This window comes from Morganella sp. GD04133, from assembly GCF_029835375.1.
Classification (GTDB): domain Bacteria; phylum Pseudomonadota; class Gammaproteobacteria; order Enterobacterales; family Enterobacteriaceae; genus Morganella; species Morganella morganii_B.
This window is the reverse complement of the sequence record NZ_JAODZS010000001.1, coordinates 1-57,671: the sequence shown is the minus strand read 5'-3', so window position 1 is coordinate 57,671 and position 57,671 is coordinate 1. Positions and strand designations below refer to the sequence as shown.

Genomic DNA, 57,671 nt, shown 5'->3' with positions numbered 1-57,671 from the left:
TTTGGTATACATATTAGAGCGATGTACTTCTACAGTCCGGGGTGACAGTGATAATTTTTGTGCTGCTTCTTTACTGGTATTTCCTTCCAGGATCATATCCATAACTTCTTTCTCACGGGCAGATAATTTACTGAACTTATCTTTAAGTCGCTGATAGGTGTGGTATTTGTTAAGGCTTTTTTCATATTGATTAAAAGCATCATGAATCGCATTAACTAACAGTTCGGAATTAATCGGTTTCTTGAAGAATTCCAGAATGCCTGCTTTAAATGCACGGCGGCAGGTTTCAAAAGACGGATAAGCAGTGATAACAATAACCGGAATAATACTTTTCAGTCGCTTGAGTTCATCGATAAGGTAGAAGGCGTCAGCAGACGACTCACCGACTTCAAGAATAATACATTCACGTGCGTGCTCTTTCGGCGTATTAACATAATATTTCAGAAAAGACTGCTCAGATGAATATGATTTTACTTCGCAGTTCATGTCATCAAGCATAAAGTTAATATTATTGCTTGGCAAATCAGCACAATTGATTAAATGAATAACGGCATCCATAATTTACTCCTTCATTAAAATAGGATACAGAAATAAGCCGATATTAATGGATAAAAATAAAGGCATAACTACTTAGGTGTATCTACGCAAATTTTGGGTATTGTAGATAATATAACGTCGAAAAAATGTTTAAATGGATAAGGAAATTCCATTTCTGAATCCGTGTTTATTTTTACATAAAAGCGGTGATAACCCGGATTTTTTGTTGTTTTTTGCATTAAAAACAAAGTGTTAAAATATTTTAAAATTCGTTCAATTGAGGGTTGAACAGGTATTCTTTGAAATAAATACTTACATTTACCCTTGGGGTTACAGATATTATATGCTATAAATGTTAGCTTACATTTTTCTTTCTTTTTCGCGCAACAAATCAATCACCTATTTTTTGCTGACAACAATATGGCATCACTGAAAGATGTTGCCCGGCTGGCTTCAGTCTCACTGATGACGGTTTCAAGGGCGATAAATAATCCTGAGTTGTTGAAGCCTGAGACATTAAGACAGGTTCAGCATGCTATTGATGTTCTGAATTATGTGCCTGATTTATCAGCCCGTAAAATCAGAGGTAAAAATACAAATCTGTCGTGTATGGGTGTATTAGCCATTGATACAGCCTCCGCCCCGTTTTCTGTCGAAATACTGCTGGCTATCGAACAGTGTGCAAAAAAATACGGCTGGGACAGTTTTGTTATCAATATTTCATCCGGAGATGATCTGATCCGGGCTGTCCGCCAAATTCTTTCCCGGCGTCCTGACGGTATTATTATTACCGGTGCACAACTGTGCGGGATAAATATTCCTGAATTGCTGCGTGACAAAAATCTGGTATTAACAAACTGCTTTGATCCTGATAACCCGGCATTACCTGCGTATATTCCGGATGATTATCACGGTCAGTACGATGCGACAGAATATCTTATCCGGCGGGGATACCGCCGTCCGCTGTGTATCTGGCCACCTGCTGAATTGCTTTCATCCGGTTTACGCCGTGATGCGGTTCAGCATGCCTGGCTGAATGCCGGTTTATCTGTCAGCGGGCTGATTCAGCACAATATAAAACAGTCTGACATTTATTACCGGGACGTTATTACACTGATAGAACGTTATACCGACGGTAACTCACCATTATTTGACTGCATTATCTGCGGTAATGACCAGATTGCCTTTATTGCCTATCAGGTGTTACTGAGGCGCGGTATTTCTGTTCCGGAACAGGCCGGTATTCTCGGATTTGAGAATATGACCGGTACCGGTGAGCTTTTTTATCCTCCGCTGACCACCATCTGTTCCCCGTATTGCCTGCTGGGGGAGGCGGCGGCTCTGCATCTTATTGAAGAGCGCGGTTCAACAGCCCGGACTTATGTCCCCTGCCGGATACTGACCAGAGATTCACTCTGATTTCCCCGGTATGGATACCTTTCTCTTTCTTCTGCCTGATTTTCAGCCGTATCTGTTTGGTTAATTTTTTTAATTAACCGGCAGCGCGTTGCCGGGCAAAAACCAGAATGCCGTTATTTTTAATATTGCGGATGTATCTGTCGTTTTGAACGCAACATTAAGTGTTAATTTCGTTTGTACCAGACATGAAACTTTCATTTTTGTGTTTTTATGTTGTTTTGTATTTCAATGTCTTTGTAATCGTAATTGTTATTACTTATCTTATGATGTTAACGTTAAAATGTTTAATTAAAAAAAGATAACGATATTTTTCAGAGACAAAGCTACCGCACGAAAGATTTTTCAATCTCCGGAGGTTAATATCTGAAGTGTTACTCTGTTTATCATGAAAATGAACATCAAATGATTATTTATCTTTTATCATCAATGCATTATGAGTAACAAGAATTTTCAGAGTATAAAAATTCAGGGGATCTATCTAGCTATAACTACTCAGAGTTAACGTTAACATCAAATATTAGGAATTATACCCAAAAATGATTTGTTGATGATACTTATTATGTTAACGTTATCAATTAAAAAATCAAGTTTAATTGATATTTTATAGTGATATCTGCGTAGCAAATGCCGGGGTCAGGGTACGCATAATATGATGATCCGGAATAAACCGGCGGCGGGAAATAAATTGAGCAGGCGCATGGGATTTTTAATGCAGAGGGGTATGATAGTCATAACATAATGATAAACAGGATTGGCTGAACCATGTTTTTACGATCCGGCGCAATGCTGGCGATTTTTTCTTATTTTCTCTGGGGGATCACACCGCTTTTTTACCGCCTGCTGCCGGGGGTACAACCGCTGGAGTTATTATCCCAGCGTATTCTCTGGTCAATTCCGCTGTTATTGTTTGCCCGTTTCTTTTTAAAAAACCGTACCCGGATAAACGCGGTATGGGCGGATAAGCGCTCGCTGCTGCTTTGTCTGCTCAGTACCAGTGTGATGGCAATATCCTGGTGCACCTTTACCTATTCGATGACCCATGATTTGGTGCTGGAAGCCAGCATGGGGTATTTCATTACTCCCTTGTTTTCTATTTTACTGGGTGTCATCTTCCTGCATGAACGCCTGAAACCGGCAGAGAAAACCGCGCTGATTTTTGTCTGTGCCGGGGTGGGTTATCAGCTTTATCAGTACGGAAGCCTGCCGAAACTGGCGCTGATGATGGGCTCTGCCTTTGCACTGTACGGCTTTATCCGCAAATTTATCCGTTATGATCTGACGACCTCACTGCTGATTGAGAGTCTCTGGCTGCTGCCGGTGGCCATTGTGTTGTATTTCTGGCTTGAAAACAGCGGAGCGGGTACATTCAGCACCGCAGATACCTTTACCCGCATCTGTTTTATACTGACCGCGCCTGTCACACTGCTGCCGCTGTTGTTCTTCACGGCTGCGGTGCGTTCCACCACACTGACCACTATCGGGCTGGCACAGTATCTCGAACCGACCATTCAGTTCCTGCTGGCGGTGTTCCTCTTTAATGAGCATTTTGATGCCGTCAAAGGCGTCAGTTTCTCCTTGATCTGGCTGGGATTGTTGTTCTGCATTCTGTCTCTTATCCGCCACCACCGGAAAAATACAGCAAAAGCCGGTCTGGGCATCAAGCCCCGCTGAGTGCTGTGACAGCCGGTGATTTGCTTATTTCGTGACTAAGGCAAACGATTGCGTGTATAATGGCGCGCAAATTTTCCGGTATTTCTGAACAGGTGACAGTGATGACAACATTAGGTACGGCATTACGCCCGGGTGCCACGAAGGTGATGCTGCTGGGCGCAGGCGAATTAGGCAAAGAAGTGGCGATTGAGTGTCAGCGGCTCGGCATTGAAGTGATTGCCGTCGATCGTTATGACAACGCCCCGGCCATGCATATCGCGCACCGCCGTTATGTGATCAATATGCTGGACGGCGCGGAGCTGGAAGCTGTGATCCGGAAAGAACAGCCTGACCATATTGTGCCGGAAATTGAAGCGATTGCGACAGACACATTGTACCGTCTGGAGCAGGAGGGTTTTCATGTCGTGCCCTGTGCCAATGCGGTAAAACTGACCATGAACCGCGAAGGGATCCGCCGCCTGGCCGCAGAATCTCTGGGGCTGATGACATCAGAATACCGCTTTGCGGATGACGAGGCGTCTTTTATCCGTGCTGCTGCTGAGATTGGATTTCCCTGCATTATCAAACCGGTAATGAGTTCATCCGGTAAAGGGCAGAGCATTATCCGTGATGAAAGTACATTGCACGATGCCTGGCTGGCCTCTCAGGAAGCAGGACGTGCCGGAAAAGGGCGGGTGATTGTCGAGCGGATGATTGATTTTGATTATGAGATAACGCTGCTGACTGTCCGTGCGGCAGACGGTGTGCATTTCTGTGCGCCGGTCGGGCACCGTCAGGAACGCGGTGATTACCGTGAATCCTGGCAGCCGCAGGCCATGCCGGATGCGGTTCTGGCGCGGGCGCAGCAGGTGGCGGAGGCAATCGTTAACGGACTGGGTGGCTATGGTCTGTTCGGTGTTGAGCTGTTTGTCCGTGGTGAGGATATTATTTTTAATGAAGTCTCGCCGCGTCCTCACGATACCGGACTGGTCACACTGATTTCACAGAATATCTCTGAATTTGCCCTGCATGTGCGGGCGTTTCTCGGATTACCGGCCGGCGAGATAGTTCAGTACCGTCCGGCTGCCTCAGCCGTGATCCTGCCGTCTCTGCGCAGTGATGACGTTTATTACAGCGGGCTGGAGCACGCCCTGACCGGGACTGTGCAGCTGCGCCTGTTTGCCAAACCGGAGATTGACGGCTCCCGGCGCATGGGTGTCGCCCTGGCACTGGCTCCGTCCGTTGAGGAAGCGGTGGATGCGGCAAAACAGGCTGCGGCATCAGTAGTCGTCACCGGCTGACCGGGGTAATATCTGTGATGACCTTCCTGTATATAAAGAGGAAGGTATCACAGACCGTGGTCAGGCAGAGGAATAACCGATGAAATGCAGAATACCTGGGATCGTATTTGTGATGTTGCTGCCGCTGACCGCGTTTGCCGGTACGGATGTGCAGGCAGAAAAAGCCCGTGAATGGGTGCGGGCGAGGGCTGATGAACCGTCAGTGGCGGATAACTGCTTCAGGCCGGACAATCCCTTTGAACTCTGTCTGTACCGGGACAAAGACACGTTCGGCAGCCATTTCGTTGACCGTAATCTGCAGGAGCCGTATCAGCCGTACTATTTCGACAGCGCGCCGGATGAACCGGAAAACGGGCGTTACCGTATCCGCTCCGGCAATAAAATCGGTTATGCGGACAGCGTCACCGGGCGGGTGGTGATCCCCGCCATTTATGACTGCACGTACGGTTTTGTCAACGGTACTGCCGAGGTCGGTGTCGGCTGTGAAGAGGAAACCGACGGCGAGCACGCCTGGTGGACAGGCGGTCACTGGTTCCGTATTTCACCTTACGGTCTTATCACCGGATTCGGCCGGACACCGCCGCCGGACAGCCGTTTATGATGCCGCACCGTAACGGCGGCGCGCCAGAATACGCTGCCGCCAACTGTTCAGGACATAGGCCGCCAGCAGAATAAAGGCGACCACACCCCAGACAATCATTTCACCATAGCGGGCACCGAAGTCCGCTATTTGTGCCTTGCCCGGATTCTCTTTCTGATAATAAACACCCACCGGGCCGTTTTCACACTGCGACTGACACAGCAGCTGATCTGTTGAGGTAAAGGTGACGATTTTATTATCCGCTGTCACGAATTTCACCACCGGCCAGCCAACCAGTTGCTGTCCCGAACGGGTATCGCGCATTTCTGTCCGCAGATAACCGGTTATCTGCCCGTCAGCATAGACATCATTCTGTTGTGTCTGCCAGGTCTGATAAATCATAAATCCGGCGAGGAAAACCACAGCGAAGGTCAGCAGGCGGAGAACCCGCTGAAACAGCATGTTGCGTTGTGTCTGCTTATCAGCGTAAGCACGGAAATTGCCGGGAGGTGTGCCGGATTTTTTAGTCATATCGGTTACTGTCTTCTGTCGGTTTCAGGTCATAAATCACGGAGAAAAGCGGATAAAAGCACGCTTTCATAAAAAATTAACAAAAAGCATAAAAAAAATTAAAAAACATAACGTTAACCCGATCACAAATTTTACCGTCCCGGGAGGCGGATAAAACCGCCCGGCGGCAAAAAGTGACCGCTTAATCTGCTATACAACCGCTCGCGGGATAATCCCCGTTTCCCGCCTTGATTTTTCTATCATAAAACACACTTGCAGGAAGTTTCTATTTTATTCGGCTGGAACACTTTTTCCGTACGGATACGGATCCTTTTGATTATCACAGTCACATTTAAGGTGCGTTATGAACTCTAATCGCTTATTTAAGCACATTCCCTGGTTTATCCTGGGGATTATAGGTGCTTTCTGTCTCGGCGTTGTCGCATTACGCCGCGGCGAGCATGTCAGTGCATTATGGATCATTGTTGCATCGGTATCAGTCTATCTGGTGGCGTACCGCTACTACAGCCTGTATATCGCAACAAAGGTTATGAAACTGGATCCGACCCGGGCAACACCGGCGGTGATTAATAATGATGGTCTGAACTATGTTCCGACTAACCGTAACGTTCTGTTCGGTCACCACTTTGCCGCGATCGCCGGTGCGGGTCCGTTAGTCGGGCCGGTACTTGCCGCGCAGATGGGGTATCTGCCGGGCACACTCTGGCTGCTGGCCGGTGTGGTGCTGGCGGGTGCGGTACAGGACTTTATGGTGCTGTTTATCTCCTCGCGCCGTAACGGTGCCTCTCTGGGTGAGATTGTTAAAGAAGAGATGGGCACCGTGCCGGGCACTATCGCGCTCTTCGGCTGCTTCCTGATTATGATCATCATCCTCGCCGTGCTGGCACTGATTGTGGTGAAAGCGCTGGCAGAAAGTCCGTGGGGTGTGTTCACCGTCGTATCCACTGTGCCGATTGCCCTGTTTATGGGGATCTACATGCGCTATCTCCGGCCGGGACGTGTCGGTGAAGTGTCTGTCATCGGTATTGTGCTGCTGGTGGCGGCTATCTGGTTCGGTGGTGTGATCGCACACGACCCGTACTGGGGCCCGGCGCTGACCTTTAAAGATACCACCATCACTTATGCCCTGATCGGCTATGCGTTTGTTTCCGCTCTGCTGCCGGTGTGGCTGATTCTGGCTCCGCGTGACTATCTGGCAACCTTCCTGAAAATCGGTGTTATCGTCGGTCTGGCTGTGGGTATCGTTATTCTCAACCCGGATCTGAAAATGCCGGCGATGACTCAGTTCGTTGACGGAACCGGTCCGGTCTGGAAAGGTGCTCTGTTCCCGTTCCTGTTTATTACTATTGCCTGTGGTGCGGTTTCCGGCTTCCATGCCCTGATTGCTTCCGGTACCACACCGAAACTGCTGGCCTGTGAAACCGATGCCCGTTATATCGGTTACGGTGCCATGCTGATGGAATCCTTTGTGGCGATTATGGCGCTGGTTGCAGCCTCCATTATCGAGCCGGGTCTCTATTTTGCCATGAACACCCCGCCTGCGGCGCTGGGTATCACCATGCCGGATCTGCATAACCTCGGTACCGCAGATGCACCGATGATTATGGCGCAGCTGAAAGATGTGACTGCACAGGCAGCCGCAACAGTCAGCTCTTGGGGCTTTGTGATTTCGCCGGAAGAGATTTTACAGACCGCCAAAGATATTGGTGAGCCGTCTGTCCTCAACCGTGCGGGTGGTGCTCCGACACTGGCGGTGGGTATCGCCCATGTGTTCCACAAAATCATTCCTGCGGCGGATATGGGCTTCTGGTATCACTTCGGGATCCTGTTTGAAGCACTGTTTATCCTGACTGCTCTGGATGCGGGTACCCGTTCCGGCCGCTTTATGCTCCAGGATCTGCTGGGTAACTTCGTTCCGTTCCTGAAGAAAACTGACTCCTTCATTGCCGGTGTGATCGGTACTGCCGGTTGCGTGGGTCTGTGGGGTTATCTGCTGTATCAGGGCGTGGTCGATCCGCTGGGCGGCGTTAAGAGCCTGTGGCCGCTGTTCGGTATCTCCAACCAGATGCTGGCGGCTGTTGCCCTGGTTCTGTCCACCGTTGTTCTGATTAAGATGAAGCGCAGCAAATATATCTGGGTAACCACTATCCCTGCGGTATGGCTGCTGATTTGTACCACATGGGCGCTGGGTCTGAAACTGTTCAGTGACAACCCGCAACTGGAAGGCTTCTTCTGGCTGGCGAATGAGTACAAACGCCGTATTGCCGAAGGTGTGGCGTTAACGCCTGAGCAGGTCGCCAATATGCAGCACATCGTGGTGAACAACTACACCAACGCCGGTCTGAGTATTATCTTCCTGGTCGTGGTGTACAGCATCATCTTCTACGGCATCCGTACCGCGATGAAAGCGAGCAAAAACCCGGAACGTACTGACAACGAAACACCGTATGTTCCTGTTCCGGAAGAGGGCATTAAAGTCTCCTCCTCACACTGATAACAGCATGCAGTAACGCTGAAGTCTCATCCCCCGTATGATGTCAGTCACATTGTACGGGGGATATTTTTTATTATCCGTGTTATTTGTTACTCTGACAGCCTTTGTTCCGCTGTCTGTAAGAAGGACCCGATTATGCAACCTATCTCCGTGACTATCCTGACCGGTTTCCTGGGGGCCGGTAAAACCACGCTGCTGCGCCATATTCTCCACGAGGAGCACGGGCAGAAAATTGCTGTGATTGAAAATGAATTCGGTGAGGTGCCTATCGATGATGAAATTATCGGTGACCGTGCCACACAGATAAAAACCCTGAGCAACGGGTGTATCTGCTGCAGCCGCTCAAGTGAGCTGGAAGATGCGCTGCTCGACCTGTGCGAAAACCTGGACAGCGGCAAAATTGATTTTGACCGCCTGGTGATTGAGTGCACCGGGATGGCCGACCCCGGGCCGATCACACAAACCTTTTTCTCCAATGAGAAACTGTGTGAGCGTTATGTGCTGGACGGCATTATCACGCTGGTGGATGCGGTGCATGCACAGCAGCAGCTGGATCAGTTCACTATCGCTCAGGCGCAGATTGGCTACGCGGATCGCATTCTGCTGACCAAAACGGACGTTGAGCCGGATAATGAGGCGCTGCTCGCCCGTTTACAGCGGATTAATGCCAAAGCGCCGGTGTATAAGGTGATTAACGGCGATATTGACATGAACCTGCTGTTTAATGTCGGCGGTTTTATGCTGGATGACAATGTGGAAATCAGCAAGCCGCTGTTCCGCTTTGCGCCGAAACAGCAAAATGACATTCAGTCTCTGGTGATCACCATGGATAAACCGGTGGAAATCAGTGCCATTTCCCGCGCCATGGAAACCCTGTTGCTCAGCTATGCCGATAATATGCTGCGTTATAAAGGGTTACTCTGGATTAAAGATGAACCGCGCCGCCTGTTATTCCAGGGCGTTCAGCGCCTGTACAGCGCGGACTTTGACCGCGAATGGCGCGAGGATGATGTAAAACAGAGTGTGCTGATTTTTATCGGCATGCAGCTGCCGGAGCAGGAAATCCGCAATGCGTTTGCCACGCTGACGGCATAAATCAGTATTTCCCCGGTGCTCCGGGGAAATACTGCCGGTTGTCTGTCAGTAAATAGGAATATTAATTACGCGGTGCTGGTTCTTGTTTTTTTATATGGCATAAAGGATACTTTTCATTACCTGGTCAGCTGATGAGATATGAGTGGAAAATGGAAAGCACAGTAATCTGCTATTATAAAAAAGATAAATTATCAGCATGTGAATTTAATGAACCTGAATTATTAGGAAGGGAAGTTCATGAGAATATTAATGAGTTTATTTTACCGGTAAACCGTAAAAATACACCATTCTTTATTACCCGGAAATTCTCAAACCAAGAAAGTACCCGCTGGAAGGTAGAGTATGTTATTGGGTCTGTTTCTCAGAAAGGCGTGTATGAAATTTACCTTTCTGAAAAGGATATTGAGACCGATATTTATTTAAATGAAACAGCTAAGAAAGTAAAGAAACACTTCTGGGGAATTGTTAAGAAGGGCGCAATTGTTATTGTTGAATTCGGTCATATATATCAATTAACAAATCTGTCAGGAGAGATTAAAAATACGTACTCTTATCCGTGCTATCATCAGAATGGTGAAATGCATAAAAGAAGGCCGGCTATCGTGGTCAGTGCGGACAGACATGGTGTGAAGATAGTTCCTGTTACGTCACAAAAACCAGACTTCTGCCCCGTTAATAAGTCAGTGTTTAAGTTGGATGAAAGCTCGGTTGAATTTATTTCTGATTTTTTAAAAGATAAAGAAAGTTATGTCTTATGTGAAATGATACAGACTGTTTCTCCGGCCAGGATTTTACCCCCGCATGCGAAAAATCGCAGCGCATATAAATTTTTCAGGGATGAAAAGTATACCCGGAAAATAATAAGATCCGATATATGGAAGCTTGAAGAGGCATTGCTATCGTCCATTGGTCTGCCTGATTTACGAGAGGAATATGCAAACAATAAAAAAAGAGCGGATAGTTTAGAGTCAGATAATAAAATATCAGAAGATAAATTGAAAAAAAGCTATTTAGAAAATAATGAACTTAATAAAAAACTGCATATATTAAAACAGCTCTATATGGTTACCAGCGATAATGTATCAGAAGCCATGATTGACCAAGAAATTAATGAATATTTAAGTATTGACTAGTTGCCTCTGCTATGTTGTAATTTTGGTGTACGGTACGGATAAAGAGACTGCCCTCTCCGTATGACGCTGAAAAATGCATGCAGACGAACATAATAGTACTTACAAAAAAACCACCGTCAGGGTGGTTTTTTTGTAAGTACTATTCAAAGAGGATAATGGATAGCGAGGACAGAAACCGGTGTTTGTGTTGTCCGTCACAGGGGTTATGGACGCCATAAAAAAACCGGCCGGTGCGGCCGGTAAAGGAAAGGGGGCTTCCTTAAAAAGCCAAACCCGGAAAAATCAGGCTGATTTTGCCTTGTTTGCCATGATTTCAATAATCTGCACATCGGTGTGCTGCATAGACAGGCTGGCCAGCGCACAGAGGTTAGCAATGGATTTATCCACGTCCGTGCAGACAATGCCGTCGTTACCGCCGACACACTGCTGATTCATTGCCATCAGCACCGCTTTATAGGCCGCGCTGACACCGCTGGACACTTTCATCGCACAGCTGTTGGAAGCGCCATCACAGATAATACCGCTGATATCGCCGATCATGCTGCTGATAGCCATCGCCACCGGCTCATATTTCCCTTCAAATAACCATGCGATACCGGCTGCTGCCCCCATTGAGGCGGTCGTCGCCGCACACAGAGCGGAAAGCGGCGGGAACTGACTGTGAATATAAATCGCCATCAGGTGAGACAATGTCAGGGCGCGGATAAGCTGCTCTTCATTCGCCTGTAAATATTCCGCGACCACCACCACCGGCTGGGTAGCGGCGATCCCCTGGTTACCGGAACCGGAGTTGCTCATGGCAGGCAGCTGCGCGCCGCCCATACGGGCATCCGAGGCTGATGAGGTGCGGATCATAATGTCGGACAGCAGGTCTTTTGACAGCAATCCCCGCTCACGCTGTTTTTCCAGCGAACGGCCGATTTGTAACCCGTACGGATTGGACATACCTTCGCGGGCCAAAGCATCATTCAGATCGGCAGCCTGACGCATAAAATTGATCATCGACACCGGGGCCTGAGTGGCGAAATCATAAATATCCCGGGCGCAGGCATCCGCGAACGGGTTATCACTGCCGCTCTGATGCGTGAGCGCATCATCCTGATAAATAACCGTGCCGTTATGGCTGATTTCGGTCACATGGGTATGATCGCCGCAGATAGTGACGGTGGCCTGATCGTCACCGCTGTATACGGTGGCTTCAGAGTAAAGTACGTGGCTGCACGGCTCTTTGATTTCCACAGACACCGCACCGGAGGCAAGAAAGGCTTTCCCGGTGGCAATATTGTCCGCAGTCACCCCGCACAGGACATTCAGGCCGGCATCTGGCTGTCCGCCGATAGCACCAAGTGCCGCAGCGACCGGCAGGCCGGTCATGCCTGTTCCCGGAACGGTCACGCCGAGGCCGTTTTTCATCAGGTTCGGGGAAACATAGCAGCGAATTTGGGTTGGTGCGCCGCTGAGGCAGGCGGCGGCTTTTGCGGCAGCCAGTGCCAGAGAAATCGGCTCGGTACAGCCTGTCGCCGGTTTGACTGACTGACGCAGTGCCGCGACAAAATTGTTCCATTGAGCAGGGGTGTGATGTGTTGCCATTTTTCAGCCTTAAATACGCGAATCCGTTATGCGGATCAGTGTACCGAAAGGGCAGCAGAAAAATCCTTTCACAATTCAGGGGTATTTTCAGAATCCGGAGAAAAACTTTCTCCCGGAAATGAAAAATAGGGCGGATAAGGGGGAAAGAAGCAAGAAATCGTCCGGCGGTGAAAAGAGATAAAAATACTTATCTAACCATTTGATTTAAATATATTATTGAATATGATTTGTATGCATTATGTTATGCATAAATAAAAAAGTGTGATGAGGTCCCGTGACAGCAGTCACGAAAAACTGAGTTCATCGCTATTTATCAGAACATAACTCTGTATTTTTTCTCTTATTTGACCGGTTGTGATGTTATCAGCTGGTTTGTCAGGTAATTCCCGCTGCGCAGCCGCAGCAGGAATTCTGCCGCAGGATCAGCCTTCAATATCCAGTCGTTTTGACTGCCATTTTTTCGAGCGCCAGCGCCATGTATTCACAAGCCCGCGCAGCCACTCATCACACAGAAAACCAATCCAGATCCCCAGTATTCCCATCTCCAGTTTGATTCCCAGCACATAGCCGACCGGCAGCGCCACACACCACATAAAGAACAGGGCAGTACAAAGCGGGAAACGGGCGTCACCGGCGGCACGCAGGGCGTTTACCATCACAATATTCAGCGTGCGTCCCGGCTCGAGGAAAACCGACAGCAGGAACAGCGGCAGCAGCAGTTTTATCACCGCCTGATCGTCACTCAGCCCGTAAGCGAGGTGGTCGCGGAACAGCCAGAACAGGAAGACAATCGGGATGGTGCTGAAAAAGCCGGTTTTCAGGCTTTTCATGCCGCGCTGATAGGCATCCTCAAAGCGTTTTGCCCCGACCAGATGCCCGACCAGGATTTCATTCCCGATACTGATGGTTATCCCGAACAGCATAATAAACAGTGATAACTGGAAGTAGATGGTCTGTGCCGCCAGCGCGGTTTCGCCCATCAGCCCGATGAAGGCAATTGCAACCATATAATGCAGCATCCAGACCAGGTTCTCCCCGGCAGACGGCAGACCGACATGCAGGATCTGCTTCAGCATATTTTTGGACCAGTGAAACAGCATGCGCGGCACGAATTTAATCCGCAGACCGTAAAAGAGCAGGCCGCACAGCAGCGCCACGGCGATCAGACGCCCTGCCACCGTGGACCAGGCGACACCGACCAGCCCGTATTGCGGCAGCCCGAACAGGCCGTACAGCACAATGCAGTTACCGACGACAGTTACCACGTTGGCGACCAGCGTGACATACATTGCCGGTTTGGCTCTGCCGTAGACGCGCAGACAGGCCGCCAGAATGATGGTCACCGCTTCCGGAATTAAACAGATCCCCAGAATATGCAGATAATTAAAGGCATCTTCCATCAGATGTTCCGGGGTATTCATCAGTTCCAGAATTTTATAACCGAAAATAATGGTAAACCCGGCGGACAGTAATCCCAGCAGCAGGTTAAACGCGATGGAAATATGAATGGCCTGACTGGCCTTATCCCGTCTGCCCGCGCCGATATACTGGGCGATGACCACACTGCATCCGACACTGATAAAGTTAAAAATAGTGATAAACAGGTCAAACGCCTGGTTGCCGACCGCCATGGCCGCCAGATATTTTGACGACACATGGCTGACCATCCAGGTATTAATCAGGAAGGTGGAAAAGTGTAATAACAGGTCGATAAAAATCGGCCAGCTTAAAGAAAAGAGCCCGCGCTCTGTCACATCAGACTGATGCATGACGACCTTCTGTAAAGAGTGTGATTTTTGTTCCGGGATGGATACAGGGAGCCGGATTCTACCAGGATAATATTACTGAGAATAGTGAAAGGTGAAAAATAAAACATTTTTTTCATAACTAATTAAGAAATCAATATTTCCTTTCGTAAATAAGTATGATTTCCTTGTCTGACGAATCAATGATGACAGAGAGAATTCCGTGAAAAAAATACGAGCCGCCGTCGTTGGTTACGGCAATATCGGACAGTATGCGATTGAGGCACTGGAAGCTGCCGCTGATTTTGAGATTGCAGGGATTGTGCGCCGCAACCCGTCTGCTGCGGATACGGATTCTGTGTATCCGGTGGTGGCGGATATCCGTGAACTGGGCAAGGTAGATGTGGCACTGCTGTGCTCGCCGACCCGCGCTATCCGTGCGGTGGCCTCGGAGATCCTCGCACTGGGGATTAATACCGTGGACAGTTTTGATGTTCACAGTGAAATAGTCGCGCTGAAAGCGCACCTTGACCCGATTGCCCGCGCCGGTGAGTGTACTGCCATCATCTCCGCAGGCTGGGATCCGGGTTCCGACTCCATTATCCGCACGCTGATGCAGGCAATGGCACCGAAAGGGCTGACGTACACCAACTTCGGGCCGGGGATGAGTATGGGCCACAGTGTTGCCGCCAAAGCAATTCCCGGTGTGAAAGATGCACTCTCCATGACCATTCCGCTGGGTACCGGTGTTCACCGCCGCATGGTCTATGTTGAGATTGAACCGGGCCATGATATCGAGTCCGTGACCACCGCACTGAAAGCCGACAGCTATTTTGCTTCCGATGAGACGCATGTCCGTCAGGTGGACAGTGTGGATGCCCTGAAAGATGTGGGACACGGTGTCTCCATGACCCACAAAGGCGTGTCCGGTAAAACCCATAACCAGCTGTTTGAATACAGCATGCGCATCAACAACCCGGCGCTGACCTCCCAGTTTATGGTGTCTGCGGCACGGGCGGCCTGCCGTCAGCAGCCGGGCGCATACAGTGTGATTGAAATCCCGCCGGTAAATTTCCTGGCCGGGGATATCAACAGCTGGATCAGTAAACTGGTGTAGTGATATTTCAGTCACAAAACAGCGTTGAAAAAAGTGGTGAAAACCACTTTTTTATTATCTGTAAAACGGATAATTAAATTAACTGTTATATCTGTAATGTTATTGTCGAAACTATTTTTTATGAATATAAAAACACGCCTATTTTCGGTGCGGTATCCGGTACGTCTGATGTCTTTATGAATAAATAAAAAGGAAGACTATTCGGTGTGAAATTGATAACGACGGCAATTGATTAATAGCGCTTACATAATGTAATAACTTATTGGAATAATTATATTTAATTAATGCATATAATTATAATAAGTGAGATGTTGATCATGGACAAAAGGATTATTCAATGTAATTTTGTGCGTTACTTATCCACTCAGAGGGCTTTGTGTATGAATTTCTTATCCATCCCAAGTCATCTCGCCGGTGTCTGCCTTGTGCAGGCATGGTTTAATATTGATCATCGTATTTCAAACTTCTTCCCTGAGTAATTCTCCGCCTGCGTATTACCACAAAAATTAATTAAAAACACGCTGATATAACGTGGCTGTATTTCTGTATTTTCTTTTCAGGAAAATGCAGCGGATAAATATATCCGGCAGCCCGAAACCGGAGAGTAAAATAATGAAACGTATTCCAGAACCGTTCCGTATTAAAATGGTCGAAAATATCCGGATGACAACCCGCAATGAGCGGGAAGTTGCCCTGAAAGAAGCCGGATATAACCCGTTTTTATTACCGGGTGATGTGGTCTTTATTGACCTGCTGACCGATTCCGGTACCGGTGCGATGAGTGACCGCCAATGGGCCGGGCTGATGATGGGGGATGAGGCGTATGCCGGTTCCCGTAACTACTATCATCTCTGTGATCAGGTGAAAAAACTGATTGGCTATCCGTTCACTATCCCGACACACCAGGGGCGCGGTGCCGAGCAGATTCTGTTCCCGTCACTGATCGCCCGCCGCCGCAAATCCGGGGCGGATAAGCCGGTCTTTATCTCCAACTTCCACTTTGATACCACGGCTGCCCATGTGGAGTTAAACGGGGCGAAAGCGATCAACGTGGTCACACCAAAAGCCTTTGATACCACAACCTATTATGACTGGAAAGGCGATTTCGATTTAGATCTGCTCAATGCGGCAATCGCAGAGCACGGCGCAAAAAATGTGGCCGCGATTGTCACCACCGTGACCTGTAACAGCTCCGGCGGTCAGCCGATATCACTGGCAAACATGAAAGCCGTGTATGAGATCGCCAAAAAGTACGATATCCCGGTGGTGATTGACTCTGCACGCTTCTGTGAAAACGCCTGGTTTATCAAACAGCGCGAAAAAGGCTATGCGGATAAATCGGTGAAAGAGATCGTCAAAGAGATGTATAAATACGGCGATATGCTGACAATGTCGGCGAAAAAGGACTCACTGGTGAATATCGGCGGTCTGTGCTGCTTCCGTGATGACGAAGATCTGTTTAACGAAGTGCGCACCCGCTGTGTGCCGATGGAAGGCTTCGTCACTTACGGCGGCCTCGCCGGACGTGATATGGAAGCGCTGGCTATCGGGCTGGAAGAGGGGATGGATGAGGATTACCTCCGCTACCGTATCACCCAGGTGGAATATCTGGGTGAACGTCTGCGCGAAGCGGGGATCCCGATCCAGTATCCGGTCGGCGGCCACGCGGTCTTTGTCGATGCGAAGAAAATGCTGCCGCATATCCCGGGCGATCAGTTCCCGGCGCATGCCCTGAATAATGAGCTGTTCCTGGAATCCGGCATCCGCGGGGTGGAAATCGGCTCGCTGCTGCTGGGGCGTGACCCGGAAACCGGTATTCAGAAGCCGTCACCGATGGAGCTGCTGCGCCTGACAATTCCGCGCCGTGTCTATACCAATGACCATATGGATTATATCGCGGATGCCTTTATCCGGCTGAAAGAAAAAGCCGCGGATATCAAAGGGCTGACATTCACCTATGAACCGCCGGTTCTGCGTCACTTTGTCGCCCGCCTGAAGCCTGTCATGTAACCCTGTCGTCTTACAGGAGGATGCGCGACATCCTCCTGATTTCAAACATAATGATAATATTAAGCCACCAGAGGTACTCTTATGGCTACTGTTCCTGCGTCCTCTGTTTCGCCGTCCGTATTCGGCGGAGCAATGATTATCGGCGGAACTATCATTGGTGCGGGGATGTTTTCCCTGCCGGTGGTAATGTCCGGTGCATGGTTTTTCTGGTCGATTGCAGCACTGGTATTCACCTGGTTTTGTATGCTGCACTCAGGATTAATGATTTTGGAAGCCAACCTGAATTACCGGATTGGTGCCAGTTTTGATACGATCACCCGCGATCTGCTGGGAAACGGCTGGAATCTTATTAACGGTCTGACTATTGCGTTCGTCCTGTATATTCTGACCTATGCCTATATTTCCGCCAGCGGTTCGGTGCTGAGCCACACCTTCGCGCAGGCGGGGATTGCGCTTCCGGCGCGGATGGGCGGGTTTCTGTTTGCCCTTGCCGTCGCGTTTATTGTCTGGCTGAGTACCAAAGCGGTCAGCCGGATGACGACGATTGTGCTCGGAGCCAAAATCCTGACATTCTTTATGACATTCGGCGGTCTGCTGTGGAATGTGAAACCGGCGGTCTTACTGAACGTGGCACAGCCGGACGCTTCCTATCTGCCTTATGTATTGTTTACGCGGCCGTTTTGTCTGGCCTCGTTCGGGTTCCACGGTAATGTGCCGAGCCTGATGAAATATTACGGCAAAGAGCCCGGTAAAATCCGCCGCTGTCTGACCATCGGCACACTGATGGCGCTGGTGCTCTATATCATCTGGATGCTCGGCACGATGGGTAATATCCCTCGTCCGGACTTTATTCCGATTGCGGAGAAGGGGGGTAATATTGATGTGCTGGTTCAGGCGCTGAGCGGCGTGTTGCACAGCCGGGGACTGGAACTGCTGCTGATTGTGTTCTCGAACTTTGCGGTGGCCAGCTCGTTCCTCGGGGTGACACTGGGACTGTTTGATTATCTGGCAGATCTGTTCAAATTTGATGACAGCAAAACCGGCCGTCTGAAAACCGCCGGTGTTACCTTTATCCCGCCGATGCTGGGCGGATTGATCTATCCGGACGGCTTTATTTACGCCATCGGTTTTGCCGGTCTGGCGGCGACGGTCTGGGCCGCGATTGTCCCGGCACTGCTGGCCCGCGCATCCCGGAAACGCTTCGGCAGCCCGCAATTCAGGGTCTGGGGCGGCGAGCCCATGATCTGGCTGATCCTGGGCTTCGGGGTACTGAACGCGGTGGTACATATTTTGTCGGGTTTCAGCCTGTTGCCGGTTTACCGGTAAGCGATGACTTAAGCGGCAGGATTGTTGAGATTAATAATCCTGTCCGCTGACTCATGAGGGCGGATTTTTGATATTAAAAAAATGCCTGCAATATATATTGCAGGCACCCGGTGTTGACTTAAAAAATAAATAATTTAATTATCTTGTTATATTTTTAAACGCTTCGGTGGTGGCTTTTAATGCCACTTCTGTCGGTAAACGCTCCATGGAACTGGCCCCGTAAAAACCGTGGCAGTCCGGGCAGCGATCTAAAATGTATTGTGCATCTTCCGGGGTCGCGATAGGGCCGCCGTGACACAATACAATAATGTCCGGACGGATGGCTTTAGCCGCTTTCGCCCAGTCATTGATCATCTCAACACAGTCATCCAGCGTGGTGGCGGTTTCCGCCCCGATATTACCGCCGGTGGTCAGGCCCATATGCGGCACGAGGATATCCGCACCGGCTTCGGTCATGGCAATAGCATCTTCACGGCTGAAAACATACGGTGTTGTCAGCAGATCTTTTTCACGTGCCTTGCGGATCATCTCGACTTCCAGCGCATAACCCATGCCGGTTTCTTCCAGATTGGCACGGAATTTACCGTCGATCAGACCGACCGTCGGGAAGTTCTGCACGCCGGAAAATCCGGTGGCTTTGATATCGTCGAGGAATTTATCAAACTGACAGAACGGATCGGTGCCGTTAACACCCGCCAGTACCGGTGTATGTTTCACGACCGGCAGCACTTCTTTTGCCATATCCATGACGATTTCATTGGCATTACCGTAAGCCAGCAGACCGGCCAGCGAGCCGCGCCCTGCCATGCGGTAACGGCCGGAGTTATAGATAACGATGAGATCGATACCGCCGGCTTCCTCACATTTTGCTGACAGACCGGTACCGGCACCGCCGCCGATAATCGGCTCACCACGTGAAATCATGTCATTGAATTTTTTCAGTAATGCGTCACGGGAAAGTGGCATCTTGTGTCTCCTTATTTCGCCCGTAATTGCTGGTGTTGGTTAATGACAAAACGGGTAAATTCCGGGTCATTAATGTGATACGGGCATTTGCGTAAAATACGTTTTTCTGTTTGTTTATAATAGGTTTCGAACGCCTCAATAAAGGCGCGGTCCGCATCCGGCGACCAGAACGGCATACCTTCAGCATCGAGGGCGGAAAAACCGCCTTCCGGAATGATAAAAATAACATCACCGTGACACTGGTTGAGTTTTTCCGCAATCCAGCGTCCCATCTGTGCATTTTCTTCCGGGGTGGTACGCATCAGGGTGACCTGGGCGTTGTGGTGATAAAACTGACGATCGGCGTATTTTTCCGGTACGGTGGACGGGCGGCCGAAATTGACCATATCCAGAGCACCGCAGGAGCCGATATACGGCGTCTGTGAACGGGCAATAGCACCGAAACGGTCTTCATCACAGGCGAGAACGCCGCCGAAAAGATAATCACACACTTCCGTGGTGGTCAGGTCAAGGATACTGTCGAACAGATGGTCATCCGCCAGTTTTGCCATGGCTTTACCGCCGCTGCCGGTCGCGTGAAAGACCAGACAATCGTAATCCGCTTCAAGTTCTTTGCTGATTTGCTGGATACACGGTGTGGTGACACCGAACATGGTCAGGGCAATGGCGGGTTTATCAGTCACCTGCTCTTCCTGACAGAAGTAAACCGCCCCGGCAATCTGGTTAGCCGCATTACGGAGAACTTTACGTGAAATTCGGTTCAGGCCGGAGACATCAGTGACAGAGTAGAGCATGGCAATATCGCTTGCGCCGATATAGCCGGAAATATCACCGGAGGCCATGGTGGAAACCATGAGTTTGGGGATGCCGACAGGCAGGGATTGCATTGCTGGTGTAATCAGTGCCGTTCCACCGGATCCGCCTAAACCGAGAAGTGCTGCAATATCATTTTGTTTTGCAAGGAAACGTTCAAAGGCGACAGCCATTGCCGCGATAGCACGACCGCGGTCGCCGCAGAAAACCGCGCTTTCGCCGTCAGGGTGACAGGCGGCAACATCACGGGCGCAGACATCCGCTTCCCGGGCCAGCTGGCCGGGTTTTGTGGTTAAATCCACAGTTTTTACCGTGAGGCCGGTGCGCTGAATCAGCTCACTGACATAAAAAATCTCATCACTTTTGGTATCGAGCGTTGTGGCGATATAGACAGCGCCTTTATTGCTGTTCATGGTTAACCTCAAAGGGATATCGGATGTCTGATAACGCATCATAACCAGAATGAGACTGTAGTATCATTTTGTTTGACGGATTTTGAGACATGCATCTCAATTTGTCTATCTTTAAATCAGTTTTTTGATAAAAAAACACCATAAGGGTGTTGCAGGCGGGGATGTTGTGTAAGATAGCCGCGCGAAATTCACCGAAAATTGTTAAAGGAAATCAGTTATGGCCTGTACTGATGATGGGGCACCTTACTCCGGCACACGGAAGCGGACATTTAATCTGCTGGTCAATACCGCGCTGGCCCTGTTTGAGCAGGGGGCAATGCCCTCAGTCTCTGAACTGGCAGCAGAAGCCGGCGTGTCACGGGCAACGGCTTACCGTTATTTTCCGACACAAAGTGATTTAATCGCCGCCACCGTGGATGCCAGTCTCGGCCCGATTCTGACCTGGCGCTCCGACAGCCCGGAAACCCGCGACCGGATGGAACAATTACTGGCTTTCGCGTATCCGCAAATGTTCCGCCACGAAGGCGCACTGCGTGCGGCACTGTATGTGTCGTTGCAGCAGTGGGCGCAGGATCGCTCGGCATCGGCCAAATCCCAGATTAATGAAGAGAAAAAACTGGTCAGAGGGCACCGTAAGGCGATTCTGGCGAATGTTACCGAGCCGCTGAAGGCGCATGTCGATCAGGAAACACTGGATAAAGTGATCCGCGCGTTCTCGCTGGTATACGGCTCGGAAGTGTTCCTGGTGATGAAAGATATCTGGAAGATGAATGACGGTGAAGTCATTGATATTACTCAGTGGATGGCAAAAGCGATTCTGAATCAGGCCATGGCGGACAGCCGTGAACACGATGAACAGCCGTAATCACGGCTGTTTTCTTATCTGCCATTCACCACACCGATTTCCGCTTCTGATGGCGAGAAAGTTACCCGCATAATTATATCCCCTGTAATTAATTGATTCCGGTGATAGACTGATTTCCTGTTCCGGCAACCGGCTGACATTATAACAATATGAATATTATCAAAACAGCAGCGGGGATTTCGGCCTGTTTCGCTGCCGGATTATTGCTGGCGTACCTGAACGTGCCGATGGCGCTGATGTTCGGTCCCATTATTCTGATTATTATTGCGCACCGTTTCACCATTTCGCTCACTATTCCGAAGGGAACATTAACTTTTGTCCAGATGGTGCTCGGGACATCCGTCGGGCTGATGTTTACCCGTGTCGATCTCAGCCAGTTTGATCATCTTCTGCTGATTATGCTCACCATGGTGTCGTGTCTGGCGGTGCAGTTTACCGTCAGTTTCCTCTGGTTCCGCAAACGGGTGGGGTGGTCAGTTCAGGAATCTCTGCTGGGAGCGGTGCCGGGGGCAATGGCGGCGATTCTGGCGCTGATGGATCACACCGGTACACCGCCGCAGAAGGTGGTGATTTCCCATACTATCCGCCTGATTATTCTGATTATGCTGGCGGGCGTGGTGGTCGGCAGTGATCATCCTGTCCCGCCGCCTGCGGATATTCCGCCGCAGAGTCTGGTGTCCGTACTGTGGCTGCTGGTGATTGCGGTGTGCGGGTATTTATCCGGCAAAGCGCTGGAAAAAATCAATGTCCCGGCTCCGTTTATGCTGACATCACTGGGCACGGCGATTGCTGTTCAGAGCGTGGTGAGTACTTACATTGTTTTTCCGCTGCCGCTGAATGATATCAGTATGACGCTGATCGGCATGTATATCGGGAGCTATTTTGTCCTGTTTCCGCTGAGGTCACTGCTGCGCAATATGGTGACTTCCGCGCAGGTGGTACTGATCAATATTGTGCTGACTGCATTGATTGCATTCGGAGCGTCTCACCTGACCGGTTTTTCCTTCCCGATGCTGTTGCTTTCCTGGGCACCGGGCAGCATGGAAGCGATGACATTTGCTGCAATTGCCATGGGAATCGATGCGGGTTTTGTCATGCTTAACCATATTCTCCGCATGCTGATTATTCAGAGCGTGCCGTCGGTGGTGCTGTATATTCAGGAACGTCGGAGTAAGTAATTAAGCGTAGTAAGTAATTACTCCGCTTTTTTCACCGTCAGCCGCAGGGAATAGACCGGATCAGAACTTCCGCACATGGTGCGGTAGGCTGCACCTTTGATGTTTATCCGGACGTTGCCGCGCTCCGGCGGCGTTCCCTGCAAACGGGCGGCGATCAGCGGGCGTTCATCTGCTTTCATCACCTGTGTCTGCCACTCCTCTTCGGTGATCAGCGGGAGCCATTCCCCGGCCTCATTTTTTGACATCAGTGTGACGGTCATCCAGTCCGGTTTCTCACTGACATAAAACGGGATCATCCCGGTATGCCGGGCAATTTCAATGGTCTGATCATACGACAGGCCGGTCACCGCATCCGGCAGCGCGATTTTTGTCACTGATTCTGACGGCGTAAACAGGGTCATACTGCCGCACATGGCACCATAAAATACCCCGCAACCGCTTAACATCCCGCACAGCAGCAGTACAGAGAGCCCTCTGAGAAAGGTATGGGACAGTCGCATTATGATTTCTTCCCTGATATTCATATAAAAAACGCATCAGGCAGTATAAAAAAAGATGACAGAAAAAACTGTGCCCGGTGTCTGTCCGTACAGAAAATCACACAATATGTACTGGTTAATACGAATTACTCTTGTTAGACTTTTCAAAATGTACTAATTGGTACATTTTTATGGGTGTCTGTTAACCGTGTGAGGAGTCATAATCAAATGACAGAAAAAGCGCAGGATCCGTCAAGACGATCTTTCCTGAAAAATGCCGGTCTCGGCACAATGGGGCTGGCGGCCGGTGTGCTCGGCAGCCATTCCGCATTAGCGGGCGGAAGCTCAGTGCTGGCGGGGGCCGATGATAAAAATAAGCGCTATATCAAAACAGATAAACAAAACAAACTGATTTATAACGGTTATCTGATCACCATGGATGAAAAATATGGTGATATTGCTGACGGGGCGGTGCTGATTGACGGTGATAAAATTGTCGATATCGGCCCGGTGTCCAAATTTGCCGGGGTGGATGCGGAACTGATTGATGCAGACGGCGGTATTATTTTGCCGGGGATTATCGACAGCCACCGTCATACCTGGATGTCACTGCTGCGCGGGATCTCTGCGGATATGTCGCTGGCCGGATTCCTCGGCTCCACCTTCTACGGCATCGGTTCAGTCATGGAGCCGGACGATATCCGCATGGCAGCGCTGGTGGGATCGGTTGAAGCGCTGAATGCCGGGGTAACCACCATTCTTGACTGTTGTGACTGTGTTAACTCACCGGATCATGCCCCGGCGGCGATTGAATCCCTGCGTGCCTCCGGGATCCGCAGTATCTATGCCTACGGTATGCAGGCTTATGATTATAAAGGCAGTAACCGCTTCCGCAGCCATCAGCAGCGTCTGGATGTGATGAAGAATATTCATCAGCACTATTACGGCTACAGCAACCGCAGCCTGAATCAGATGGGGGTTCTGCTGAGTGATTTCGGCACCATTCCGTTTGCCGATACCGCAAAAGAGATTGAGCTGGCGAATAAGCTGGGCATTTTTGTCGCATCCCATACCGGGGCAGCGGAAAAATCTATTCTGCTGAAAGGGCTGCATGAGCTGAAACACAATAATCTGCTTAAGCCCGGTCATCTCCATATCCACTGTACGTCACTGGATAACAGCGAGTGGAAGATCCTGAAAGAGACCGGCGGTAAAGTCTCTATCGCGCCGGAAACCGAAATGCAGATGGGGATGGGACGTCCGCCGTTCCGCGCCAGTCTTGATCACGGCTTTAAACCGGGTCTGAGCAGCGATATAGTGTGTGTCGGCTCCGGTGACCTGTTCTCACAGATGCGTCTGGGTCTTCAGTTCCAGCGCTGTATGGACAACGAAGCAGAAGCAAACCGCACCGGTAAAACCACCACTAAAATTGACCTGAGTGTGCGTGATGCGCTGACTTGGGCAACACACGGCAGTGCGGAAGCAATGGGGATGGAGAAAGAGATCGGCTCCATCAGCAAAGGTAAAAAAGCGGATATTATTATTGTTTCCCAGAAAGAAGCCTTTGTGCCGTCCAGTTATCCGGCGGGTTCAGTGGTGCTGCAAACCACCGCGTCCGGTGTGGATACTGTTATCGTCAACGGGGACGTAAAAAAACGTTTTGGTCAGCTGACACAGCAGAATACCGATAAAATCCGTTCTGATGCGACAGAAGCACTGGGCCGTATTCAGAAAGCGGCGAAAAAGCTGCCGAAGCAGACCGCAGAGGAGGTGGCAACCTTCTTTGATGCCGCTCAGGAGCAGGCGCGTGAGAATTTCTCAGCCGGTTACAACTATAAAAAATAATTGACCGTGCCGTGTGAGCAGCACAAAAAAACCGCCTCTTTTTACGGAGGCGGTTTTGCATTTCAGGGGAAAATTACTGCTCTTCCGGCAGAATAAACATGCCGTAAGGATGGATTTGCAGGAACAGACTGTCGCCGACAGACGGCTGCAATTGTGTGGCGTTAATCTGTAACAGCATGGACTGTCCGTGCCAGTCGACGGTCACTTCATACTGCGGCCCCATATAGGCCACATGAGACACGGTGCAGCGCTGACTCTCATCGCCCTGCAAACTCAGGGTAATGGCTTCCGGACGCACACCGACAGTAACACTGCTTTTGTCTGTGACGAACTGCGGCGGACGCGGCAGGCGATAGCTGAAAATCTCAACGGCATCACCGGTCAGTGTCGCCGGGAAGATATTGGCATCACCCATAAAGCTCGCCATAAACTTCGAGGCAGGCTGACGATACAGTTCCTGCGGTGAGCCCAGTTGCATGATTTTCCCTTTGTTCATCACCAGCACCATATCCGAAACCGCAAAGGCCTCGCTCTGGTCGTGGGTCACATACAGAGAGGTGATATTAAACTGCTGCTGCAATTCACGGATTTTTTCCCGCATGCTGCGGCGCAGGTTGGCATCGAGGTTACTCAGCGGTTCATCAAATAACAGCACTTTCGGTTTGAGGATCAGCGCACGGGCCAGCGCAACACGCTGCTGCTGTCCGCCGGAGATCTGATCGACAAAGCGATCGGAGAACCCCGCCAGATCCACCAGTTCCAGCGCTTCCTCCACCCGCTCTTTCACTTCTGCTTTCGGACGGCCCAGCATTTTCAGCCCGTAACCGACGTTATCGCCGAGGGACATATGCGGGAACAGCGCGTAAGACTGGAACACCATACAAATATCACGCTGCTGGATGGAACGGTCTGTGACATCCTCGCCATCGATGAACATTTTGCCTTCGGTCGGCTTTTCCAGCCCCGCTACCAGACGCAGCACGGTGGTTTTTCCGCAGCCGGACGGGCCGAGCAGGGTGACCATGCTGCCCGCCGGAATAGAAAGACTTAAATCGTCGATGACCGTGTTGGTGCCAAAGCGTTTAGTCACATTTTTTAATTCAACAAAACTTTGTTGTGTCATGTCGGTTACTCCATGATTACTGTGCATTTTTGGCTTTGGAACGTGAAACACGGGCTTCGCCAATCAAAAAGTCGAACAGGAAAATAATCGCCAGCATCACGACGATCAGGATTGAGCCATAGGCAATCGCCACACCGTACTCGCCGTCTTCCACGCGGTTCAGAATATAGGCGGTGGCGACACGGGTGTCCGGTGTCACGAGGAACACAATGGCACTGACCGTGGTGATGGCGCGGACAAAGCTGTAAATCAGCGCAGACAGGATCGCCGGACGCAGCAGCGGCAGCAGGATGTGGAAAATCGTCCGCATCGAACCGGCCCGCAGGCTGAGTGACGCCTCATCCAGGGATTTGTCTATTTGCCCCAGACCGGCGATACCGGCGCGGATCCCGACCGGCACATTTCGCATTGTCATGGAGATAATCACGATTGCCGCCGTCCCGGTTAAATAGAACGGGGAATCGTTAAAGGCGAGGATATAAGACACACCCGCCACCGTTCCCGGCACCGCGAAGCAGAGCATGGTGGTAAATTCGATGGTCTTTTTACCACGGAATTCCTGGCGCACCACAATGTAGGCGATCAGCAGGCCGAGCACGGCGGTGATTGGTGCGGCGATCCCGGCGTAGAGCAGGGTGTCGAGCAGTGAAGGCCATGCGCCGTCATTCATGCCCTGACCGAACAGCTTGATAAAGTTATCCAGGGTTAAGGTGTAATCCACCCCCCAGTTCACGGTAAAGCTGCCGTAGAAAATGCTGCCGTACAGCACCAGGTTGAAGACAACCCAGATAGCGAGGAACGTGGTGACAAACGCAACCAGCGCGGCAGGCAGCGGCTGCACATCACCCCGGTACGATTTACCGGACACCGTGACATAGGAGCGTTTGCCGATCCACATATACTGCACGCAAAAGACCAGCAGTGAGAAGACCAGCAGAGAAGCACCGAGGGTACTGGCGGCCTGATAATCAAGCTGGGAACCGGTGATATAGAAATAGATCTGGGTGGCGAGCACGTCAAAGTTACCGCCGAGAACCAGCGGGTTACTGAAGTCTGCCAGCGACTGCACAATCACAATCAGGAAGGCATTAGCCAGCGCCGGTTTCAGCAGCGGCATAAAGACGTTGAAGAACGTCTGAAAACGGTTGGCGCGCAGGGTGTAAGACGCTTCTTCCAGTGACGGGTGAATGGTTTTGATGGCACCGTCGAGGATCATAAAGGACATCGGCGTAAAGGCGAGCACCTGAGCCAGCCAGATCCCGGTGAAACCGTACAGCCAGTTGGTGTTTTCCAGCCCCGCATAAGTGGCGAGGAATTCGGTCACATAACCGGAACGTCCCATCATCAGGGTGACACCGAGGCCGACAATAAACGGTGGGGTGACAATCGGCAGGATGGAGAACACGCGACCGATAATTGCCGAGCGTTTTGCGATACGGCTGGTATAAATCGCCAGAATCAATCCGAAGAAGGTACAGCCCGCCCCGACCGCCAGTGAGAGCATCACGGAGTTCCAGATGACCTGCACAATATGGGACTGTGTGAGAATCGATACAAACGCGAACGGCGCGAAATCCCCGTTATTGTCGGTGAACATCGGGATAAAAATCGCGACACTCGGGAATACGATAAACAACGCAATCAGGCCGACCACCGCAATCAGCGAGCCGATAACAAACTGGTCACCGCCCAGCCATTCCAGGCGCTTGAGGGCGAGGGTCATGATCATGCCGAGCGAGATAAACAGCACGATAGCGGAATAACCCAGGCCTTTTCCTTCCCATACGGCGCTGACAACCGCCACCACTGCCGTCAGAACGGCGATCCCGATATCGGTATAGTGACGTCCCCGCTGGTCGCGGGATGCCGGTGTCAGCGAACGGAAAAATAGCACTGACGGCAGCAGATACCAGAGCCAGCTGACATTCAGCCCGTGCCAGCCGTAAGCGGCAAGAATTTCATCTGGTGTGGAGTCGGTTAAACCATAATCCAGGCTCCAGGACGGCAGAAGGGCAAAGCCCAGCCACGCGATCAGCAGCCATAAGAAGATGGAATCCCGTCCCTGTTTTGAAGGCAGAGTCAGGGTTTCAGACATTAAAGAATCTCCCTTGCCCGTTCTCACTCAACTGAATGAGACAAGACAATATAATTATTATAATAAAAACAAGACCACGCGGCAGAACACCGCGCGGCAGACAACATTACTTACTCATTTTGACTTCGGTGACCCACTTGTTGATCAGATTCTTACGGGTTTCTGCATCGCCGTATTTATCCATATCGTAGTTGATCAGTTTCAGATCAGAGAGTTTCAGTGACATTGGTGAGGATTCAGCCGTGGTATTGGTCAGGATCTGGTAAGATTTACCCTCTTTCCAGCTGATTTCCTGAGCTTCTTTGGAGAGCACGAAATCCACGAACAGTTTGGCGTTGTCCATGTTACGGGCATTTTTCAGGATACTGATACCGCCGATTTCATAACCGGTGCCTTCACACGGGGAAATTAACTCCAGTGGTGCGCCGTTTTCCACTTCCAGGGAATAGTCGTGCAGGAAGCCGATACCGATAGCGGATTCACCACGGGCGGCGTTACGCGCCGGGGCAATACCGGATTTGGTGTACTGGGAGATGTTGCTGTTGAGTTTTTTCAGGTAATCGAATGCCTGATCGGTGCCCCACAGCTGGTCAAATGTCGCCAGTGCGGTGTAAGCCGTACCGGAGCTCTGCGGGTCAGCAATCTGGATTTCGCCTTTGTATTCCGGCTTGGTCAGATCTTTCCAGCAGGTCGGGATTGGCAGGCCTTTTTCTTTCAGACGATCTTTGTTCACACCGAAACCTAAGATGCCGACATAAACCGCAGAGGAGTAGTTACCTTTGCGTTTGGCCGGATCACGGAACTGCGGCATGATCTGATCTAAATTCGGGGATTTGTACGCTTCCAGCAGATCCATCTCACCCGCCTGTGAGTGCGGATCTAATGTGCCGCCGTACCAGACATCAGCCTGCGGGTTGCGTTTTTCCGCTTCGATTTTGGCCAGGGTGCTGCCGGAACCGTTACGGACAAACGTGGTTTTCACATCGTATTTTTTGGCGAAAGCTTGTGTTTCAGCTTCACACATGGCGTTGGTCGCACTGCAGTAAACCACCAGACGACCGGCGGCATTTGCAGAGGTGGTAACAGCAGCCAGGGATAAACCGGCGGCAGCGAGAGCAGAGAGGGTCTTGAGTTTCATTATCAGTTCTTTCCTTATTATAGGGTTCTGTCATCGGAGAGTGAAACAGAGCCTGCCAGATGTTCCCGCTTGCTGACATTGGCTATCAGCAGCGGCATCAGCAGTAATCCCGTCAGTGCCGCAGCACTGGTCAGCAGGGTAAACATGCCCTGCCAGCCGTAATGTGCCATGACCTGCGCGAGCGGCCACCCGGCCATTGCCGCCCCTAAGTAGGCGTAAAGACCGAGGTAACCCGTTACCGTACCGGCGGCTTTTTTATGGCAATATTCTGTCGCCGCCAGTCCGATTAACATTTGCGGCCCGAATACAAAAAAGCCGGTACTGAAGAAACACGCCGCCAGCAGTCCGTAGTGATGAATCGGTATTAACCACAGGGCGCTGACAGCAATAAACAGGCCGAGGGAAAACAGCAGAATCATCGGGGCGCGCTGACCACGGAATAAAATATCCGATCCCCAGCCCGCACAGACCGCCCCCAGCAAACCGCCCAGTTCAAACAGTGACAATGTGGCATTGGCACTGAGCAGATTGCTGCCGTGTGTTTCGGATAACCACAGGTTTCCCCAGTCATTGATCGCCATCCGGATGAGATAAACGAGAATGTAGGAGAAACCGAGTAACCAGATCATCCGGTTACATAAAATGGTCTCTTTCAGGATCACCCGCATCGGCAGCGGCGGGGATAACTGCTCCTGGCGCAGTTCTGACGGATCATGCCGCCATTGTCCGACAGTCGGTAATCCTTCCTCCTGCGGCGTGCCGTGTAAGCGGCGGCACAGCCACAGGCCGGTGACCATCCCGATAATGCCCGGCACTATCAGGGCGGTCTGCCAGCTGTAGCGGGTCGCCAGCCAGGCGGTCAGCAGCGGCAGGGTAATGCCGCCGAGGTTGATGGAGATATTCCATAATCCCCACCAGAAGCCGCGTTCGTTGCGCGAATACCAGTGTGTCAGAATGCGCGCGCACGGCGGCCAGCCCCAGCCCTGGAAAAAACCGTTCAGTGTCCAGACAATCAGCAGAGCAGGAAATGACAGGCACCAGGCGAACACAATATTCAGCACGCCGGTCATAAACAGTCCCGCGCCCATAAACCAGCGGTAACCGGTGATATCGTGGAAAATCCCCGATACAAATTTTGAGATGCCGTAACTCAGGTAAAACGCGGTCGCTATCAGGCCGATATCGCTTTTATCGAGATGCAGTTCTGTCTGCATCACCGGCATCACAAAGTTAAAGCTCTTGCGGGTCAGATAAAACGTGGCGTAACCGATTATCATCGATAACATCAGTTTGTTGCGCCAGAATTGATAGGTTTTATCCATGGTTTGGGTCTGTTTTCCGGCCATTACGTTATGTCCCGTTCAGGCTGCAAATGTAATCAATCTGTCAATAAAAAGGATGAGAGAAGGTAGTAGATGACTAAGAATAAGTCTTAGTTTTCGTGATTTTCATCAGAAAATGTGGGCAGGTTAACAATAATCCGGGTTCCGCCGGTGGTGGTCAGTGTCCAGTCACCGCCGAGTGCCCGGACCCGCTCTTCAATACCGCGCAGACCAAAGCCGCTGCGGCGTTTGCTCTCCGGGATACCGATGCCGTTATCAGAGACGTGAAGCTGTATCGTGTCACGTTGCTGTTTCAGGGTGATGAGGATATGGGTGGCACCGGCATGCTTACTGATATTATTTAACAACTCCTGCACCAGCCGGTACAGGGTGAACAGTACCGTTTCATTTTCCGGCTGTTGTTCCAGTTCGTAATGAAATTCACACTGAATACCGTTTTCCCCGAACGCAAATTCCGTCATCAGATGACGCAGTGCATTTTCGAGAGACATTTCACTGAGTACCGGCGGGCGCAGTTCGCGCAGCAGCTGGCGGGTGGACTGGTGAATTTTCTGTGCCAGGTCATTGATTTGTGCCGCCGCACGGCTGCTTTGCGGATCCGGCGCGGTTTTTCTGACCAGCATGGATTGGATCTGAATCGCCGTGATGTTTTGACCGATTTCATCATGCAGCTCGCGGGCAATCGCTTTTTTGACATCCTCTTCCGTATGTACCAGCTGCTGCATCAGATCCCGCCGCGCCTGTAACTCCTGCTCCAGCCGTTCGCGGTAGCGCTGTAAATTGCGCGACAACTGCTGCTGACGGCTGATGGCAATCCCGAGGCCGATACCAATCAGCGCCTGGGTGCTCATAAACATCTGTAATTCCTGCAAATCAGCAAATGCGCCGTTAAACTGGCGGGCAAAGGTAATGATCAGACTACCGAGCAGGGCAGAGAGCACACCGCCCTGCCAGCCGTAGCGGTAGGCCATAAAAACATTGGGGATAAACACCAGCAGCACCAGCAGGCGCTCAATTTCCGGGGTAAAAAAGATCTGGGCGCTGAGTCCGGCCAGGCAGAACAGAAAACACCACATCAGTAACGAGGTGCGCAGCTGCGGATCCGGCGTGCCGTAATCCAGGATCAGGCGGAAATGCTGTTCATGGAGGTATTCATAGATCAGATAGACAAACGGTGTCAGCAGAATACCGCCGGTCAGCGTGGTGAGGAAAATCTGAGTAACACTCAGCGGTGTCAGCAGGCTGAACACCAGGGTATGCAGCAGACTGTTGATACCGACACCGGCGATCAGCAGTAACAGGCGCTGCCAGTATAGAGTGTAGCGCCACCAGGTGGTCTGGATAATAAAGGCGCTGATAAGGCTCAGCAGCGGCGACAGCAGGATCACCGGCTGTGACAGCAGCTGTTCCTGTGCCAGCCAGATAGTCAGCAGCAGCTCGGCGAGTAACAGCGTCGGCCAGAAGCGCCGCCACAGCAGGATCATCAGCGCCAGCCGCAAGCCTTCCGGCAGAAAAAACGCTGACAGCACACTGTTCTGACTGAGATAAAAACCGATGATCCACAGACCAATCCAGGTCAGGGAATAGGTGAACAGCAGAAATACCGACTGTAACAGCAGACGGGCACCACGCCTCATGGCTTATTGCCCCGCGATAAGGTGATGCGCCAGGGCAAAATGAACCAGATCGATCGTGCTGTCACACTGCAGTTTGCCCAGCACATTGGCGCGGTGGACATGAACGGTTTTATGGCTGAGATCGAGTTTATCCGCTATCGCCCGCACACTCATCCCGGCCACCAGCAGATCAAACACCTCGCGCTCACGCGGGGTCAGCTCTTCCAGCGCCCGGTTCTCCGGCGGTGACTGGCGCAGCGCGCGCATGGCATCCGCACACAAATAGCAGCCGCCCTGATGCACGGAACGCACCGCCTGAACCAGCTCTTCCGGGCCGCAGCGTTTGGTGAGATACGCGCTGGCACCGGCGTCCAGCGCACTCTGCACAAAGGCGGGGGTATCATAAATACTGAGAATAATGGTACGGAAGGACGTTTTGCGCTCCCGCAGACGGGCGAGCAACTGTAATCCGTTTTCATCCGGCATGGAAATATCCATGATCACCACATCAATATCCGGACGGGTCAGTGCGGGCCAGGCTTCCGCCGCACTGGCATATTGTCCGGTGATGGTAATATCCGGCTCCAGTGTCAGGAGCTGGGCGAAACCGGATCGCACAACTACATGGTCATCAATGAGCGCTATTTTTATCATGTCCGGACAGCGTATTATCAGCAGAAAGGGATCAATATTGACAGAGGTTATACCAATATAGCGGGTGATAATCGAGGACATTCATACAGAAATCCGCTCTCCGGCTGTTTTTTTACCGCTTAACCGATTCGGGTGCCGGTAAATTATTTCACATAGGCAAGTAACGGCAGTGAATCACGGGCCAGTGCAGTACATTTGTAGTTTTCCGGCAGCTTTATCTGTTTGATGTCGAAATAGTTCTCTTTATTCATTTCCGCCATCTGCCGGGTATCATAATTGCTCATATCCCAGCGGTTACTTTTGGCAAACAGTAAGATCGCTTTTTCGATACGGGCATTCGGTAAATCCCCGTAGCCGCAATCATTTTTCAGATAAATAAAAACCGCAGTCAGTCCGGCGAGATCTTCAGCCTGTGACGGCGTCAGCGCTTTCGCGGGCAGGGAAAGCAGCAGGGCACAGCTGAATAAAGTGTGAAGGAATAGTTTCATAGTAAGTAGTTTACCGGTAGCGCCTGTCAGTTTATGTGAAGATTTTAATAGTTTTGTCACGAATGTCATCCGCTGACTAAAGTGGTGTAAAGCCCTTATTCCCGGAAAGGGAATAGATTGACCTTACCCTTAGGGCAGGGTTTAGCCTGCGCTATAACAGAACTCAATTATTTTGTCATAGCATATCACCACTGATGATAAAGGAAGCATATCATGCAACGACGCGATTTTTTGAAATATAGCGCATTCTTAGGTGCTGCCACGATGCTGCCGGCATGGAGCCGGTTTGCTTTTGCGGCACAGGAACGCCCGGCTCTCGGTATTCCGCCGCTGTTAACGGCGGATAATGCACAAAAAATCACCCTGAATATTCAGCAGGGGAAAATGGCGTTTATTCCCGGCAAAACCACCCAAACCTGGGGATATAACGGTGATTTACTGGGCCCGGCACTAAAACTGCGGCGCGGTAAACCGGTGACAGTGGATATCGTCAATAAACTGCCGGAAGCGACCACGGTTCACTGGCACGGTCTGGAAATCAGTGGTGAGCAGGATGGCGGGCCGCAGGCCATTATCGCCCCGGGCGGCACCCGCACGGTCAGTTTCACCCCGGATCAACCGGAAGCGACCTGCTGGTTCCACCCCCACACCCACGGCAAAACCGGTCATCAGGTCGCAATGGGACTGGCGGGGCTGGTACTGATTGAGGATGACAATACCGCTTCAACCGGTCTGCCGGGTGAATGGGGCACCGATGATATCCCGGTGGTATTGCAGGATAAGCGTCTGACGGCAGACGGCGACATTGATTATCAGCTGGATGTTATGTCAGCGGCGGTCGGCTGGTTTGGTGACACCATGCTGACCAACGGTGCGGTTTACCCGCAGCATATGGCCCCGCGCGGCTGGTTGCGGCTGCGGCTGCTCAATGGCTGTAATGCCCGCAGTCTGCGGATGGCTGCCGGTGACGGGCGTCCGCTGTATGTGGTCGGCAGTGACGGCGGCCTGCTCGCCGAACCGGTGAAAGTGCAGGAGTTGCCGATGCTGCCGGGGGAACGGTTTGACGTGCTGGTGGACACATCAGACGGAAAAATGTTTGATATTGTCACCTTGCCGGTACGTCAGATGGGAATGACCCTCGCACCGTTTGATGCTCCGCTGCCGGTGCTGTCTGTCCGTCCGACACTTGATGCCGCGCGCGGCAAACTGCCGGATGTGCTGGCAGCCATGCCTGCCCTGATCGACACCTCCCGTCTGCCGGTACGTGAGTTCCGTCTGATGATGGATATGCGCCTCGATATGCAGGGCATGATGATGCTGACCGACAAATACGGCCCGCAGGCCATGGCAGGGATGGGCATGCACGGCGGCATGGGCGGTCATATGAGCGGCGGGCACATGAGCGGAATGAATAACGGCCCGGGACAGGGTATGCGCGGCGGTCACTGCGGTGCCGGTGAGGTTGATCTGATGAACGCCAACAGCATCAACGGTATCCCGTTCTCCATGACCGAAAGCGCCTTTGATGTGAAACAGGGGCAGGCGGAGCGCTGGATTATCTCCGGTGTCGGCGACATGATGCTGCACCCGTTCCATATCCACGGCACCCGTTTCCGCATTCTCAGCGAAGGCGGACGCACACCGGCGGCACACCGGCAGGGCTGGAAAGATATGGTCAGGATCGAAGGTAATGTCAGCGAAGTGCTGGTGAAGTTTGACCATCCGGCGACCAATGCACATCCGTTTATGGCGCACTGTCACCTGCTGGAGCATGAAGATACCGGTATGATGACCGGCTTTACGGTCACGGCCTGAAGATAACATTAACCGGTGACAATCCGCGTCAGTCATGGCGCGGATACTGTTTATCTGTCCGTGGTATGCTAAACTAACGCGCTTTCTGACCGGTATTAAACCGGGTTTAATGCCGAACCACTGAAACAGCGTACCGTTGACGACAAAAAAATCATGAAGAAACACACCTTAGATACAATGATCTCCGAAGCTGAGATTCAGCAGCGTGTTGCCGATCTGGGCAGCGAAATTTCCGCACACTATCGTCACAGCAACAAAGAGCTGGTCTTAGTCGGGTTACTGAAAGGATCCTTTATTTTTATGGCTGACCTGTGCCGTAAAATTGATGTCCCGCATGAAGTCGATTTTATGACGGTATCCAGTTACGGCAGCGGCACCTCGTCCACCCGTGATGTGAAAATTGTCAAAGACCTGGACGAAGATATCCGCGGCAAAGATGTGCTGATCGTGGAAGATATCATTGATTCCGGCAATACATTACACCGTGTGCGCGACATCCTGTCCCTGCGCGGCCCGAACTCTGTGGCTATCTGCACTCTGCTGGATAAACCGTCCCGCCGTGAAGTGGATGTCCCGGTAAACTGGGTCGGTTATGCGATCGAAGACAAATTTGTGGTCGGCTACGGCATTGATTACGCCCAGAGCTACCGCCACCTGCCGTATATCGGCCATGTGACACTGCTGGAAGCGTAATCTGTCCGGTTGTGACGATGAAAAGGGCACCGGAAGGTGCCGTTTTTTTATCTTATTTCAGCGTGTTGCCCGTTTCTGTATGATGAACAGGATAATCGCGGAAATCAGTGCTGTTAACAGCAGTAACGGATAATAATTAAAGACTGAAAATGGGACATCCGTTATTCCGGCCGGAAAAATATTGCCGAAGTAAATTTTACCGTAGCAGAATGTGACCAGTATAAAGGTAATGACATTAATAACAGTCATTAATATAGCAGACAGAGCGGTGATCTCTCTCCTGCGGATAAAAATAATTAAAAATGAAATCAGACTGATACAGAAAAAGCCAGCGGCAATAATGGCTTTTGTAGTAAAGATAGCCGAAATATCAGTATAAATGACGGTGGTATCCGCCGGGAAATAGATATTCATGGCAACTGATGATAAAGAATAGCCTGCCATTAAATTAATTAAACTGAATGAAAGGATCATCAGCAGATCATTTTTTCTCATAACCAGCCTTAATCATATTTAATATTTGAGTAAACTCAGTTTCATTTTTTATGATACCGAGATTGCGGTTGTTTTTATCAAATTTTCCCAGTGCTGTCGGGATGCCCCGTCCGCCCTGATCCATAAAAAACTGAACATGGGGGTTGTTATACAATCTGACAGACGGAATAGGATCTTTGCCATAAATGAACGGAGCAGGAAGCAGGTCCTTATTGTACAGATAGTCATTTGTCAGCGCTTTTGGCAGAGTATCTTCAAATCCCGCGAAAGGCGTCACGTAAGTATCAAATCCGGCATACTCTAACCCGACAATAACTTTCCCGTTTTTTTTATCACGTTGTGAGATAATATCATTATCAAACAGTACCCTGAGTTGCTGCCATGTACTGAGGTCATTATGATTTACTTTTTTATTATCGTAAAAAACATCCTGCTCTATTTTAAGCTGAAGTACCATCCGGTATATCTGTTTCGCGGAGGGCCCGATGGTATTTGCGAGGGTCGGCAGCCCGCCTTTCGGATAAATCTGTTCTTTGATAAAATAAATGCCGGTTTCTCTGACGATCATTGTATTCATAAAAAATCCTTTAATATGAACAAAGCGGAGTGAACAGGTACTTATATAAAATCAGTATAATAAGCGCAAGATATTACGGACGGGATGGTAATGATACGTAAGGCTGAACAGTACCCGGAGATACTGTTCAGCGGTAAGATCAGGACGACGGCATATTTGACAGTTTGGCGACGGCCTGGCGGTAGACCAGTTCCATTTTCTCACGGCTGTCAGAGCTGATATCCAGATCATGCAGCAGGCCGTTGTTAATCCCGTAGATCCAGCCGTGGATCATCACACGCTGGCCGCGTTTCCACGCTGCCTGCATAATGGTGGAGTGACCCAGGTTATACACTTGTTCGACCACGTTCAGTTCACACAGACGGTTGATACGATCCTGCGGTGCGAGTTCGCCCAGCAGTGAGCTGTGCTGATACCAGATATCACGGATATGCAGTAACCAGTTATTGATAAGCCCCAGCTCGGTGCCTTCAATCGCGGCCTGAATACCGCCGCAGTTGTAGTGACCGCAGACGATAATATGTTCAACCTGGAGTACATCCACCGCATACTGGATAACTGACAGGCAGTTCAGATCGGTATGGATGACGAGGTTGGCCACATTACGGTGTACAAACAGATCGCCCGGTGCGGCGTCGATCAGTTTCTCGGCAGGAACACGGCTGTCAGAGCAGCCGATCCAGAGAAAACGGGGCTTTTGAGCCTGCGCTAACTCTTTGAAAAACTCCGGATCTTTTTCATTTACAGATTCGGACCACTGCTTGTTATGAGCAAACAGTTCTTCGATTTTTTTCATCATGACGGATAGCCTGTTACAGATCCTTTCGCTAGAATCTTTTGTATAAAAAATTTAAATTTTAATAAATTGTTATTAAATAATTTCAGCAAAGAAGACGAATTGTCAAGAACCGATTTCGGTTCGCAGGTATTATTGCGGTTTATATTGCACCCAAATTTTTAAATTAAAAAGGTATTTTTCTGTTATGACCTATGCACTGGAAATATCACAATTAACCAAGCAGTATGCGGGCGGCGTGCAGGCTTTACGGGGAATTGACCTGAAAGTCAGTGCCGGCGATTTCTACGCCCTGCTGGGGCCGAACGGCGCGGGAAAATCCACCACCATCGGGATCATCAGTTCGCTGGTGAATAAAACCGGCGGGAAAGTTTCCGTGTTCGGTTATGACATCGATACCGACCTGGTTTTAGCCAAACGTCAGCTCGGCCTGGTACCGCAGGAGTTTAACTTCAATCCGTTTGAAACCGTGCTGCAGATTGTCCTGCAGCAGGCCGGTTATTACGGGGTGCCGCACAAACTGGCGCAGGAGCGGGCGAAAACCTATCTGACGCAGCTGGATTTGTGGGAGAAACGTGATGAGCGTGCGATGCGTCTGTCCGGCGGGATGAAGCGCCGCCTGATGATTGCCCGTGCACTGATGCACCAGCCGAAACTGCTGATCCTCGACGAACCGACTGCCGGGGTGGATATTGAACTGCGCCGCTCCATGTGGGGATTCCTCAAAACCCTGAATGCGCAGGGCACCACGATCATTCTCACCACGCACTATCTTGAGGAAGCGGAAATGCTGTGCCGCAATATCGGGATTATCCAGCACGGTGAGCTGGTGGAAAACACCAGTATGAAAGCGCTGCTCGGTAAGCTGGAATCGGAAACCTTTATCCTCGATCTGGGCTCAAAAAACCCGCTGCCGCAGCTTGAGGGCTACACGTTCCGGCTTACTGATACCTCAACACTGGAGGTGGATGTCCGCCGTGAACAGGGACTGAACGGTGTTTTTGCCCAGCTGAATGCGCAGGGCATTGATGTGTTAAGTATGCGCAACAAAGCGAACCGGCTGGAGGAATTATTTGTGCATCTGGTGAATCATGATTTGGAGGCTGCGAAATGATGTCGCTGTACTGGGTGGCGCTGAAAACAATCTGGCGCAAAGAAATCACCCGTTTTATGCGGATTTGGGTTCAGACGCTGATCCCGCCGGTGATCACCATGTCACTCTATTTTATTATTTTCGGTAATCTTATCGGTAACCGGATTGGTGAAATGGGTGGTGTCGGTTACATGCAGTTTATCGTGCCGGGCCTGATTATGATGTCAGTGATTACGAACTCCTATGCCAACGTATCCTCTTCTTTTTTCGGGGCAAAATTCCAGAAAAGTATTGAGGAACTGCTGGTGGCTCCGGTGCCGACCCATGTCATTATCGCCGGGTTTGTCGGCGGTGGCGTGGCGCGCGGTGTGCTGGTCGGGATTCTGGTCACCCTGGTGTCTCTGTTCTTTGTGCCGTTACAGATCCACTCCTGGTTTATGATCATTGCCACGCTGCTGATGACCTCCATTCTGTTCTCGCTGGCGGGGCTGCTTAACGCGCTGTTTGCGAAAAGCTTTGATGATATCAGCATTATTCCGACGTTCGTTCTGACACCGCTGACCTACCTCGGCGGGGTGTTTTACTCCCTGACGCTGTTACCGGCGTTCTGGCAGGCGGTGTCCAAACTGAACCCGATTGTCTATATGATCAGCGGTTTCCGTTATGGTTTCCTTGGTATCAGTGATGTTTCCCTGACCACCACTCTCGGGGTACTGAGCCTGTTTATTGCCGTATTTTATCTGCTCACCTGGCGCCTGATTGAGAAAGGGCGCGGACTGAGAACCTGATCCTGCTTTTTGATCATCTGCCCGGCACATCGTTGCCGGGCTTTTTGTCTCCGTCCTGATTATTTTCCTGCGCTATGTAATTATTTTTCCTCGGTTTATCTCCGATTAATACAGACCTTCTCCCGTTCCCGTCACTGCCAAAGTTAAATCACAGAATTAGTATGCATTTATCTCCCGCCATATAGATTAATTAAATTAATGTGTTTATCGTGTGCGGGCTGGTAAAAACCGGCTGTGTACTGATGTTTAAGGATAAATTTCATTCTGTTTCATTATTACATTCGGAGATATTTTTATGGGTATCGCTGCATACGGCAGGGAAGACGGATGGTCGTTGGTCGATGATGTATTAAGCAGCCCGGGACGGGGTAAAGGGAACTGGATTAATAATAAAATTTCATATAATACCTTTGATGCGGGCAGTCAGATTGTCAGAACCAATACCGGCTGGAATGGCGCGGGTGTGCTCGGGCAACCGGCGGAAATCACCTATTCATTCCCGACATGGGAAGGGATGTATTATAACGCGGCAGGAAACTCCGGATTACAGGGTTTCAATGACTATCAGAAAGATCAGGCCCGGTTATCATTGCAGTCATGGGCTGACGTGGCAAACATTACCTTTACTGAAGTGGATGCAGGCCGGGGAGATATCTACACCAATATCACCTTTGGTTATATCAATGATAAATACACACAGGCCTACGCCTGGCTGCCGCACACCAAAGATTATTTTGGTGATCCGTATACCGACTCACGGGGCTTTGATGTTTCCGGCCAGTCCTGGTACAGCTCAGAACCCGGGGCACTGAATATAACGCCGGTGTCCGGAAACTATGGCCGTAAGACATTTATTCATGAAATTGGCCATACCCTCGGGTTAAATCATCCGGGTAATTATAACGCCGGTCAGGGGCGCCCTTCCTATAAGGATGCGGCTTATGCTGAGGATACCCGTCAGTACAGCGTGATGAGTTACTGGAGTGAGAAAATCACCGGTGCGGATCACAAAGGTTACTACGCTTCCGCACCACTGCTGGATGATATTACCGCGATTCAGAAACTGTATGGCGCAAATTATAACATCCGCACGGATGACACTGTGTACGGCTTTGATTCTAATGCCGGGCGCGATTATTACTCTGCCAAAAGTGCCACAGATAAGCTTATTTTTACCGTCTGGGACGGCGGCGGTAATGACACCCTGAATTTCTCCCGTTATAAGCAGGATCAGAAAATTTCCCTGCGCGAAGGGGATTTTTCGGATGTCGGCGGTCTGACAGGGAATGTGTCAATCGCGCATGGTGTGAAGATTGAAAATGCGTTTGGCGGGCGCGGAAACGATGTGATCATCGGCAACGATGAGAACAACATCCTGATGGGCAACGGCGGGGATGATGTGCTGTACGGCGGTGCCGGGCAGGATCAGGGGGCGGTACCGGGAACGATATTTTCGTGTTCTCGGCGGTGACGGATTCCCCGTTTGAGAAGCCTGATCATATCCGTGATTTCTCAACCGGTCTGGACAGAATTGACCTGCAGGGGCTGAATCAGAACAGTTTCGGGGACAAATTCATTTATTTCACCGATGAATTTACCGGTACGGCCGGGGAAGCGGTGCTCCGCTATGATGACGGGCTGAACCTGACTGAACTGCTGATTAATATCAGCGGAAATCAGTGTCAGCCTGATTTTAAAGTGGATATCACCGGTATGGTGAATGTTCACACTGACTTTATCGTTTAACGCAGCAGGCGGGCGCGGCCGGTGCGGCGTCCGCAGCATTCAGGAAGGTATCATGCATATCACGCGGACATCATTATTACTGTTTTCGCTGCTGTCATCCGGGCAGAGCGCGGCAATCAGCCAGAAAATTCCCGCTGCAGAAGCGCTTCAGGGGCACTGGCAGTTTACGGAGGACGGGCAGACGCAGCCGGTCGAACTCACGGCGGTTCCCGACAGCACAACAGACGGGTTTCAGTTGTATTTCACGGCACAGCCGCAGATAACGGCCTGGCGTCCGGCGCCGGACGGTATTGCGTTTCTCAGCGCAGACGGTACTACCCGTTATTTCTTTTCCGCTGAAGCCCCCGGCCGTTACTGTGCGGAAATCTGGCATGACAATGGCGCACGTCTTCTGAAAGAGTAACTTTATCTCTTTTTTACCCTGTGATTAATACTATCAATCCCGGCAGACAGGCCGGGCGGAGTCCCTGTGTATGCTTTCCGGGAAAACCAGAAATGACATTACGGCATTTATTGCCGCCCGTAAGTCCCTGTTTACCTCACTGGCATTATTCAGCGCGCTGATTAATCTGCTGATGCTGGTGCCGTCTGTGTATATGTTGCAGGTGTACGATCGTGTTCTGCCTTCCGGCAATGAAATGACACTGCTGATGCTGACGCTGATAATGGCCGGGTTACTGGCGCTGACCGGCGGTCTCGATTATTTGCGCAATATGCTGGTGATCCGTATGAGTAACCAGTTCGATCTGGCGCTGAACAGCCGGGTTTATGACGCCGCGTTTCAGGCAAAACTGCACCGCACGCCGGGGCATCTGCCGTTACAGGCACAGACCGATCTGATGATCCTGCGCCGTTTTATGACCGGCAACGGTGTTTTTGCTTTTCTCGATCTGCCCTGGTTTCCGCTTTATCTGCTGGTGATCGCGCTGTTTAATCCGTGGCTCGGGTTATTTGCCTGCGGCGGTGCCGCCGTGCTGATTGCGCTCGCACTGCTCAATGAACGGCTTTCCGGGGCGCCGCTGACCGCCGCAAACCGCAGTTCCTCCGCCGCACAGGGCATGCAGAGCAGCCATTTTGCTCATCCGGAGACGGCTGACGCGATGGGAATGCAGCAATATCTGCGTCAGCGCTGGCTGAACCGGCATTGCGATAGTTTGAAGGAACAGACGCAGGCCAGTGATTATTCAGCAAAAATCATGACAACCACCAAAACTGTGCGCCTGATCCTGCAATCCCTGATGCTGGGGCTGGGCGGCTGGCTGGCGCTGGATAACACCATTTCGCCCGGCATGATGATTGCAGGGTCGATTCTGCTGGGACGTGCGCTGTCGCCGGTCGAACAGGTCACCGGGGTGTGGAAAAGTGCGAAAGAGAGCAGGCTGGCGTATCAGCGGCTTACGGCGTTGCTGGCGGCTCACCCGCAACCAACGCAGAAGCTGGCACTGCCGGTTCCGCAGGGTAATTTGTCCGTCTCCGTGATGCAGGCGGGTTATCCCGGCGCTGACACGCCGCAGCTGCACAATCTGCATTTCAGCCTTGTACCGGGGGAGGTGCTGGGGATCATCGGTCCGTCAGGTGCCGGAAAATCGGCACTGGCAAAACTGCTCGCCGGGTTATGGCCTGCAACACGCGGGGCTGTCCGGCTGGACGGGGCCGATCTCTGTCAGCAGAACAAAGCGGTGTCCGGCAAATATATCGGTTATCTTTCCCAGGAAATTGCGCTTTTTCCCGGCACAATCGCCGATAATATTGCCCGTTTTGACCCGGGTGCTGATCCGGAAAATATCATCCGTGCGGCGAAACTGGCACAGGTACATGAATTGATCCTGCAACTGCCGCAGGGCTATGAAACGCTGACCGGTGCTGACGGTACCGGCCTTTCCGGCGGTCAGCGGCAGCGGATAGCCCTGGCACGGGCACTGTACGGCTCACCGGCACTGATCATTCTGGATGAACCCAATGCCGCGCTGGATGATGCCGGGCTCAGTGCGCTGTTAGCTGCCATGGATACGCTGAAAAAACAGGGAAAAACCATTGTGCTTATTACTCACCATAAACCGCTGCTGTCCGTGACGGACAAGCTGTTGCTGCTTGCAGGCGGACGGATGCAGCTTTTTGGCCCGGCGGAAAAGGTCATTGAAACACTTAATCATCAGGCGGGTAAAAATAATGATCACTAAATGGTTGTCCGCGGTGCCGGGGGTAAAAACCGATACCGGCGGGTATCAGCGGGCGGGGAAATACGTGGTTGCTTTCGGCTTTGCCGGTTTTCTGGTGTGGGCGGGATTTGCACCGCTGGATCAGGGCGTTGCCGCATCAGGAACGGTTGTGATTGCCGGTAATATCAAGCAGGTGCAGTCTCCGGCGGATGGCGTGATTTCTAAGATTTATGTGCAGAACGGTCAGCGGGCGGAAAAAGATCAGGTACTGGTACGGCTGCGCCCGGTGCAGTCTCAGGCTCAGGCGGTGTCGCTGGCAGAGCAGCTCGACAGCACATTGCTGATCCAACGGCGGCTGGAGGCCGAACTGCGCGGTGAACCGGTATTTGCCCCGGCGGCGGATGATGTGTTTTATGCCCCGTCCGCGTATGGCCGGGCGCAATTACAGGCTCAGAATGCACTGCTCACAGACCGGCGGCTTGAACTGGAGAGTCAGCTTCAGGCACGTCAGATCACGGTTGACGGCCTGACGCGGCGGCTTATTACTCTGCGGGACATTGCCCGCAGTACCGCACAACAGGCGGACAGCCTGACGGCACAGGCGGCAAATCTGAAATCTCTGGCGGATGAGGGGTATCTGCCGCGCCACCGCTATCAGGAAATCCGCCGGGAAAGTGCGGCACTGCGTAATCAGGCGGATGACACCCGGTTACAGATAAGCCGTGCGGAGGAAGAAAAAGCCACGCAGACAGAGCAGATCACACAGCGGCGGGCGGCTTTTCACAGCGGGATCCGCGAGGAATTATCGCGCCTGTCAGTTCAGCGCAGTGAGCTGAAAAAACAGCAGGTAATTGAGAATGATCGGCTGGAACAGCATGTTATCACCGCGCCGGTGACCGGCACCGTTATGGATGTGTCCGTGTTTACCGCAGGCGGTGTGGTGCAAGCCGGGGAAAAACTGATGTCAGTGGTGCCTGCGCAGCAGACGCTGATTATTGAAGGAAAATTATCACCACAGTGGATAGATAAAGTCGCTCCCGGTCAGAGTGCTGATCTGCTGTTTACTGCATTCAATCAGAACCTGACCCCAAAACTGCGTGGCGAACTGACAATGATCTCCGCCGATCGTCTGATCAATCCGGCAAACGGGGAGCCTTATTATCAGATTCAGATTGCGGTGCCGGAAACGGCGGCGGCTCAGGTGATCAAACCCGGTATGCCCGCTGAGATTTTTATCCGCACCGGTGAGCGGTCACTGCTCAGTTATCTGTTTAAGCCTGTGACTGGCCGGCTCTTTTTCGCGCTGACTGAGGAGTGATCCGTATGCATTCTGCAAAACGCCTTTTTGCGGCACTGTTGTGTCTGTTGTCCGCCGGTGTGCAGGCGGTGACATTATCTGAACTCGGTCAGTCCGCGCTGAACAATGATCTGTCATTCCGTGCTGCGGGAAAGGCTTATGAGGCGGAACAGGCGGAGGCTGCTGCCGGGAAATCACACCTGCTGCCGTCCGCCGGGCTGAGTTATCAGAACACGCCGTATAACCGGCTGACACAGCGGGCACCGGTGGTCGGTAAGCGGGGTTACAGCAGCCATTCCCTCAACCTGGTGGTGACGCAGCCGCTGTTTGATTACACGGCATACCATCAGTACCGGAGCGCACAGATACGCGGCACAGCCGCAGAGAGCCGCTTACAGATACAGCAGGCAGAACTGATTAACCGGCTGGTTTCTGCGTATCTGAACCTGGCCTGTGTTCTGGAAATACAGAACACAGACCGGCTCCGGCTGGCGCTGAACACCGCGCAGCTGACCGCTGCTCAGCGCCTTTTGCAGCTCGGGGAAGGAACGGTGACGGAGGTTGCATCTGCCCGTACCCGCCTGCGGCAGCGTCAGGCGCAGGTTGCGGAAACCGAAGCAGAAAGTCTGAATGCGTTGCTGATATTGTCTGATCTTACCGGCCTGCCGCAGTTACGGATGCAGGATATGCCGGCACTGAAAGCGGGGACTTTCCGGTTACCGTATCTGAATGACGGTGATTATGCGGCTCAGGAACAGCTGATGGTGGCGGAGCATCCTGAAATCAAAGCGGCACAGCAGGAAACTGCGCTGGCAAAAGCGGCGGCAGAGGTACAGCGCGGGGCGTTTATGCCATCGGCACAGCTCTTTGCCGCCTGGTCGGATACCCGGTCAGACAGCAGTGATACCGTGGGACAGCGCTACCGTAATCTCAGCGCCGGGATTCACATTTCCGTTCCGCTGTTCAGCGGCGGAAAAGATCTGGCGGGGGTGCGTAAGGTATCTGCTCAGATTCAGCAGGCGCAGTATGAGCAGGATGCGCTGGTACAGACACGCCGGCGTGACCTCGCGCGTCTGTATCAGGTGTTCCGCCACAGCAGTATACAGCTGGCGGCACTGGAGCAGGCCGCTGCGGCAGCGCAGTTACAGGTCACGGCGGCGGAAAAGGGGTATGAGGCAGGGCAGAACAGTCAGCCGGAGGTGGCACATGCCCGGGATCGGTATTATCAGGCGGAGCAGGAACTGACAAAAGCCCGCTATGACGGGCTTCTGGCCTGGTTCCGGCTGCATCATTACAGCAGCACGCCGGAAACCGGGCTTTTCAGGCAGATTGAGGGCTATTTTACCGTGACGGAGAGGCCGTTTCACTGACCGCCGGGTTCGGCATGTTAACATGCAGGCAGTCGATCAGGCGGATATTTCCCAGCCGGGCAGAGGCCAGAATCACGGCCTTCTCACTGTTGACGCGCACCGCTTCCAGATCATCAGCATCACAAATTTCCAGGCTGATATCACGGAATCCGGCACGGTTTAAATCGTCACGGGCATTATCCAGACTTTCGGCAATAGCACTCGGGCGTTCGCGGATCATATCCGCGAGGGTCTGCATAACCTGATACAGATGCGGTGCTGCCTCTTTTTCCTCTTTATTCAGCAGGGTATTGCAGGAGCTGAGTGCCAGCCCGGTTTTTTCCCGGACGGTCGGAATGGCGGCCAGTGCGATATCGTAATTCAGGTCACGGATCAGACGGCGGATAGTCAGGAAACGCGGATGGTCGTTGGTACCGAAGAAAACGATATCCGGCTGCACCAGATTGAACAGCTTGCACATCACGGTGGCGATACCGCGCAGACGGGTGCGCTGATGCGGCTCATCACACTGACTGACCAGCGGCGGTACGACCACCTGAGTCTGGTGAGCTAACCCGTGCGGATAAACATCACTGACCGCCGGGGCATACACCAGATCCACCTGCGCTTTGCTCAGTTTCTCGCAGTCTGCCTGGAGCGTGCGCGGATAGCGCTGCAAATCATCTTCACGGGGGAACTGGAGCGGGTTGACAAAGACAGATACCACGACAATATCTGCCTGTGCACGGGCTTCTTTTACCAGTGCCAGGTGACCGTCATGCAGGTTTCCCATGGTCGGGATAAACGCAACACGTTTGCCGTCAGTCCGCAGACGGGCAATTTCTTTGCGCAGGATCAGCGCAGTTTCAATAATCCGCATCAGTGTCTCCTTATCTGTCTGTTGAGCAGAACGTTCAGCGTACCGGCTCTGATGATGACCAGAAGCCAAGCCCGTTTTCCGGGGTGCGGGCAACAACCGCAGCAAGTGATTCGCCGTCCGGCAGAATCAGCCCGGGGGCGATTTCGGCCAGCGGGTACAGCATAAATTCACGCACTTTCAGGCCGTAATGCGGCACGGTCAGCCGCGCATCACTGATAACCCTATCACCAAACAGCATGATATCTAAGTCTAACGTGCGGGGACCCCAGCGCTCATCCTTGCGGACGCGACCGTGTGCCAGTTCGATGGCCTGGGTGGCATCGAGCAGCTGGTGTGGTGTCAGGTCGGTTTCCAGCAGAACAGCCGCATTGAGATAGTCAGGCTGTCCGGCGGGGCCCATCGGTGCGGTACGGTAAAAAGAAGAGTGGCGCACCAGGCGGCTTTGCGGGACAGCATCCAGCGCGGCAATCGCCCGGTTAACCTGGTCAAGCGGATCGGCAAGATTACTGCCGATCGCAATATAGACCGGAATCATGATTCGCTTTTTCCGTTACCCTGACGGGCACGCGGATGGCGGCGGCGCGGGCGCGGGCGGCGTTTGACCGGATCACTGCCCAGTTCAGTCACCATCGAGCGCTGCTGCGGGGCATTCGCCTGCTGGAAATCCGCCCACCAGTGAGCCAGTTCCTGCAATTCATGACGGCCTTCCACATTCGCGCGCAGTTCCAGCAGATCAAAAGCAGCACGGAATTTCTGATTTTCCATCAGACGGATCGCGCGTTTGCCCTGACGGCGCGGCAGACGTAACTGCAACTGCCAGATATCACGCATGGTGGTGGTCAGGCGTTTCGGAATAGCAATCGCGCGGCACTGTTCATCCAGGATGTCATTAATGGCGATCGCGAAGGCTTCGTAATAGGCCAGCCCGCTCTCCTGGGTCAGTTTTTCCGCATGTTCGCACAGCGGATACCACAGCATCACGGCAAACAGGAAGGCCGGATTGACGCGCTGATCGTTATGAATACGGTAGTCGGTATTTTTCAGTACCTGATCCACGATACGGGACAGCGGGGTGTCCGGGTTCTCTTTCAGCGGCCCGGCAACCAGCGGGAACAGCATATCCAGCAGATCGTATTCACGTAATAATTCAAACGTACGGTGCCCGTCGCCGGCCTGTAATAACTTGAGAACTTCCTCGAACAGACGTGCAGGCGGGATATCGCGCAGCAAGGTGCTCAGCGTGCGGATAGGTGCGGCCGTTTTCGGTTCGATGGTCATATCCAGTTTGGCGGCAAACCGGATGGCGCGCAGCATACGCACCGGATCTTCCCGGTAACGGGTTTCCGGATCGCCGATCAGGCGGATAATGCGCTGCTGTAAATCTGCCAGCCCGCCGACATAATCACGGACGGTAAAATCAGCCACGCTGTAATAAAGGCTGTTAATGGTGAAATCGCGGCGGACAGCATCTTCTTCAATGGTGCCGAAAATATTATCGCGCAGCAGCATGCCGTTTTTGCCCTGCTGAGAACGGGCTTTGCCGTCATCAGCCGGTTCATTATTGTCATGCGGACCACGGAAGGTCGCGACCTCGATAATGTCCGGGCCGAACATAATGTGAGCCAGACGGAAACGGCGGCCGACCAGACGGCAGTTGCGGAACAGTTTTCTCACTTCGTCCGGCGTGGCATTGGTTGCGATATCGAAATCTTTGGGTTTGCGCTCCAGCAGCAGATCACGGACACCGCCGCCGACCAGATAAGCGTCAAAACCGGATTTATTCAGGCGGTACAGAACCTTCAGCGCATTCTCGCTGATGTCCTGACGGGAAATAGAGTGACTGTTGCGGGGAATTACCGTTGCGCTGACTGTCCCGCTGTTATCCATATTTTTTGCCGGTTTCTTGCGTTTAGCGGCAGGACGCGCGGGGGAAGCCTCACGGTGTGACGGATTCTGCGGCGTATGGTCAGCATTCGGGGCCGGCCTTTCACTGGCAGCCTCTGTGCAATCTGCCTTATTCTCGCGGGAAATCAGACTGCGACAGAACTTTGCGACTCGGTTTAAAATGGTACACCTCTGTATAACAATTAAATGATCTAAAAAATAAGCGACTAATAATATCGTACACTTGGTTTTTTGAGAATGCCTTAGCCCGGATATTGCGGAATTATTCCCTGTCCGTCACCACATCATTGCGGGGGACGGCAGTAATATCCCAGTTCCGCACACTGTATGCCAGCAGTTCAGTCAGGGAAAGCGACAGCGGATCCGTTTCCGGCAGCGGCTGCCGGAGCACCTGCAACGCCTGCCATAACAGCGGGCGCGGATCACTGAGCGGCACCGGGGTGGCATGATTTTGCTTGGAGAGTTTACGCGCCGCCGGGCCCAGCATCAACGGCAAATGCAGATAATGCGGCGCGGGCAGCCCGAGCTGGCGGTATAATGAGAGCTGATGTGAGGTGGGATACAGTAAATCTGCGCCTCTGACCACCTCTGTCACGCCCTGATAATCATCATCGAGCACCACTACCAGGTTATAGGCAAACAGCTTATCTTTGCGGAAGATAATGATATCTTCCTCTGCCGTGGCGTTATCGGTAAACACATCCCCCCGCAGGCCATCGGTAAAATGGTACACCGGATGCGTCCTGATAAGCCGCAGTGCGGCGTTATCCGGCGGCAGTCCGCGCTGACGGCAGGTGCCGGGGTAATGACCGCCGCTGTCATGGACATCATGCCGTGTGCAGGTGCAGTAATAGCACAGCCCGGTGGCTTTCAGCTGTTCAATCACGTCACGGTAAGCATCATGGCGGCGCGACTGATACAGCACATCGCCGTCCCAGTGCAGGCCGTAATGGTCAAGAATTCGCAGGATAGCATCCGCAGCGCCCGGGACTTCACGGGGCGGGTCGATATCATCAATACGGAGAAGCCAGCGTCCGCCGAGGTGACGGGCCTGAAGATAACTCCCCAGTGCGGTCACCAGAGAGCCGAAATGAAGCGCACCGGAAGGTGATGGTGCGAAGCGGCCGGTGTAACCGGGCGCTGAGCCGGCAGAATATTCCGTCATTGAAGAGGCATAAAAACGGACGGCGCTGTCAAAGCGCCGTCTGTGGTGAATCTGTCAGCCCGCCATCTGCTTTTCGCGGATTTCAGCCAGCGTCTTACAGTCGATACATAAATCTGCGGTCGGACGCGCCTCTAAACGGCGGATACCGATTTCGACCCCGCAGGACTCACAAAAACCAAAATCGTCGTCCTCAACCTTTTTGAGGGTTTTTTCGATCTTTTTGATCAGTTTGCGTTCGCGGTCACGGTTGCGCAGTTCCAGGCTGAATTCTTCTTCCTGAGCGGCCCGGTCAACCGGGTCCGGGAAGTTAGCTGCTTCATCCTGCATGTGCGTGACAGTGCGGTTTACTTCATCCCTGAGTTGGTTGCGCCATGCTTCAAGTATCAGCTTGAAATGGGCCAACTGGGCTTCGTTCATGTATTCTTCGCCTGCCTTCTCGTGATACGGCTCCACGCCGGCAATGGCAAGAATGCTCAGGGACGAGGTTTTACGTTTTTGCCCTTCTTGCATAATGCTTCTCCTACACACGCATGTCTGACAATATCCCTTAGAGGGGAAAAAATAGGCCGCTATAGATAGCAGATGATTATGGATAATGCAACCCTTGCTTTCATTAGTTTTGTAAGGTGTGAAGAACAGCGTGTTTATTCACTCCGCAACTCACAAAACATCCTATTTATTATTAAAAAAATTGATATTCACCCCATGAATGCAAAGGGTATCTTTTCTCCGGCAGTGATGCCGTCCGGTGTTATCCGCATTCTGTAACAAATAACGTCAATTCCGGACTGTGATGCCTGCCGCAAAAGTGATGAATATTTTTTATCAATGTGTGCTGCGTCCGATACGGCCTCAATCCCTGAATGCAGTACAGCAAAAAACAGAACAGCACGATTTCCCGCTTCAGCAATTGCTTGTAACTCACGCAGGTGTTTTTGTCCACGTAAAGTTACGGTGTCGGGAAAATAACCGTGTCCGTTTTCCAGCAGCGTGACGGATTTCACCTCAACATAACAGGGCTTTTTCTGCGGATCGGTCAGTAAAAAATCGATCCGGCTGTTTTCACTGCCATATCTGACTTCCTGTGTCAGCGTCTGATACCCGGCAAGTTCCGGGATCCGGTTCTGCGCAATCGCCTCTGCCACCACGCGGTTCGCCTGCATCGTATTCACACAAATCAGATGCCCGTCCTGTGTCTGCGTCAGTTCCCAGCTGTGCGGGTACTTGCGCTTCGCATTGGCGGATTCGGAATACCAGACAGTATCACCCGGTGTGGCACAGCCTGTCATAGCGCCGGTATTGGCACAATGAATGGTGATGGTGCGCCCGTCCTGCGTGATAATATCCGCCAGAAACCGTTTGTAACGCTGCACCAGCGTGCCCGCCTGTAACGGGGGATGAAATTCCATCGTAACTCCTGTCAATGTGACTGCACTTTTCAGGGGGCGGCAATGCTACAATGTTGCGCGTCGAAAGTTAAGCAGATAATGATGAGGTTTTTGTGACATATTCCCCCGTTTGTAACATTTATCCGGCACTCAGTACGGCACTGAACAGTGCCCCGCAGGTGTTGTTACAGGCTCCGACCGGCAGCGGGAAATCCACCATTCTGCCGCTGCTGCTGCTCAACGATCCGTCTGTCAGCGGGCGGATTATCATGCTGGAGCCCCGTCGTATCGCGGCCCGCAGCGTGGCACACCGGCTGGTGTCACAGCTTGGCGAACGTCCGGGGGAAACGGTGGGTTACCGGATGCGCGGCGAAACCCGGGTCAGCGCCGCCACCCGGTTTGAGGTTGTTACAGAGGGAATTCTGGTCAGAATGTTACAGCAGGATCCGGAATTATCCGAAGTAAGTGTCATTATTCTGGATGAATTCCATGAACGGAATTTACAGGCCGATCTCGCCCTTGCGCTGCTGCTGGATGTACAGTCCTCACTGCGTGATGATTTGCGTCTGCTGGTGATGTCCGCGACCTTAGATAATGAACAGCTGCTGTCCCTGCTGCCGCAGGCAGAGGTGATCACGGCGGAGGGGCGGGCTTTCCCGGTGGAGAGACGCTATCAGCCGCTCAGTGCGCATCAGCCTTTTATCAGTGAGGTGGCCCGGGCGGTGTTGCAGCTGTATCAGCAGGAGGATGGCTCTGTGCTGGTGTTTCTGCCGGGACAGGCGGAAATCTGCCGGTTGCAGGAACAGCTGACCGGTAAAACCGATGCGGATACCCTTATCTGCCCGCTGTACGGCGCATTGTCGCTGAAAGAGCAGCAGCAGGCGATTGAACCGCCGCCGTCCGGTATGCGCAAAATTGTGCTGGCGACCAATATTGCCGAAACCAGTCTGACCATCGAAGGTGTGACACTGGTAGTGGACAGTTGTCTGGAGAAAACCGCGCAGTTTGATCCGCGCAGCGGCCTGACCCGTCTGGTGCGCAGCCGTATCAGCCGCTCATCGATGACGCAGCGGGCCGGGCGGGCCGGACGACTGGCGCCGGGGATCTGTCTGCATCTGTGCGGACAGGCGGAAGCCGAACGCGCCGCTGCGCACAGTGAACCGGAAATCTGCCACAGTGACCTGTCCGGACTGATGCTGAACCTGGCGCAGTGGGGCTGCCGTGAGGTATCCGCGCTTGCCTGGCTTGATACCCCGCCTGCCGTGGCGGTACAGGTAGCGAAAAAATTACTGACAGAAATGGGCTGCCTTCTGCCGCAGGGCGGACTGACTGCCAAAGGCGCGGCAATGGCCGCTTCCGGGACAGAGCCGCGCCTCTCTGCGTTGTGGCTTTATACCCTTAATGAAGAACCGGCACAGATATACTATGCTGCCCGGCTGATTGCCGCACTGGAAGAGCCTTCCCGCGAAGGTAACGGCAATCTGCTGCATGACCTGACACATCCCTCCGCCCGCTGGGATAAGCGGGCGCATCAGCTGTTGCAGGCTGCCGGTCAGCCGGTCAGAAAGCCGTCTCATGATCCGGACAGCGGCTGGCTGTGCCGTACCTTATTACAGGGCTTTCCTGACAGAATCGCCGGGAAGCGCGGGCGCACCGGTACATTTTTACTGGCAAACGGTACCGGTGCGGTGACAGATGAAAGCAGCCCGCTCAGCAATGAAGCCGGGCTTATCGCCCCGCTGATCCTGCAAAATGAGCAGCAGGCTAATGCACGGATCCTGAAAGCGGTGCCGTTTGAATTATCACAGCTGACAGAGATGGCACCACATCTGCTGAAAACCGAAAACCGCCTGACCCGTGATGAAAACAAAGGCAGCTGGCAGGCGTGGCAGGCAGTTACCTGCGGGCAGCTGATTATTGAGCGAAAACCACTGGCTGCACCGTCTGATGAGGTTGTCCGAGAAGCTCTGCTCAGCTGGATCCGCGAACAGGGATTGTCTGTTCTGCCATTCAATGAAGCCTGTGAGCAGCTACTTATCCGCCAGCAGCTGGCACACGATCTGTTCCCGGAACAGCCGCTGCCGGCGGCGGATAATGATACACTGCTCGCCGGGCTGGATGAGTGGTTGTCGCCGTACCTGACCGGGGTGCGCAATCAGCAGCAGCTGGCAAAGCTGGATTTATACGGCGCGCTGCGTCAGCGCATGGACTGGTTGCAGCAGCAATGGCTTGATGTACAGTTTCCGCGTCATTTTGAAGTACCCACCGGCACCCGGATCCCTGTAGAATATGCGGCGGATAAACCGCCGGTGATGGCAGTCCGCATTCAGGAGATGTATGGTGTGCGTGAAACACCGGTGGTGGCGCAGGGACGGCTGCCGGTAACGGTCAGCCTGTTATCGCCCGCACACCGCCCGATACAGGTAACCGCCGACCTGAAAGCCTTCTGGGGCGGGAGCTACCGGGAGGTACAGAAAGAGATGAAAGGGCGCTATCCCAAACATTTCTGGCCGGACGATCCGGCAAATGCACAGCCGACAAAGCGTGTAAAAAAGTTTATGTAAATGCAAAGATAGTCGTTGTTTAACGGATTTTTACTGTGTCTGTTGCCGGAATCGGCGACAATAGCAACTGATGAAATAACCGCCTGTCCCGCCCGGCACATGATTGTGCGGCAGACAGACTGACGGGAGAGACCATGTCTGATTTTGATCGTGAACCCACCGGCCGCAGGGGCAGTAAAGCGCCTGCCGGTAAAAAAAGAGGGCGCTCAGACCGCCGTCGCCGCCGGGATGAGGATTATGACGATGATATTGAATACGATGATGAATTTGGTGATGACGAACCGGATGATTATGACGATGATGATGAGGACAGCGCGCGCATGAGCAAAAAAGGGCGCAAGAACAAACCGCCTAAACGGCGCTGGCGCTGGTTTTGGTTCCTGGTCAAACTCGGCATTGTGATGGTTATCCTGCTGGGGCTTTACGGTGTTTATCTGGCCGGAAAAATCAGCGACCGCCTGGACGGTAAAGTCTGGGATCTGCCTGCGGCGGTTTACGGACGCACCGTCAACCTTGAGCCGGGCATGGATTACAGCCTGAATGAAATGGTGAAACTGCTGGAAGGCATGCAGTACCGCAAAGTCACCAAAATCACCCGCGCCGGTGAATTTTCTGTGACCGGTAATACCATCCAGATGCTGCGCCGTCCGTTTGATTTCCCGGACAGTAAAGAAGGGCAGATTAACGCCCGTCTGACTTTCAGCAGCAGCGGACTGGAAAAAATTGAAAACATGGATAACGGTCGTGAATTCGGTTTCTTCCGCCTCGATCCGAAACTGATCACCATGCTGCAATCCGCAAATGGTGAGCAGCGTCTGTTCCTGGCCCGCAGCGGCTTCCCGGATGAACTGGTTAAAGCCCTGCTGGTGACCGAAGACCGTAATTTCTATGAGCATGACGGGATCAGCATCACCTCCATCGGGCGTGCCCTTCTGGCAAACCTGACGGCGGGACGTGCGGTGCAGGGCGGCAGTACCCTGACACAGCAGCTGGTAAAAAACCTGTTCTTATCCAATGAACGGACACTGGCACGTAAAGCCAATGAAGCCTATATGGCGCTCATTATGGATTACCGCTATGACAAAGACCGCATTCTGGAGCTGTACCTCAACGAAGTGTACCTGGGACAGAGCGGGGACGAGCAAATCCGCGGCTTCCCGCTGGCGAGTCTCTATTATTTCGGCCGTCCGGTCGATGAACTGAGCCTCGACCAGGTGGCACTGCTGGTGGGAATGGTAAAAGGGGCGTCAATCTATAACCCGTGGCGTAACCCGAAAAATGCCCTTGAACGCCGTAACGTGGTGCTGAAACTTCTGCAAACCCAGGGCGGGGTGATCGATCAGGAAATGTATGATGTCCTGAGCGCACGTCCGCTGGGTGTAAAAGAGAAAAGTGGTGTGATCACGCCGCAGCCTGCGTTTATGCAGCTGGTTCGTCAGGAACTGCGCGAGAAGCTCGGCGATAAAGTGGATGATCTGTCCGGCGTGAAAATTTTCACCACGCTGGACCCGGTCTCACAGGATGCGGCAGAAAATGCCGTTGAAGAAGGTGTGAAAGCCATCCGCGCGGAACGTAAAAAACCGGCGCTGGAAGGGGCAATGGTGGTGGTTGACCGCATCAGCGGGGAAGTCCGCGCAATGGTCGGCGGCTCCCAGCCGCAGTTTGCCGGGTTTAACCGTGCTATGGCGGCGGAGCGCTCTATCGGCTCGCTGGCAAAACCGATGACTTATCTCACCGCGCTTGGTATTCCGGATACTTACCGTCTGAATACCTGGCTGGACGACCAGCCGCTGACCATTAACGTGCCGGGCGGCGGTGGTACCTGGTCACCGCGTAACGACAGCAAAACCTTCAGCGGTCGTGTGATGCTGGTAGATGCGCTGGCGCGCTCTATCAACGTACCGACGGTTAACCTCGGTATGGCGGTCGGTCTGGATGCGGTAGCCGATACGTTTGTCCGTCTCGGCGCACCGGCGAAAAATATCCAGAAAGTCCCGGCAATGCTGCTCGGTGCGGTAAACCTGACACCATTGCAGGTCTCGCAGCTGTTCCAGACCATTGGCAGCGGCGGTAACCGCGCGACACTGTCCGCACTGCGTTCGGTGATCGCGGAAGACGGCACGGTGATTTACCAGAGCTTCCCGCAGGCACAGCGTGCAGTGGCTCCGCAGGCGGCGTATATGACGCTGTACGGCATGCAGCAGGTGGTGGAACGCGGTACCGCAGCCCGCCGTCTGGGATCGAAATTCGGTAAATACCATCTGGCCGGGAAAACCGGGACCACTAACGACATGCGTGACAGCTGGTTTGTCGGTATCGACGGCAAAGAAGTCACCGTCTCCTGGATGGGGCTGGATGACAACAGCCCGTCCGGCCTGTACGGCGGCTCCGGTGCTCTGGTGCTTTACGGACGTTATCTGGATAATCAGCCGCCGCTGGCGCTGAACCTCACACCACCGGAAGATATCGCGGAGATGTCAGTCAATGCGGACGGCAATTTTGTCTGCAACGGCGTGGGTGTCACCCGGACATTACCGGTCTGGACAACGGACGCACAGACACTGTGCGGCCAGCAGGCCCCGGCTCAGCAGCAGGATGAAGAAGCTCCCGGCTGGCTGAAAGAGATGTTTGAACAGTAATCCCCTGTTCTGTAAGAAGCACTGAAAACCCGCCGCAGGGCGGGTTTTGTTTTATGGAATAGAGCTCGCTGTTGCATGATGAGTAACACCATGATACGGTGTTACATGTCAGGCAACAGACGCGTTTAAATTTGGGAATTATCACTGATGAAACAGGCTATTGTTTCACATCCCGGTACAATCGTAGCCAATATACTGACTGACCTGGGTGTGGGAGTTCGTCAGTTTGCCGGAAATATCGGGGTAACACCGGCAACGGTTTCCCGGTTCTTATCGGGGAAAACAGCCCTGACACCGGCTCTGGCTATTCGGATAGCGGCAGCATTAGGCAGTAACCCTGCATTCTGGCTGCGCTTACAGGCAAACTATGATTTGCACCGCCTGGAAAAGGAAATCGATATTTCGGGGATCACGCTGTACGGCGATTCTGAAGAAGATGTATGGCTTAATGAGCTGTCGGATGAACGTACGGAATCACCTGAATTTGAAAAGAAATAGTACTGGTCGGTCATAAAGTGGCCCATAGCGTCGGACGAGAAAAACAGTAAGAAAACACAACAGATGCTGATAATGCCTGATAGTGAATAGTTAATTCGTCACGAAACGGATAAATCAGAATAAAGCCAGTCTGCACCACTGCAATTGCTTCTGTCAGTTGTATTAGTTCAGACTAGGTCTGATACAATTGTGATGTAAAACTAAATCTCATCTGACGGGCTGCTTTGTGCCAGGAGCGGACGTTGCAAACGATGTAGTTTCTCATCAATGTTGTGCTGAC

General features: G+C 52.1%; 47 protein-coding genes and 1 pseudogene (1 of these 48 running past the window's edge). 25 read left to right on the top strand and 23 right to left on the bottom strand.

What is annotated here, in order from left to right:
• Window positions 1–558: the 5' portion of a LuxR C-terminal-related transcriptional regulator gene (locus tag N7387_RS00240; RefSeq protein WP_262858876.1), read on the bottom strand. The gene continues 72 nt to the left of window position 1, outside the view; only the first 558 of its 630 coding nucleotides appear in the window; it begins with the start codon at window positions 556–558; the stop codon falls past the left edge of the window.
• 399 nt (window positions 559–957) lie between these two features.
• Between N7387_RS00240 and N7387_RS00235 the strand changes: the two genes are divergently transcribed.
• The 4 genes from N7387_RS00235 (at window position 958) to N7387_RS00220 (ending at window position 5,508) form a co-directional block, all read left to right on the top strand.
• Window positions 958–1,956, top strand: coding sequence for a LacI family DNA-binding transcriptional regulator (locus N7387_RS00235; RefSeq protein WP_262858877.1), 999 nt, complete (start codon window positions 958–960; stop codon window positions 1,954–1,956).
• Between the two features lie 762 nt (window positions 1,957–2,718).
• On the top strand, window positions 2,719–3,627 hold the full coding sequence (rarD, locus tag N7387_RS00230; RefSeq protein WP_279796047.1) for an EamA family transporter RarD: 909 nt from the start codon (window positions 2,719–2,721) through the stop codon (window positions 3,625–3,627).
• 101 nt (window positions 3,628–3,728) lie between these two features.
• Window positions 3,729–4,907: a formate-dependent phosphoribosylglycinamide formyltransferase gene (gene purT, locus N7387_RS00225; RefSeq protein ID WP_279796046.1), complete on the top strand. Its 1,179-nt coding sequence runs from the start codon at window positions 3,729–3,731 to the stop codon at window positions 4,905–4,907.
• 79 nt (window positions 4,908–4,986) lie between these two features.
• Window positions 4,987–5,508: a hypothetical protein gene (locus N7387_RS00220; protein ID WP_262883473.1), complete on the top strand. Its 522-nt coding sequence runs from the start codon at window positions 4,987–4,989 to the stop codon at window positions 5,506–5,508.
• Here N7387_RS00220 and N7387_RS00215 read toward each other — a convergent pair.
• Window positions 5,503–6,018 (bottom strand): DUF3592 domain-containing protein, encoded by a 516-nt coding sequence (locus N7387_RS00215; protein ID WP_262883472.1) that lies wholly within the window; start codon window positions 6,016–6,018, stop codon window positions 5,503–5,505. The genes N7387_RS00220 and N7387_RS00215 overlap by 6 nt on opposite strands.
• A 343-nt stretch (window positions 6,019–6,361) precedes the next feature.
• Between N7387_RS00215 and N7387_RS00210 the strand changes: the two genes are divergently transcribed.
• The 3 genes from N7387_RS00210 to N7387_RS00200 all read left to right on the top strand — a co-directional run bounded on the left by N7387_RS00210 (window position 6,362) and on the right by N7387_RS00200 (window position 10,740).
• A complete protein-coding gene (locus N7387_RS00210) occupies window positions 6,362–8,512 on the top strand; it encodes a carbon starvation CstA family protein (RefSeq protein WP_262858882.1) in 2,151 nt (716 codons plus the stop codon).
• A gap of 135 nt (window positions 8,513–8,647) precedes the next feature.
• The gene (gene yjiA, locus N7387_RS00205; protein ID WP_015422481.1) at window positions 8,648–9,607 is read left to right on the top strand and encodes a GTPase; all 960 of its coding nucleotides are present in this window, start codon (window positions 8,648–8,650) and stop codon (window positions 9,605–9,607) included.
• A gap of 149 nt (window positions 9,608–9,756) precedes the next feature.
• Window positions 9,757–10,740 (top strand): type II toxin-antitoxin system PemK/MazF family toxin, encoded by a 984-nt coding sequence (locus tag N7387_RS00200; protein WP_279796045.1) that lies wholly within the window; start codon window positions 9,757–9,759, stop codon window positions 10,738–10,740.
• A 282-nt stretch (window positions 10,741–11,022) separates the two neighbouring features.
• Here the strand turns inward: N7387_RS00200 and N7387_RS00195 are convergent, their stop codons facing one another.
• Both N7387_RS00195 and N7387_RS00190 read right to left on the bottom strand, forming a co-directional pair.
• On the bottom strand, window positions 11,023–12,330 hold the full coding sequence (locus N7387_RS00195) for an L-serine ammonia-lyase, iron-sulfur-dependent, subunit alpha (RefSeq protein ID WP_279796044.1): 1,308 nt from the start codon (window positions 12,328–12,330) through the stop codon (window positions 11,023–11,025).
• 422 nt (window positions 12,331–12,752) lie between these two features.
• Window positions 12,753–14,099, bottom strand: coding sequence for an MATE family efflux transporter (locus N7387_RS00190; protein WP_024472761.1), 1,347 nt, complete (start codon window positions 14,097–14,099; stop codon window positions 12,753–12,755).
• 199 nt (window positions 14,100–14,298) lie between these two features.
• Between N7387_RS00190 and N7387_RS00185 the strand changes: the two genes are divergently transcribed.
• From N7387_RS00185 to mtr, 3 genes are all read left to right on the top strand, one after another.
• A complete protein-coding gene (locus N7387_RS00185; protein WP_279796043.1) occupies window positions 14,299–15,192 on the top strand; it encodes a diaminopimelate dehydrogenase in 894 nt (297 codons plus the stop codon).
• Between the two features lie 612 nt (window positions 15,193–15,804).
• The gene (gene tnaA, locus N7387_RS00180; protein ID WP_046892081.1) at window positions 15,805–17,202 is read left to right on the top strand and encodes a tryptophanase; all 1,398 of its coding nucleotides are present in this window, start codon (window positions 15,805–15,807) and stop codon (window positions 17,200–17,202) included.
• A gap of 81 nt (window positions 17,203–17,283) precedes the next feature.
• Complete coding sequence (gene mtr / locus N7387_RS00175) at window positions 17,284–18,528, top strand: tryptophan permease (RefSeq protein ID WP_279796042.1); 1,245 nt, start codon at window positions 17,284–17,286, stop codon at window positions 18,526–18,528.
• Window positions 18,529–18,666: 138 nt separating this feature from the next.
• Here the strand turns inward: mtr and N7387_RS00170 are convergent, their stop codons facing one another.
• Both N7387_RS00170 and N7387_RS00165 read right to left on the bottom strand, forming a co-directional pair.
• On the bottom strand, window positions 18,667–19,494 hold the full coding sequence (locus N7387_RS00170) for a phosphoenolpyruvate hydrolase family protein (RefSeq protein ID WP_072871975.1): 828 nt from the start codon (window positions 19,492–19,494) through the stop codon (window positions 18,667–18,669).
• Between the two features lie 11 nt (window positions 19,495–19,505).
• Window positions 19,506–20,720, bottom strand: a complete 1,215-nt coding sequence (locus N7387_RS00165) for a Tm-1-like ATP-binding domain-containing protein (RefSeq protein ID WP_279796041.1) — start codon at window positions 20,718–20,720, stop codon at window positions 19,506–19,508.
• 217 nt (window positions 20,721–20,937) lie between these two features.
• Between N7387_RS00165 and N7387_RS00160 the strand changes: the two genes are divergently transcribed.
• Both N7387_RS00160 and N7387_RS00155 read left to right on the top strand, forming a co-directional pair.
• Window positions 20,938–21,585 carry a TetR/AcrR family transcriptional regulator gene (locus tag N7387_RS00160; RefSeq protein WP_262883468.1) on the top strand — a complete coding sequence of 216 codons (648 nt, stop codon included), beginning with the start codon at window positions 20,938–20,940 and terminating at the stop codon, window positions 21,583–21,585.
• A 149-nt stretch (window positions 21,586–21,734) separates the two neighbouring features.
• Window positions 21,735–22,763, top strand: a complete 1,029-nt coding sequence (locus N7387_RS00155; protein ID WP_279796040.1) for an AbrB family transcriptional regulator — start codon at window positions 21,735–21,737, stop codon at window positions 22,761–22,763.
• Between the two features lie 17 nt (window positions 22,764–22,780).
• Here the strand turns inward: N7387_RS00155 and N7387_RS00150 are convergent, their stop codons facing one another.
• Window positions 22,781–23,263, bottom strand: a complete 483-nt coding sequence (locus N7387_RS00150; protein WP_279796039.1) for a hypothetical protein — start codon at window positions 23,261–23,263, stop codon at window positions 22,781–22,783.
• Between the two features lie 207 nt (window positions 23,264–23,470).
• Between N7387_RS00150 and N7387_RS00145 the strand changes: the two genes are divergently transcribed.
• A complete protein-coding gene (locus N7387_RS00145; RefSeq protein ID WP_279796038.1) occupies window positions 23,471–25,087 on the top strand; it encodes an amidohydrolase family protein in 1,617 nt (538 codons plus the stop codon).
• 73 nt (window positions 25,088–25,160) lie between these two features.
• On the opposite strand, the gene fbpC is transcribed toward N7387_RS00145, so the two are convergent.
• The 7 genes from fbpC to N7387_RS00110 all read right to left on the bottom strand — a co-directional run bounded on the left by fbpC (window position 25,161) and on the right by N7387_RS00110 (window position 33,544).
• Window positions 25,161–26,210, bottom strand: a complete 1,050-nt coding sequence (gene fbpC / locus N7387_RS00140; protein WP_279796036.1) for a ferric ABC transporter ATP-binding protein — start codon at window positions 26,208–26,210, stop codon at window positions 25,161–25,163.
• Window positions 26,211–26,226: 16 nt separating this feature from the next.
• Entirely contained in the window at window positions 26,227–28,305 is a 2,079-nt protein-coding gene (locus N7387_RS00135; protein WP_279796034.1) for an iron ABC transporter permease, read from the bottom strand.
• 106 nt (window positions 28,306–28,411) lie between these two features.
• Complete coding sequence (locus tag N7387_RS00130; protein ID WP_004236012.1) at window positions 28,412–29,443, bottom strand: ABC transporter substrate-binding protein; 1,032 nt, start codon at window positions 29,441–29,443, stop codon at window positions 28,412–28,414.
• A 17-nt stretch (window positions 29,444–29,460) separates the two neighbouring features.
• The gene (uhpC, locus tag N7387_RS00125) at window positions 29,461–30,789 is read right to left on the bottom strand and encodes an MFS transporter family glucose-6-phosphate receptor UhpC (RefSeq protein WP_279796033.1); all 1,329 of its coding nucleotides are present in this window, start codon (window positions 30,787–30,789) and stop codon (window positions 29,461–29,463) included.
• 86 nt (window positions 30,790–30,875) lie between these two features.
• Complete coding sequence (locus N7387_RS00120; RefSeq protein ID WP_279796032.1) at window positions 30,876–32,423, bottom strand: MASE1 domain-containing protein; 1,548 nt, start codon at window positions 32,421–32,423, stop codon at window positions 30,876–30,878.
• 3 nt (window positions 32,424–32,426) lie between these two features.
• Window positions 32,427–33,056 carry a response regulator transcription factor gene (locus tag N7387_RS00115; protein ID WP_262858949.1) on the bottom strand — a complete coding sequence of 210 codons (630 nt, stop codon included), beginning with the start codon at window positions 33,054–33,056 and terminating at the stop codon, window positions 32,427–32,429.
• Window positions 33,057–33,199: 143 nt separating this feature from the next.
• Window positions 33,200–33,544 carry a YacC family pilotin-like protein gene (locus N7387_RS00110; protein ID WP_262883462.1) on the bottom strand — a complete coding sequence of 115 codons (345 nt, stop codon included), beginning with the start codon at window positions 33,542–33,544 and terminating at the stop codon, window positions 33,200–33,202.
• Between the two features lie 213 nt (window positions 33,545–33,757).
• On the opposite strand from N7387_RS00110, the gene cueO reads away from it, so the two are divergent.
• On the top strand, window positions 33,758–35,359 hold the full coding sequence (cueO, locus tag N7387_RS00105; RefSeq protein WP_262883461.1) for a multicopper oxidase CueO: 1,602 nt from the start codon (window positions 33,758–33,760) through the stop codon (window positions 35,357–35,359).
• 153 nt (window positions 35,360–35,512) lie between these two features.
• Window positions 35,513–36,052, top strand: a complete 540-nt coding sequence (gene hpt, locus N7387_RS00100; protein ID WP_279796031.1) for a hypoxanthine phosphoribosyltransferase — start codon at window positions 35,513–35,515, stop codon at window positions 36,050–36,052.
• Between the two features lie 57 nt (window positions 36,053–36,109).
• On the opposite strand, the gene N7387_RS00095 is transcribed toward hpt, so the two are convergent.
• The 3 genes from N7387_RS00095 to can form a co-directional block, all read right to left on the bottom strand.
• Entirely contained in the window at window positions 36,110–36,547 is a 438-nt protein-coding gene (locus N7387_RS00095) for a hypothetical protein (RefSeq protein ID WP_279796030.1), read from the bottom strand.
• A complete protein-coding gene (locus N7387_RS00090) occupies window positions 36,534–37,004 on the bottom strand; it encodes a hypothetical protein (protein ID WP_279796029.1) in 471 nt (156 codons plus the stop codon). The genes N7387_RS00095 and N7387_RS00090 overlap by 14 nt, the downstream gene beginning before the upstream one ends.
• Before the next feature lie 259 nt (window positions 37,005–37,263).
• Window positions 37,264–37,923 (bottom strand): carbonate dehydratase, encoded by a 660-nt coding sequence (gene can / locus N7387_RS00085; RefSeq protein WP_025154028.1) that lies wholly within the window; start codon window positions 37,921–37,923, stop codon window positions 37,264–37,266.
• 184 nt (window positions 37,924–38,107) lie between these two features.
• Between can and N7387_RS00080 the strand changes: the two genes are divergently transcribed.
• From N7387_RS00080 to N7387_RS00050, 7 genes and pseudogenes are all read left to right on the top strand, one after another.
• Window positions 38,108–39,034 (top strand): ABC transporter ATP-binding protein, encoded by a 927-nt coding sequence (locus N7387_RS00080; protein ID WP_004238932.1) that lies wholly within the window; start codon window positions 38,108–38,110, stop codon window positions 39,032–39,034.
• Window positions 39,031–39,801 (top strand): ABC transporter permease, encoded by a 771-nt coding sequence (locus tag N7387_RS00075; protein ID WP_143970357.1) that lies wholly within the window; start codon window positions 39,031–39,033, stop codon window positions 39,799–39,801. The genes N7387_RS00080 and N7387_RS00075 overlap by 4 nt, the downstream gene beginning before the upstream one ends.
• A gap of 295 nt (window positions 39,802–40,096) precedes the next feature.
• Window positions 40,097–41,547, top strand: a pseudogene (locus tag N7387_RS00070) (serralysin family metalloprotease).
• Window positions 41,522–41,950: an AprI/Inh family metalloprotease inhibitor gene (locus tag N7387_RS00065; protein ID WP_279796028.1), complete on the top strand. Its 429-nt coding sequence runs from the start codon at window positions 41,522–41,524 to the stop codon at window positions 41,948–41,950. Before N7387_RS00070 ends, N7387_RS00065 begins: the two are co-directional and overlap by 26 nt.
• A 70-nt stretch (window positions 41,951–42,020) precedes the next feature.
• Entirely contained in the window at window positions 42,021–43,727 is a 1,707-nt protein-coding gene (locus N7387_RS00060; protein WP_279796027.1) for a type I secretion system permease/ATPase, read from the top strand.
• Window positions 43,717–45,024 carry an HlyD family type I secretion periplasmic adaptor subunit gene (locus tag N7387_RS00055; RefSeq protein ID WP_279796026.1) on the top strand — a complete coding sequence of 436 codons (1,308 nt, stop codon included), beginning with the start codon at window positions 43,717–43,719 and terminating at the stop codon, window positions 45,022–45,024. Before N7387_RS00060 ends, N7387_RS00055 begins: the two co-directional genes overlap by 11 nt.
• Window positions 45,025–45,029: 5 nt before the next feature.
• Window positions 45,030–46,373: a TolC family protein gene (locus N7387_RS00050; RefSeq protein WP_279796024.1), complete on the top strand. Its 1,344-nt coding sequence runs from the start codon at window positions 45,030–45,032 to the stop codon at window positions 46,371–46,373.
• Here N7387_RS00050 and panC read toward each other — a convergent pair.
• The 6 genes from panC to sfsA all read right to left on the bottom strand — a co-directional run bounded on the left by panC (window position 46,345) and on the right by sfsA (window position 51,711).
• Window positions 46,345–47,232 (bottom strand): pantoate--beta-alanine ligase, encoded by an 888-nt coding sequence (panC, locus tag N7387_RS00045; RefSeq protein WP_279796023.1) that lies wholly within the window; start codon window positions 47,230–47,232, stop codon window positions 46,345–46,347. The two genes, N7387_RS00050 and panC, sit on opposite strands and share 29 nt — an antisense overlap.
• A gap of 34 nt (window positions 47,233–47,266) precedes the next feature.
• A complete protein-coding gene (gene folK / locus N7387_RS00040; RefSeq protein WP_262883545.1) occupies window positions 47,267–47,767 on the bottom strand; it encodes a 2-amino-4-hydroxy-6-hydroxymethyldihydropteridine diphosphokinase in 501 nt (166 codons plus the stop codon).
• The gene (gene pcnB, locus N7387_RS00035) at window positions 47,764–49,266 is read right to left on the bottom strand and encodes a polynucleotide adenylyltransferase PcnB (protein WP_279796138.1); all 1,503 of its coding nucleotides are present in this window, start codon (window positions 49,264–49,266) and stop codon (window positions 47,764–47,766) included. The genes folK and pcnB overlap by 4 nt, the downstream gene beginning before the upstream one ends.
• A 133-nt stretch (window positions 49,267–49,399) precedes the next feature.
• On the bottom strand, window positions 49,400–50,302 hold the full coding sequence (gene gluQRS / locus N7387_RS00030; RefSeq protein ID WP_262858908.1) for a tRNA glutamyl-Q(34) synthetase GluQRS: 903 nt from the start codon (window positions 50,300–50,302) through the stop codon (window positions 49,400–49,402).
• Window positions 50,303–50,356: 54 nt separating this feature from the next.
• Entirely contained in the window at window positions 50,357–50,812 is a 456-nt protein-coding gene (dksA, locus tag N7387_RS00025) for an RNA polymerase-binding protein DksA (RefSeq protein WP_004238923.1), read from the bottom strand.
• A gap of 188 nt (window positions 50,813–51,000) precedes the next feature.
• Window positions 51,001–51,711, bottom strand: a complete 711-nt coding sequence (gene sfsA, locus N7387_RS00020) for a DNA/RNA nuclease SfsA (protein ID WP_279796010.1) — start codon at window positions 51,709–51,711, stop codon at window positions 51,001–51,003.
• 92 nt (window positions 51,712–51,803) lie between these two features.
• Between sfsA and hrpB the strand changes: the two genes are divergently transcribed.
• From hrpB to N7387_RS00005, 3 genes are all read left to right on the top strand, one after another.
• A complete protein-coding gene (hrpB, locus tag N7387_RS00015) occupies window positions 51,804–54,254 on the top strand; it encodes an ATP-dependent helicase HrpB (RefSeq protein WP_279796009.1) in 2,451 nt (816 codons plus the stop codon).
• A 134-nt stretch (window positions 54,255–54,388) separates the two neighbouring features.
• A complete protein-coding gene (gene mrcB / locus N7387_RS00010; RefSeq protein WP_279796008.1) occupies window positions 54,389–56,893 on the top strand; it encodes a bifunctional glycosyl transferase/transpeptidase in 2,505 nt (834 codons plus the stop codon).
• Between the two features lie 147 nt (window positions 56,894–57,040).
• A complete protein-coding gene (locus N7387_RS00005) occupies window positions 57,041–57,391 on the top strand; it encodes a HigA family addiction module antitoxin (RefSeq protein WP_279796007.1) in 351 nt (116 codons plus the stop codon).
• Window positions 57,392–57,671: the final 280 nt, after the last annotated feature.

What these genes read in the sequence shown, in the direction of transcription:
- N7387_RS00235 (WP_262858877.1), top strand. Translation starts at nt 958, where the DNA reads ATGGCATCACTGAAAGATGTTGCCCGGCTGGCTTCAGTCTCACTGATG.
- rarD (WP_279796047.1), top strand. Translation starts at nt 2,719, where the DNA reads ATGTTTTTACGATCCGGCGCAATGCTGGCGATTTTTTCTTATTTTCTC.
- purT (WP_279796046.1), top strand. Translation starts at nt 3,729, where the DNA reads ATGACAACATTAGGTACGGCATTACGCCCGGGTGCCACGAAGGTGATG.
- N7387_RS00220 (WP_262883473.1), top strand. Translation starts at nt 4,987, where the DNA reads ATGAAATGCAGAATACCTGGGATCGTATTTGTGATGTTGCTGCCGCTG.
- N7387_RS00215 (WP_262883472.1), bottom strand. Translation starts at nt 6,018, where the DNA reads ATGACTAAAAAATCCGGCACACCTCCCGGCAATTTCCGTGCTTACGCT.
- N7387_RS00210 (WP_262858882.1), top strand. Translation starts at nt 6,362, where the DNA reads ATGAACTCTAATCGCTTATTTAAGCACATTCCCTGGTTTATCCTGGGG.
- yjiA (WP_015422481.1), top strand. Translation starts at nt 8,648, where the DNA reads ATGCAACCTATCTCCGTGACTATCCTGACCGGTTTCCTGGGGGCCGGT.
- N7387_RS00200 (WP_279796045.1), top strand. Translation starts at nt 9,757, where the DNA reads ATGGAAAGCACAGTAATCTGCTATTATAAAAAAGATAAATTATCAGCA.
- N7387_RS00195 (WP_279796044.1), bottom strand. Translation starts at nt 12,330, where the DNA reads ATGGCAACACATCACACCCCTGCTCAATGGAACAATTTTGTCGCGGCA.
- N7387_RS00190 (WP_024472761.1), bottom strand. Translation starts at nt 14,099, where the DNA reads ATGCATCAGTCTGATGTGACAGAGCGCGGGCTCTTTTCTTTAAGCTGG.
- tnaA (WP_046892081.1), top strand. Translation starts at nt 15,805, where the DNA reads ATGAAACGTATTCCAGAACCGTTCCGTATTAAAATGGTCGAAAATATC.
- mtr (WP_279796042.1), top strand. Translation starts at nt 17,284, where the DNA reads ATGGCTACTGTTCCTGCGTCCTCTGTTTCGCCGTCCGTATTCGGCGGA.
- N7387_RS00170 (WP_072871975.1), bottom strand. Translation starts at nt 19,494, where the DNA reads ATGCCACTTTCCCGTGACGCATTACTGAAAAAATTCAATGACATGATT.
- N7387_RS00165 (WP_279796041.1), bottom strand. Translation starts at nt 20,720, where the DNA reads ATGAACAGCAATAAAGGCGCTGTCTATATCGCCACAACGCTCGATACC.
- N7387_RS00160 (WP_262883468.1), top strand. Translation starts at nt 20,938, where the DNA reads ATGGCCTGTACTGATGATGGGGCACCTTACTCCGGCACACGGAAGCGG.
- N7387_RS00155 (WP_279796040.1), top strand. Translation starts at nt 21,735, where the DNA reads ATGAATATTATCAAAACAGCAGCGGGGATTTCGGCCTGTTTCGCTGCC.
- N7387_RS00150 (WP_279796039.1), bottom strand. Translation starts at nt 23,263, where the DNA reads ATGCGACTGTCCCATACCTTTCTCAGAGGGCTCTCTGTACTGCTGCTG.
- N7387_RS00145 (WP_279796038.1), top strand. Translation starts at nt 23,471, where the DNA reads ATGACAGAAAAAGCGCAGGATCCGTCAAGACGATCTTTCCTGAAAAAT.
- fbpC (WP_279796036.1), bottom strand. Translation starts at nt 26,210, where the DNA reads ATGACACAACAAAGTTTTGTTGAATTAAAAAATGTGACTAAACGCTTT.
- N7387_RS00135 (WP_279796034.1), bottom strand. Translation starts at nt 28,305, where the DNA reads ATGTCTGAAACCCTGACTCTGCCTTCAAAACAGGGACGGGATTCCATC.
- N7387_RS00130 (WP_004236012.1), bottom strand. Translation starts at nt 29,443, where the DNA reads ATGAAACTCAAGACCCTCTCTGCTCTCGCTGCCGCCGGTTTATCCCTG.
- uhpC (WP_279796033.1), bottom strand. Translation starts at nt 30,789, where the DNA reads ATGGCCGGAAAACAGACCCAAACCATGGATAAAACCTATCAATTCTGG.
- N7387_RS00120 (WP_279796032.1), bottom strand. Translation starts at nt 32,423, where the DNA reads ATGAGGCGTGGTGCCCGTCTGCTGTTACAGTCGGTATTTCTGCTGTTC.
- N7387_RS00115 (WP_262858949.1), bottom strand. Translation starts at nt 33,056, where the DNA reads ATGATAAAAATAGCGCTCATTGATGACCATGTAGTTGTGCGATCCGGT.
- N7387_RS00110 (WP_262883462.1), bottom strand. Translation starts at nt 33,544, where the DNA reads ATGAAACTATTCCTTCACACTTTATTCAGCTGTGCCCTGCTGCTTTCC.
- cueO (WP_262883461.1), top strand. Translation starts at nt 33,758, where the DNA reads ATGCAACGACGCGATTTTTTGAAATATAGCGCATTCTTAGGTGCTGCC.
- hpt (WP_279796031.1), top strand. Translation starts at nt 35,513, where the DNA reads ATGAAGAAACACACCTTAGATACAATGATCTCCGAAGCTGAGATTCAG.
- N7387_RS00095 (WP_279796030.1), bottom strand. Translation starts at nt 36,547, where the DNA reads ATGAGAAAAAATGATCTGCTGATGATCCTTTCATTCAGTTTAATTAAT.
- N7387_RS00090 (WP_279796029.1), bottom strand. Translation starts at nt 37,004, where the DNA reads ATGGTACTTCAGCTTAAAATAGAGCAGGATGTTTTTTACGATAATAAA.
- can (WP_025154028.1), bottom strand. Translation starts at nt 37,923, where the DNA reads ATGATGAAAAAAATCGAAGAACTGTTTGCTCATAACAAGCAGTGGTCC.
- N7387_RS00080 (WP_004238932.1), top strand. Translation starts at nt 38,108, where the DNA reads ATGACCTATGCACTGGAAATATCACAATTAACCAAGCAGTATGCGGGC.
- N7387_RS00075 (WP_143970357.1), top strand. Translation starts at nt 39,031, where the DNA reads ATGATGTCGCTGTACTGGGTGGCGCTGAAAACAATCTGGCGCAAAGAA.
- N7387_RS00065 (WP_279796028.1), top strand. Translation starts at nt 41,522, where the DNA reads ATGTTCACACTGACTTTATCGTTTAACGCAGCAGGCGGGCGCGGCCGG.
- N7387_RS00060 (WP_279796027.1), top strand. Translation starts at nt 42,021, where the DNA reads ATGCTTTCCGGGAAAACCAGAAATGACATTACGGCATTTATTGCCGCC.
- N7387_RS00055 (WP_279796026.1), top strand. Translation starts at nt 43,717, where the DNA reads ATGATCACTAAATGGTTGTCCGCGGTGCCGGGGGTAAAAACCGATACC.
- N7387_RS00050 (WP_279796024.1), top strand. Translation starts at nt 45,030, where the DNA reads ATGCATTCTGCAAAACGCCTTTTTGCGGCACTGTTGTGTCTGTTGTCC.
- panC (WP_279796023.1), bottom strand. Translation starts at nt 47,232, where the DNA reads ATGCGGATTATTGAAACTGCGCTGATCCTGCGCAAAGAAATTGCCCGT.
- folK (WP_262883545.1), bottom strand. Translation starts at nt 47,767, where the DNA reads ATGATTCCGGTCTATATTGCGATCGGCAGTAATCTTGCCGATCCGCTT.
- gluQRS (WP_262858908.1), bottom strand. Translation starts at nt 50,302, where the DNA reads ATGACGGAATATTCTGCCGGCTCAGCGCCCGGTTACACCGGCCGCTTC.
- dksA (WP_004238923.1), bottom strand. Translation starts at nt 50,812, where the DNA reads ATGCAAGAAGGGCAAAAACGTAAAACCTCGTCCCTGAGCATTCTTGCC.
- sfsA (WP_279796010.1), bottom strand. Translation starts at nt 51,711, where the DNA reads ATGGAATTTCATCCCCCGTTACAGGCGGGCACGCTGGTGCAGCGTTAC.
- mrcB (WP_279796008.1), top strand. Translation starts at nt 54,389, where the DNA reads ATGTCTGATTTTGATCGTGAACCCACCGGCCGCAGGGGCAGTAAAGCG.
- N7387_RS00005 (WP_279796007.1), top strand. Translation starts at nt 57,041, where the DNA reads ATGAAACAGGCTATTGTTTCACATCCCGGTACAATCGTAGCCAATATA.